This is a genomic window from Candidatus Pelagibacter communis, assembly GCF_001179965.1.
Lineage (GTDB): Bacteria > Pseudomonadota > Alphaproteobacteria > Pelagibacterales > Pelagibacteraceae > Pelagibacter.
Genome location: NZ_CVSH01000052.1, coordinates 87,501 through 145,171 on the forward strand (window position 1 = coordinate 87,501; position 57,671 = coordinate 145,171).

The 57,671-nt window shown below is 23.7% G+C and carries 53 protein-coding genes and 1 pseudogene (2 of these 54 cut by a window edge); 22 read left to right on the forward strand and 32 right to left on the reverse strand.

The genetic code is table 11. The features are described from left to right. From AMN73_RS02775 to AMN73_RS02870, 20 genes are all read right to left on the reverse strand, one after another. Window positions 1–550: the 5' portion of a glycosyltransferase family protein gene (locus AMN73_RS02775; protein ID WP_075534756.1), read on the reverse strand. 176 nt of this gene lie to the left of the window's left edge; 550 of the gene's 726 nt are visible here — the first part of the coding sequence; it begins with the start codon at window positions 548–550; the stop codon falls past the left edge of the window. Then, window positions 550–2,613 (reverse strand): hypothetical protein, encoded by a 2,064-nt coding sequence (locus AMN73_RS02780; RefSeq protein ID WP_075534757.1) that lies wholly within the window; start codon window positions 2,611–2,613, stop codon window positions 550–552. The genes AMN73_RS02775 and AMN73_RS02780 overlap by 1 nt, the downstream gene beginning before the upstream one ends. Further along, window positions 2,610–3,737, reverse strand: a complete 1,128-nt coding sequence (locus AMN73_RS02785; protein ID WP_075534758.1) for a 6-phosphofructokinase — start codon at window positions 3,735–3,737, stop codon at window positions 2,610–2,612. Before AMN73_RS02785 ends, AMN73_RS02780 begins: the two co-directional genes overlap by 4 nt. After that, window positions 3,734–4,837, reverse strand: coding sequence for a hypothetical protein (locus AMN73_RS02790; protein ID WP_143323192.1), 1,104 nt, complete (start codon window positions 4,835–4,837; stop codon window positions 3,734–3,736). Before AMN73_RS02790 ends, AMN73_RS02785 begins: the two co-directional genes overlap by 4 nt. A 1-nt stretch (window position 4,838) precedes the next feature. Further along, window positions 4,839–5,651: a class I SAM-dependent methyltransferase gene (locus AMN73_RS02795; protein WP_075534760.1), complete on the reverse strand. Its 813-nt coding sequence runs from the start codon at window positions 5,649–5,651 to the stop codon at window positions 4,839–4,841. A 1-nt stretch (window position 5,652) separates the two neighbouring features. After that, complete coding sequence (locus tag AMN73_RS02800; protein WP_075534761.1) at window positions 5,653–6,003, reverse strand: hypothetical protein; 351 nt, start codon at window positions 6,001–6,003, stop codon at window positions 5,653–5,655. 2 nt (window positions 6,004–6,005) lie between these two features. Next, entirely contained in the window at window positions 6,006–7,109 is a 1,104-nt protein-coding gene (locus tag AMN73_RS02805; RefSeq protein WP_075534762.1) for an N-acetyl sugar amidotransferase, read from the reverse strand. A gap of 16 nt (window positions 7,110–7,125) precedes the next feature. Continuing rightward, on the reverse strand, window positions 7,126–8,136 hold the full coding sequence (locus AMN73_RS02810) for a Gfo/Idh/MocA family oxidoreductase (protein WP_075534763.1): 1,011 nt from the start codon (window positions 8,134–8,136) through the stop codon (window positions 7,126–7,128). 2 nt (window positions 8,137–8,138) lie between these two features. Then, on the reverse strand, window positions 8,139–9,284 hold the full coding sequence (locus tag AMN73_RS02815; RefSeq protein ID WP_075534764.1) for an iron-containing alcohol dehydrogenase: 1,146 nt from the start codon (window positions 9,282–9,284) through the stop codon (window positions 8,139–8,141). Beyond that, window positions 9,284–10,432 carry a DegT/DnrJ/EryC1/StrS family aminotransferase gene (locus AMN73_RS02820; protein ID WP_075534765.1) on the reverse strand — a complete coding sequence of 383 codons (1,149 nt, stop codon included), beginning with the start codon at window positions 10,430–10,432 and terminating at the stop codon, window positions 9,284–9,286. Before AMN73_RS02820 ends, AMN73_RS02815 begins: the two co-directional genes overlap by 1 nt. Window positions 10,433–10,493: 61 nt before the next feature. Further along, window positions 10,494–11,321 carry an SDR family oxidoreductase gene (locus tag AMN73_RS02825; protein WP_075534766.1) on the reverse strand — a complete coding sequence of 276 codons (828 nt, stop codon included), beginning with the start codon at window positions 11,319–11,321 and terminating at the stop codon, window positions 10,494–10,496. 20 nt (window positions 11,322–11,341) lie between these two features. After that, a complete protein-coding gene (iolE, locus tag AMN73_RS02830; protein WP_075534767.1) occupies window positions 11,342–12,235 on the reverse strand; it encodes a myo-inosose-2 dehydratase in 894 nt (297 codons plus the stop codon). Next, window positions 12,232–14,040: an asparagine synthase-related protein gene (locus AMN73_RS02835; protein WP_075534768.1), complete on the reverse strand. Its 1,809-nt coding sequence runs from the start codon at window positions 14,038–14,040 to the stop codon at window positions 12,232–12,234. Before AMN73_RS02835 ends, iolE begins: the two co-directional genes overlap by 4 nt. 40 nt (window positions 14,041–14,080) lie before the next feature. After that, window positions 14,081–15,925: an asparagine synthase (glutamine-hydrolyzing) gene (gene asnB / locus AMN73_RS02840; protein WP_075534769.1), complete on the reverse strand. Its 1,845-nt coding sequence runs from the start codon at window positions 15,923–15,925 to the stop codon at window positions 14,081–14,083. An 89-nt stretch (window positions 15,926–16,014) separates the two neighbouring features. After that, a complete protein-coding gene (locus AMN73_RS02845; RefSeq protein ID WP_075534770.1) occupies window positions 16,015–17,001 on the reverse strand; it encodes an N-acetylneuraminate synthase family protein in 987 nt (328 codons plus the stop codon). Continuing rightward, window positions 16,994–18,004 (reverse strand): NAD-dependent epimerase/dehydratase family protein, encoded by a 1,011-nt coding sequence (locus AMN73_RS02850; protein ID WP_075534771.1) that lies wholly within the window; start codon window positions 18,002–18,004, stop codon window positions 16,994–16,996. Before AMN73_RS02850 ends, AMN73_RS02845 begins: the two co-directional genes overlap by 8 nt. Further along, entirely contained in the window at window positions 17,994–19,112 is a 1,119-nt protein-coding gene (locus AMN73_RS02855) for a DegT/DnrJ/EryC1/StrS family aminotransferase (protein WP_075534772.1), read from the reverse strand. The genes AMN73_RS02850 and AMN73_RS02855 overlap by 11 nt, the downstream gene beginning before the upstream one ends. Next, on the reverse strand, window positions 19,109–20,098 hold the full coding sequence (locus AMN73_RS02860) for a Gfo/Idh/MocA family protein (RefSeq protein WP_075534773.1): 990 nt from the start codon (window positions 20,096–20,098) through the stop codon (window positions 19,109–19,111). Before AMN73_RS02860 ends, AMN73_RS02855 begins: the two co-directional genes overlap by 4 nt. Window position 20,099: 1 nt before the next feature. Further along, window positions 20,100–20,738, reverse strand: a complete 639-nt coding sequence (locus tag AMN73_RS02865; RefSeq protein WP_075534774.1) for a cytidylyltransferase domain-containing protein — start codon at window positions 20,736–20,738, stop codon at window positions 20,100–20,102. Further along, window positions 20,735–21,496, reverse strand: coding sequence for a GNAT family N-acetyltransferase (locus tag AMN73_RS02870; protein ID WP_082254579.1), 762 nt, complete (start codon window positions 21,494–21,496; stop codon window positions 20,735–20,737). Before AMN73_RS02870 ends, AMN73_RS02865 begins: the two co-directional genes overlap by 4 nt. A 71-nt stretch (window positions 21,497–21,567) precedes the next feature. Between AMN73_RS02870 and AMN73_RS02875 the strand changes: the two genes are divergently transcribed. From AMN73_RS02875 to AMN73_RS02885, 3 genes are read left to right on the forward strand one after another with little or no spacing between them, the layout of a single operon-like run. Continuing rightward, window positions 21,568–22,299 carry a class I SAM-dependent methyltransferase gene (locus AMN73_RS02875; protein ID WP_075534776.1) on the forward strand — a complete coding sequence of 244 codons (732 nt, stop codon included), beginning with the start codon at window positions 21,568–21,570 and terminating at the stop codon, window positions 22,297–22,299. Between the two features lies 1 nt (window position 22,300). Then, entirely contained in the window at window positions 22,301–23,509 is a 1,209-nt protein-coding gene (locus tag AMN73_RS02880) for a radical SAM/SPASM domain-containing protein (RefSeq protein WP_075534777.1), read from the forward strand. Next, a complete protein-coding gene (locus tag AMN73_RS02885) occupies window positions 23,494–24,426 on the forward strand; it encodes a Gfo/Idh/MocA family protein (RefSeq protein ID WP_075534778.1) in 933 nt (310 codons plus the stop codon). The genes AMN73_RS02880 and AMN73_RS02885 overlap by 16 nt, the downstream gene beginning before the upstream one ends. On the opposite strand, the gene AMN73_RS02890 is transcribed toward AMN73_RS02885, so the two are convergent. From AMN73_RS02890 to AMN73_RS02910, 5 genes are read right to left on the reverse strand one after another with little or no spacing between them, the layout of a single operon-like run. Beyond that, the gene (locus AMN73_RS02890; protein WP_143323193.1) at window positions 24,421–25,683 is read right to left on the reverse strand and encodes an NAD(P)-binding protein; all 1,263 of its coding nucleotides are present in this window, start codon (window positions 25,681–25,683) and stop codon (window positions 24,421–24,423) included. The two genes, AMN73_RS02885 and AMN73_RS02890, sit on opposite strands and share 6 nt — an antisense overlap. A gap of 8 nt (window positions 25,684–25,691) precedes the next feature. Beyond that, window positions 25,692–26,459 (reverse strand): cytidylyltransferase domain-containing protein, encoded by a 768-nt coding sequence (locus AMN73_RS02895; RefSeq protein WP_075534780.1) that lies wholly within the window; start codon window positions 26,457–26,459, stop codon window positions 25,692–25,694. Next, window positions 26,453–27,130, reverse strand: coding sequence for an SDR family oxidoreductase (locus tag AMN73_RS02900; protein WP_075534781.1), 678 nt, complete (start codon window positions 27,128–27,130; stop codon window positions 26,453–26,455). Before AMN73_RS02900 ends, AMN73_RS02895 begins: the two co-directional genes overlap by 7 nt. 3 nt (window positions 27,131–27,133) lie before the next feature. Then, a complete protein-coding gene (locus AMN73_RS02905) occupies window positions 27,134–29,575 on the reverse strand; it encodes an N-acetylneuraminate synthase family protein (RefSeq protein ID WP_075534782.1) in 2,442 nt (813 codons plus the stop codon). After that, window positions 29,576–30,886, reverse strand: coding sequence for an aminotransferase class III-fold pyridoxal phosphate-dependent enzyme (locus AMN73_RS02910; protein WP_075534783.1), 1,311 nt, complete (start codon window positions 30,884–30,886; stop codon window positions 29,576–29,578). A 176-nt stretch (window positions 30,887–31,062) separates the two neighbouring features. On the opposite strand from AMN73_RS02910, the gene AMN73_RS02915 reads away from it, so the two are divergent. From AMN73_RS02915 to AMN73_RS02965, 11 genes are all read left to right on the forward strand, one after another. After that, the gene (locus AMN73_RS02915) at window positions 31,063–31,365 is read left to right on the forward strand and encodes a MarR family EPS-associated transcriptional regulator (RefSeq protein WP_075534784.1); all 303 of its coding nucleotides are present in this window, start codon (window positions 31,063–31,065) and stop codon (window positions 31,363–31,365) included. A 5-nt stretch (window positions 31,366–31,370) separates the two neighbouring features. After that, on the forward strand, window positions 31,371–32,672 hold the full coding sequence (locus AMN73_RS02920; protein ID WP_075534785.1) for a nucleotide sugar dehydrogenase: 1,302 nt from the start codon (window positions 31,371–31,373) through the stop codon (window positions 32,670–32,672). Window positions 32,673–32,861: 189 nt separating this feature from the next. Further along, entirely contained in the window at window positions 32,862–34,220 is a 1,359-nt protein-coding gene (locus tag AMN73_RS02925; protein WP_143323194.1) for a hypothetical protein, read from the forward strand. Further along, a complete protein-coding gene (locus AMN73_RS02930; RefSeq protein ID WP_075534787.1) occupies window positions 34,217–35,563 on the forward strand; it encodes a capsular polysaccharide export protein, LipB/KpsS family in 1,347 nt (448 codons plus the stop codon). The genes AMN73_RS02925 and AMN73_RS02930 overlap by 4 nt, the downstream gene beginning before the upstream one ends. Next, entirely contained in the window at window positions 35,563–36,225 is a 663-nt protein-coding gene (locus AMN73_RS02935) for a class I SAM-dependent methyltransferase (RefSeq protein WP_075534788.1), read from the forward strand. Before AMN73_RS02930 ends, AMN73_RS02935 begins: the two co-directional genes overlap by 1 nt. After that, entirely contained in the window at window positions 36,218–37,981 is a 1,764-nt protein-coding gene (locus AMN73_RS02940; RefSeq protein WP_075534789.1) for an ABC transporter ATP-binding protein, read from the forward strand. The genes AMN73_RS02935 and AMN73_RS02940 overlap by 8 nt, the downstream gene beginning before the upstream one ends. After that, window positions 37,981–38,946 (forward strand): GDP-mannose 4,6-dehydratase, encoded by a 966-nt coding sequence (locus AMN73_RS02945; RefSeq protein ID WP_075534790.1) that lies wholly within the window; start codon window positions 37,981–37,983, stop codon window positions 38,944–38,946. Before AMN73_RS02940 ends, AMN73_RS02945 begins: the two co-directional genes overlap by 1 nt. Window positions 38,947–38,958: 12 nt before the next feature. Next, a complete protein-coding gene (locus AMN73_RS02950) occupies window positions 38,959–39,852 on the forward strand; it encodes a hypothetical protein (RefSeq protein WP_075534791.1) in 894 nt (297 codons plus the stop codon). 64 nt (window positions 39,853–39,916) lie between these two features. Next, window positions 39,917–40,849, forward strand: a complete 933-nt coding sequence (locus AMN73_RS02955; protein WP_102133239.1) for a hypothetical protein — start codon at window positions 39,917–39,919, stop codon at window positions 40,847–40,849. Continuing rightward, complete coding sequence (locus AMN73_RS02960; RefSeq protein ID WP_075534793.1) at window positions 40,849–41,766, forward strand: NAD-dependent epimerase/dehydratase family protein; 918 nt, start codon at window positions 40,849–40,851, stop codon at window positions 41,764–41,766. Before AMN73_RS02955 ends, AMN73_RS02960 begins: the two co-directional genes overlap by 1 nt. Further along, window positions 41,759–42,922 carry a glycosyltransferase gene (locus tag AMN73_RS02965; RefSeq protein WP_075534794.1) on the forward strand — a complete coding sequence of 388 codons (1,164 nt, stop codon included), beginning with the start codon at window positions 41,759–41,761 and terminating at the stop codon, window positions 42,920–42,922. The genes AMN73_RS02960 and AMN73_RS02965 overlap by 8 nt, the downstream gene beginning before the upstream one ends. On the opposite strand, the gene AMN73_RS02970 is transcribed toward AMN73_RS02965, so the two are convergent. After that, complete coding sequence (locus tag AMN73_RS02970) at window positions 42,923–43,528, reverse strand: VTC domain-containing protein (RefSeq protein ID WP_075534795.1); 606 nt, start codon at window positions 43,526–43,528, stop codon at window positions 42,923–42,925. It lies immediately after the preceding gene. A 56-nt stretch (window positions 43,529–43,584) separates the two neighbouring features. Between AMN73_RS02970 and AMN73_RS02975 the strand changes: the two genes are divergently transcribed. Beyond that, window positions 43,585–44,223 carry a DUF4956 domain-containing protein gene (locus tag AMN73_RS02975; protein WP_075534796.1) on the forward strand — a complete coding sequence of 213 codons (639 nt, stop codon included), beginning with the start codon at window positions 43,585–43,587 and terminating at the stop codon, window positions 44,221–44,223. After that, window positions 44,183–46,549, forward strand: coding sequence for a hypothetical protein (locus AMN73_RS02980; RefSeq protein ID WP_075534797.1), 2,367 nt, complete (start codon window positions 44,183–44,185; stop codon window positions 46,547–46,549). Before AMN73_RS02975 ends, AMN73_RS02980 begins: the two co-directional genes overlap by 41 nt. A 3-nt stretch (window positions 46,550–46,552) precedes the next feature. On the opposite strand, the gene AMN73_RS02985 is transcribed toward AMN73_RS02980, so the two are convergent. Next, window positions 46,553–47,326, reverse strand: coding sequence for a class I SAM-dependent methyltransferase (locus tag AMN73_RS02985; RefSeq protein WP_075534798.1), 774 nt, complete (start codon window positions 47,324–47,326; stop codon window positions 46,553–46,555). Between the two features lie 136 nt (window positions 47,327–47,462). Here AMN73_RS02985 and AMN73_RS02990 point away from each other — a divergent pair, with 136 nt between their 5' ends. Then, the gene (locus AMN73_RS02990) at window positions 47,463–48,401 is read left to right on the forward strand and encodes an NAD-dependent epimerase/dehydratase (RefSeq protein ID WP_075534799.1); all 939 of its coding nucleotides are present in this window, start codon (window positions 47,463–47,465) and stop codon (window positions 48,399–48,401) included. On the opposite strand, the gene AMN73_RS02995 is transcribed toward AMN73_RS02990, so the two are convergent. The 4 genes from AMN73_RS02995 to AMN73_RS03010 are packed head-to-tail and all read right to left on the reverse strand — an operon-like array spanning window position 48,372 to window position 51,483. Continuing rightward, window positions 48,372–49,166: a glycosyltransferase family 2 protein gene (locus tag AMN73_RS02995; protein ID WP_075534800.1), complete on the reverse strand. Its 795-nt coding sequence runs from the start codon at window positions 49,164–49,166 to the stop codon at window positions 48,372–48,374. The two genes, AMN73_RS02990 and AMN73_RS02995, sit on opposite strands and share 30 nt — an antisense overlap. A gap of 6 nt (window positions 49,167–49,172) precedes the next feature. Then, the gene (locus tag AMN73_RS03000) at window positions 49,173–49,907 is read right to left on the reverse strand and encodes a sugar nucleotide-binding protein (protein ID WP_075534801.1); all 735 of its coding nucleotides are present in this window, start codon (window positions 49,905–49,907) and stop codon (window positions 49,173–49,175) included. Beyond that, entirely contained in the window at window positions 49,904–51,091 is a 1,188-nt protein-coding gene (locus AMN73_RS03005; protein ID WP_075534802.1) for a class I SAM-dependent methyltransferase, read from the reverse strand. Before AMN73_RS03005 ends, AMN73_RS03000 begins: the two co-directional genes overlap by 4 nt. Continuing rightward, entirely contained in the window at window positions 51,088–51,483 is a 396-nt protein-coding gene (locus AMN73_RS03010) for a sugar 3,4-ketoisomerase (RefSeq protein WP_075534803.1), read from the reverse strand. Before AMN73_RS03010 ends, AMN73_RS03005 begins: the two co-directional genes overlap by 4 nt. 186 nt (window positions 51,484–51,669) lie before the next feature. On the opposite strand from AMN73_RS03010, the gene AMN73_RS03015 reads away from it, so the two are divergent. Further along, window positions 51,670–52,764, forward strand: a complete 1,095-nt coding sequence (locus tag AMN73_RS03015) for a DegT/DnrJ/EryC1/StrS family aminotransferase (protein WP_075534804.1) — start codon at window positions 51,670–51,672, stop codon at window positions 52,762–52,764. A 44-nt stretch (window positions 52,765–52,808) separates the two neighbouring features. Then, a pseudogene (locus AMN73_RS03020) lies at window positions 52,809–53,290 on the forward strand (dTDP-4-dehydrorhamnose 3,5-epimerase family protein). Here the strand turns inward: AMN73_RS03020 and AMN73_RS03025 are convergent. Further along, complete coding sequence (locus AMN73_RS03025) at window positions 53,277–54,044, reverse strand: glycosyltransferase family 2 protein (protein ID WP_075534805.1); 768 nt, start codon at window positions 54,042–54,044, stop codon at window positions 53,277–53,279. The pseudogene AMN73_RS03020 and the gene AMN73_RS03025 sit on opposite strands and share 14 nt — an antisense overlap. 39 nt (window positions 54,045–54,083) lie before the next feature. Between AMN73_RS03025 and AMN73_RS03030 the strand changes: the two genes are divergently transcribed. The 3 genes in view from AMN73_RS03030 to AMN73_RS03040 are tightly spaced (at most 8 nt apart) and all read left to right on the forward strand, a layout consistent with a single transcriptional unit that may run on beyond the window. Further along, the gene (locus AMN73_RS03030) at window positions 54,084–55,235 is read left to right on the forward strand and encodes a glycosyltransferase (RefSeq protein ID WP_075534806.1); all 1,152 of its coding nucleotides are present in this window, start codon (window positions 54,084–54,086) and stop codon (window positions 55,233–55,235) included. Window positions 55,236–55,241: 6 nt separating this feature from the next. Beyond that, on the forward strand, window positions 55,242–56,270 hold the full coding sequence (locus AMN73_RS03035) for an MraY family glycosyltransferase (protein WP_075534807.1): 1,029 nt from the start codon (window positions 55,242–55,244) through the stop codon (window positions 56,268–56,270). 8 nt (window positions 56,271–56,278) lie between these two features. Continuing rightward, window positions 56,279–57,671, forward strand: the 5' portion of a protein-coding gene (locus AMN73_RS03040) for a hypothetical protein (RefSeq protein ID WP_075534808.1). It continues 275 nt past the right edge of the window; only the first 1,393 of its 1,668 coding nucleotides appear in the window; it begins with the start codon at window positions 56,279–56,281; its stop codon lies beyond the right edge, outside the window.

The window sequence follows — 57,671 nt, forward strand, 5'->3', positions numbered from 1 at the left end:
AAATTTTTTTTAAATTTTTAACAGAACCAAAAATATATACTCCACTACTTGCGTAATAAGTTATTAATTTTTTTTCTAAAATTCGAATTATTTTCCCTTTTCGATTTATATCTACGTAGCTCGACTTACCATGAGTATTGAAATGAATTGGTATATAAACCTTATTGCTATTGATTTTTTTTGGAAGGTAAAAATCCACTACTTGATCAGGATTTATAATTATACAAGGTTCGTTATTTTTTAATTTCGTTAGAACTCTGTGAACTGTGATACCCGGTCCATTAGTAGTGCCCTTAATAATTGTATTATTTACTTTACATGGACATTTAATCTTTCTTAAAATTTTTTTTATTACCAATTCAACCTTATATTTTTTTTCGTATTCATGAGTTGTTATAAAATGAAGTTTATCATTTTTTTTAATTTTTTTTTTTAAATTATATAAAAAATATTCAATAATTGTTTTATTTTTAATTTTTATAAAAGGTTTAAAAGAGCCTAAACTTTTTACTCTTGATCCTTTTCCAGCTATTGGGAAAATCCAGTTCACTATTTTATATTAATGAATTTTGTTGGTTTTTCCACAAAATGATTGTAGACAGCTTTATCTAAATCTTCTGCTTTTATTTTATGACCAATTTCAATTAATTGTTTATATTTTTTTGAGTAAACTTCTACGTAATAATTTCTAAAGTCATTCCATTTATAAATTAATTGATCAATTACTCTTGCATCTGAATGTTGTGGAATAAAATTATCATTAAGCATTTCAATTCTTAATTGCAGAATATTTTTAATTATACTCTCTTGGTTTGTGAACCACCAGTAGCCAAATATTTTTAAGTTTGAAAATTTTCTAGCTAAAACGTTAAGTCTAAAATGATCTGAATAGTCTAAGCAACTTACAAGAAAAATATTTTTTGGATTTTTTCTTAGAATTCCCTCTAATGTCTCAAGATTCGGTGCTCCTAAACCATCTCCAGCTAACTTGAACTGTGGATTTACGTTTCTTTTAACACCCATTAGTATCATAAGAGGGATATTAAATTTTTTTAAAATTCCAAGAACATCATTAAAATAGTTTTTTAAGCTTAGCTCTTCAAAATTATTCGTTGAAATAGCAAAGTAAACTGGTTTATAATTTTTTATCAATCTTCCTAAATATTCTATAATACTCAATTTATTAAAAAAATTAACTTTATCTGTAAATAAGTCGTCTAGTCTAATAGATATTTTATATCTTCTATCTTTATTTTCACTTAAGACCTTATACTCCTCTTTTTCAAAAGGATTATTTGTCATCACAACTTCTTTAACACCTGACAAGTTAAAGATATCTGTTTCTGAGAGATTATTTTTACTAAACTCACTATAGACATCTTCAAATGAAGTTTTATTTATTTTAATTTCATATTTTTCAAGAATTTTGAGTATACCCATAGCAGAAGTTGATAAAGGTATCCTTTTTAAAAATAAACCATCCCATATAATTCTTGCACGCTTTAAACTGCTTAATTTATAAAATTTAGATGGATCAAATCTAGATGATGATAAATATTCAGCAACTAGATAATGATAATTTAAAAGTTCAATTAAACCACTTTTATAAAATTTCTTAAATTTAGAGGGATATAGATGAGTGTGTATATCAACTACTTGAGTTGAAAATACAAAACGCTCTAAATAATAGTTTATTTGATCGTAAGATAAATCGTTTGATTTTTTGATCAAATTATATGGCTGGATACTGTCAAACTTTTTATTTGTGAAAAAAGTTTTTGATGAGTTTTCAATTAAAAAACTTTCATTTTTAAGCTCGTTTAATAAATGTACTTTTATATTTTTTTGGTAAGATATTTTTGTTGTTATCAAACTATTTTTTATATTAAAAACATTTGTTTTAGTGCAATGAATGCCAGTCCCATCAAACCCAATATTTTTTATTAATGAAATTGGTGGATAAAGTACAAGAGCATCATCGAAATAATGAAAAAGAGTCCATGATAAACTCCAAATATCCTGTTTGCCCTCAAGTATACTATTATTTTTACAATAGGTTTTAAGATCTAAAGGTAATTTATTTATCTTTCCAAAAGACCGAAGTTGCTCTATAGCAAATTTAATATCAGGATTAAATTTTAACCATCTATCTCTCCAAGTTGCCCATCCCCAAGGATTAAAACGTTTTAAAAAAAAAGTTTTTTTTTTATTAGCTACATTTAAATTGTTATATGAACAGATACTTTTAATTTTTCTTTCATTTTTATATTTTTTTAAGGATGTATTCATATATTTAAAAAATCCTTTTTGTGGAACACAATCATCTTCTATTAATATTATTGCTTCATTATTTTTTAATTCTGTTTTTACAGCATTAAGAACTGAATGAGCCAAACCATAATTCTTTTTTTGGTGAATAAGTTTTATTTTTATTTTTTTTTTTGAATTATTTATTAGATTTTTGATTTTTGTTTGATTTTTTTTTATAACAAGATTTTCAGGTCCATCCATATAAACACTTAATTCTTTTACTTTCTCTTTAATAATGGCTTGTAAAACTTTTTTAAAATGTTTTGGACGATTATATGCAAGAACCGCTGTTCCAATTTTCATCTTTTAATGACCTCTTCTAAATATTTTAAATAAACATTTGAAACATCAAACTTATTTTTTAATATAAATTTATTTGGCATATTTCTGCTGAAATTTTTACAATCCTCATACTTAATTAAGTCTATTTTATGATTTTTAGAAAAACCTATTAGATATGATTTTTTATCATTTAATAATGTATTTGCAGCGGTTTCACCAATTTTTTCTGCAATCTTTTTATCTTTTTCACAAAGCTTATTTTTATAAAATTTAAAAACTCTTTGTAAAATTGTTGGATTAAATACTCTTGATTGTACTCCTTTTGCAATAAACTTATTATTCAATAGTTGACAATTTGTATTACCACTGGATCCATACATTATTTGACCACTTTTATCTTTTTTTGGATTTATATTTCCAATTTCATAACCTTCAGACATGAAAATCATTAATCGTTTCTTTTTTTTTAATATTTTTTTTGCCTGATAATAAATTTTATTAAAATTTTGTTTATCTTCTGGTAATAGAAGCATAATTGGAAGTTTTCTTTTCTTATCCCAATATCTTATTGAGCCACATATAAATCCAGTTTCTCTTCCAAAAGTTTGGGAAATAATAATTTTATCGTGAGAGCTTGCTCCAATATTTTCAATATTAATCATCTCTAAAAAAAATTTCCAAATCTCAATACATGTAATAAATCCTGGATTATAAAGCATTTTATTAAAATTATTGTCTCCCAGATCGTTATCAACAGTCTTAGGACAAGATATGAAATTTACCTCTGGTAATCTTAAAGATAGATCTATTGATTGTTTTAAAGTACCATTACCACCAATATTGATTACTTTAGAAATTTTTTTTTTTAAAAAAATTGATTTTAATTTTAAAATTTCAGAATTAGTTAATTTTTTCAATCTTGATGTTCCAGTAAAATGTGAGCCTGGAGTATTTCTTAAAAGTCTTATCTTAGTTTGAGAAAGATTTGATAAATTTAAAAATTGATCATTAAGAACACCATCAAGACCTGGCATTCCGGAAAAAACTTTAATTCTTTTTTTTTTAAGAACTTTCAAAATACCTATAAGAGTAGAATTGATAACCGGTGTTGTTCCGCCAGACATTAAAATGAGTAAACTGCTCATTTATTATCCTTTTTTCTTAAATTTTCCATTTCACCTCTGTATTGATCTCCCCACTCAATTTTCATTTTTTGTTTATCAGGATTATTCATTATAAATCCCAAAAATTTTAAATGAGTTTTACATGGCATTCCTAAAAGATTTAAATAAGACGCAAAACTTTGCTCTGTAGGTGGATAATCAGCTGCTCCGGTTAATTTAAATTCGTCTTTTTCATCATATTTATATTTTAGAGCATCTTCATAATTTTTTTTTATTTTCTGATATAAATATTCACTTGGTGGTCTTTTATCTAATGTCTCAACAATTTTTTTTGGAAATTTTAACCATGCAAATCTAGTAGATCCTGGATCAGAATTTATAATTTGCGTTGGGTTTATTGGCATATACTTAAGATTATGAAAATCATTTAAATAAGACCATTCGGCAAATTCGTAAAAATTTTTTAAAGGTAAAAAAAATTCTCTTCTTCCACTAAAATGTAAATCACTTTGTGAAAATAAGCAGTTTTCATTATTTTCTCTCGTCATATCCATCAAATTTTCTGAATTAAAGTAATAGAAATCTGTTCTTACTTTTATAAAATTTTTAAAAAAAAAGGAGTTTAATTTTTCAAATTTATAAATTTCTTCAATTACACATTTTAGTTTAAAAAACTGGCTTAATACTAGATTGGGAATTTTATTGTGACTTGCTCTATAAATTGAATTATCTATATTTATCGCAGATATATTTTTGTGATTAATACAATTAACAATTTTTTTGTCACTATCATCAGTCATTATAAAAACTTTATTTTTTTCAGCAATAGAGTAGATTAATTCTTTAGACTTTTCCCAACATCTTAATCGTCCCGGAACCAAAAGAGCAGTTTCATTTGATATACTTTTAAAATTAATAATAGGTTTATTTTTCGGATGATTAACTAATATATCCTCCCAATTATCCTGATCAAAAAATTGTTTCAGATGAAGAGTATCAAATAATAAAAACCTTATTTTTTTCTGCCTTGTAAACAAAAGCCTTAATAAAAAAATAAATAATTTAAATTTTATAAACAATCTTTTAAGAAATTGAATTTTTATTATATTTTTTTTTATCATTTTAATTTTTAATATTTTTACAAAAAGCAAATATTGTAAATTTTCCACTTTTTTCCTTAATACTTTTTATTTGAAGTATTTTAAATTTAATTTTTTTTAAGGTATTTTTAAGCGATTTTAAGGAATAAACATGCAAGTGCTCAATAAAAAATTCCTCTCTTAGTCCTCCCGCAATTGAGGCTTTTTCATCTGGAACTTCTATGTATAAGACACCATTATTACTTAATAGTTTCTTTACCTTCTTTAATATTATTTCTGGATTTTCTAAATGCTCTAATACTTTATTAATTGAAATAAAATCAAAGAATTTATTATATGATTTATTTTTAGTAAAATAATTTATATCAGATTTTATATTTTCATTTTTAAAATTTTTATTTAAGAAATTTATTAAATTTTTGTCTTTTTCCAGTAAATTCATTTTTAAATTCTTGATCTTTTTTTTTAATTCAAATGGAAAAACACCCATTCCAGATCCAATATCTAAAAATTTTTTTCCTTTTATAAATTTGGTGCATCTTAATACTCGATTTTTATTGTCTGATTTATGTTTGGGAAAACTTATTATCTTTTTGAAAGTATTTTCAATCTTTTTTGAATTTCCGTAAGTCTTTTCAGAATAGGTTTTTTTGTAGATTTTATTAATATCGAAATCTAAAAAAGAAAAATAATGCTCGCAATTTTTACATTTTTTATAGTATCTGTTATAATTTTTTATATTAAAATCTGTCTCAAACAATGGTTTTTCTCTATATTCAAATGCTTTAATTAAATCTTTTTTCTCACAACATTTTAATTTTGCTTTTAGTTTCATTTTATTTAGACGTCAATTTCCTTAGGCCTTTTTCATCAAACCACATAACAATTTTCGATTTATTTATTTTCAAATACTTTTTAAAAGATAAGATTTTATTTTTATTGACTAAAAGAATAAAAAATTTTTTATCATCACGATTCATTACTAATACTGCTTTATAAAAATTTTTTTTGAGTCTAGAATTTATTGATGGAAATGGGTAATAACCCCAATTTTTTTTTGTAAAGTCAATTTGTTTTTTTCCATCTAAAAAAGTTACAAAATTATTGTTTTTAAGTTTTACATTTGCAACATGCGATAGCTTAACATTTTTAACTTTGAATGATCTTTTTATTTTAGTTATTTTCATTTTTACCAGTGATAATTTTTAATTATAAAGTTTTTTATATACCAACTACTTTTACTTTTTTTCCAAATTTTTTTATTTCTGAACTTTTCTACGATATTAAAAAATTCTTTTTTTGAAATATTTATATACTTACAAAATTTTTTAATATCATTAATTGGTGGATTAGGATTACTTTTACTAATTATCTTAATAGCTCTTTCTCTAGTCATTCTTCTATTTCTTATTTCAATTGACAAATTATCGAAAATTCTGGTGAAACCAAACTTATACCACTTTAACCAGTGATGAATTGATATAAAATCATCATCAATATCAGCAAAATTATAAATACCCGTTTTTGGACCACTTATTAAACTTTTAAAACCTGACTTTTTGGCACTTTTATAGGTAATTTTAGGATCCCAATTAAAGAAGTATCCCATAAAAATACTCTTTGAATTATTTTTTTTATTAAAAGAATTATAGCTTAAATTTTTTTTTAAATCTTTTTTTTCAAATAATTTATTATTTGGGAATATATTTCCATATTCCTTAATCCAGGATTTACTCATCTTTTTCCCCAAATTTTTCTTATTTGAAAAACCGTACTCCTCTGCAGAATTCTCTCCCCAAAATATATATTTGATACCAAATTTATTTGCAATTTTAAGAGGAATGCTATGAATAGCATTATGCATAAGAATTGCTGTGCTCCCATATTTACAAAAAAATTTATATAACATCTCTTTTTCATGAACGGGGTTAATCTGCCATTCAATATGATCTACACCAAGTTTAATTAATGCTTTTAAATTTCTATCCCCAATCTCTGTTCTTACTGGTGTTCTCCAAGTAACAGCCAAAGGAATTAAATTAAATTCAATACACTTTTTAATTTGCCAAAAACTATCCTTGCCCCCAGATACTGGAACAATGCAATCATAATTAGATTTATTTTTTTTTTTTATATTTTTACAAAGAGTTTTGAATTCATTTTCTCTCCTAGACCAATTAATTTTATTTTTAATTTTTCTATGAAAGTTACATGCATTGCAAATACCATTTCTATCAATCACAATATTTGGTCTTGTATTTGGTAAAACGCAACTTTTGCACCATTGTATCATAAATAAAATACTAAAATTAGTTAATATTAACTCTAATAGATTTTCTCATTTTAATAGATTTATATAAAGCTTCACAAATGATTAAAGTTTTTCTACAATCTTCAAATGAAACTCTTGCCTTTTTATTTTTTACCACCGAATTAATAAAATCATCTAGTTGTATCTTAAATGAATCTGAGTATCTCTCTAAAAAAAAATTAAGATGCTTTGGTTTTGATTCAGTGGATTTAGAATTATACTCCAAAATATTATTTTCATTAATATTTTTCATTTGCAACATACCCTTACTCCCAAAAACTTCAACTCTTTGGTCGTAACCATAAACAGATCTTCTAGAATTATTAATTATACCTATTTTACCTTTATAGGTTTTAAAAATAGACACAACTGTATCATGATCATTTAACTTTTTGATATTCTTATCAAACAAATTAGATGCATAACAAAAAACTTCTTTTATTTTATCTTTATCAAAAATATTATTAATAAGGTCAATATCATGAATTGAGCAGTCTCTCAAAATCCCACCACTTACTTTTATATAATCCTTAGATGGAGCAGATCGGTCTCTACTGGTAACTATTACTTTTTCAATATTTCCTATTTTTTTCTTTTTACACTTATTCACTAAATTAGATATAGATGGGTCGTACCTACGATTAAATCCTATTTGGAGAGTTTTCTTATAATTATTACAAATATTTTTAAACTTATTTATCTTGTTTAAATCTAGGTCAATTGGTTTTTCGCAAAAAATAAATTTTTTTGATTTGATGGCTTTTATAATTAAATCTAAGTGTGAGTTTGTAGATGATGAAATATAAACAACATCTACTGCTTTATCTTTAAAAATTTCTGAACTATTTTTAGCTACTTTTACATTGTATTTTTTTTTAAAAAAATTTACTTTATCTAAGTTAGGGTCAAATATATACTTTATCTCACATTTTGGATGACTAAGAATATTTTTTAAATGAGTTCCACCAATTCTACCCAAACCAAAAATAGCGATTTTAATTTTTTTCATATTTACACAATGTATTTCTTTAGTAAGTTTAAATAATAATTTTCATCAATAGAAATTAATTTATTGCTAATTTTAAATAACCGATTCATTAAAATAAAATAATTTTTTTTATTAAAATATTTTTTATCTTTATGCATTGCTTTTAAAAAAATTTTCTTATTAAATATTTTTTTATCTAATGTTATTGGCAGATTGTACTTTTTAAATAATTTTCTACTGAGGATCAAAATACCTTTATTCAATTTATTTTTTTTTATTGAAATTTCTAGAGCGATCAGCATGCCAATTGTTATAGCCTCACCGTGTAAACATTTGTGTTTTGTTGCAATTTCTATAGCATGCCCAATAGTGTGTCCAAAATGATATACTGGCTGAAGTTCGTTATTTTTTTCATTAAATAAATCTACTTTACTCTTAATAGCTAATTTGAGAACTTTAGTAATATCCTCTTTAAATTCATTATCTTCAATTTCATTTAAATTTTTAATTACTTTTTTTTTTAAATATTTTGATTTATTTAATTTCAAATGATCTAGTAATTTTTTTGAATGACCAATTCCATGCTTTATTATTTCTGCGTATCCGTCCCAAAAATACCTTGAGGGTAGAAAGTTATAAATATAAGTGGTCTCAATAAAAACGTATTTTGGTAAAGCATATGATCCAATTTGATTTTTACCACCTCTTAAGTTTAAAGCATTTTTACAGGATATTGCAGCATCTGCTGATGCAAGTAAAGTTGTTGGTATAGATATAAAGTTTATTCCTCTGTAAATTACTGATGAGATATAGCCAGCGAGGTCAATTATAGTACCTCCACCAATAGCAATTATAAAGCTATTAGCAGTTACACCAGAGCTAAAAATTCTGTCTATATATTTTTTGAAATAAGATAGTGATTTGACCTGCTCTCCTCCTTTTATAGAAAAAACTTCTGCACCAAGTTCTTTCTCTAGTTTTTTACAATATAGTTTTAGGTTCATTTTTTGGTGTAAGTTTTTATCAACAAAAACAAATACAGGATTTTTTTTTGTTATAGGTTTTAAAATTTGAGTTATATTTTTTTTCAAAAAAATATTTTTATTAAAAAAAATCTGGCAATTTTCACTATTTTTATAAATTAATTTTAAATTAGATTTTTTTTTCATTAATTTGATGAAATCTCACAAAAATAATTTTTATCCAGGTTAATATTGCTTCTTTTATCAGAGAAGTCTTTAAACTTGAATTTTTCTCTTTTTAAAAAAAACTTCCAAATTTCAAAATGATGAGAGTCTTTTAAATTAACGTGCTCAAATTTTATTTTATTTTTTTTTAGTATTTTTTTAATCTTTGAGTGGGATATTCCCTCCTGTCTATTAAAACCTAAAAAAGCATAATTTGTATTTGACTTCTTATCTAATTTTCTAAAAGAAATTAAATTACTTTCTTTAAGAATACTGAGTTTTTTATAAATTGTATTCCAATTTTTTTCACAACCATTTATTATTTTTTTTATTTTTTTTAATTGAGCAAATGCAACTGCTGCTGTTATTTCAGACATTCTATAGTTCAAACCACAAGAGGTAATAGAATTTGGACCTATTGGATCATTAGTTTTAGTGGGATCTTCACCCACCTTCCTGTTCATTCCTAAGTTATGAAACCTTACACTTTTCTCCAGATACTTTTTTGAATTTGTCATCAAGGCACCACCCTCTCCAGCAGTTATCATTTTGTTATACTGAAAAGACATTGTTGAAATATCTCCCTGATTTCCAACCCTAACTTTGTTAAGAACCCCTCCAAAGCATTGGCTGCAATCTTCAATAATTACTACATTTTTTTTCTTAAAATAATTTTTGATTGATCTAAAATCACAAGGATAACCACGCATATGAATTACAATTAGAGCTTTGGTTTTTTTTGAGACACATTTTTTTACTTTATTTAGATCAAGGTTAGCATCGTCTGATACTGGAGCAATTACTGGTACCGCACCCATCATCACAATAGTCATCAAATCTGCACTCCAACCATAAGCTGGAACTATGACCTCATCCCCAGGTTTAACACCTATAGCATGTAATGCGCAATGAAGAGCTGCAGTTCCCGAGTTGACAACTAAGCAATGTTTTTTTTTAACAAATTTAGCCATTTCAGTTTCAAGTTTATTACAATACATCTGAAGTTTTAAACCTGAAAACCTATATGGAGATTTTGATTTTAAAACCTTATTAACATTGATGATTTCATTTTTACCAATATGTCTTCCACCAGGAAATTGCCCAAAAGGAGATTTTTTTTTGACGTTCATTATTTGAACATTCTATTGTTCATTATTTGAACAGTCAATGTTTTTATTATTTAAATAAATATTATATGCCTAAATCTGTGTCTTTTAATTTCGGTGGAGCATAGTAATCAGCATACCATCCTGAAATAGTTTGATCAAAATCAATTATACTACCAGTCATTAAACCAGATTCATTAGAGGTCATAAACGCTAATGCTTTTGCAGCTTCTACTGGTTGAATTAAACGACCCCATGGCAAATCTTTACCTATATTGGTTGGCCAATTTTTATCTTTAGTTACATACCTCTCCATAGTTTTTTCCTCTCCCGGCGTATGTGTCCATCCTAAATTTAATCCGTTTACTTTTATATTATCCCTAGCCAATGCCCAAGCTACGCTTTTAGTCAAATTAACCAAACCAGCTTTTGAAGCAGAATAGGGGGCTTTAAAAACATGACCACTATGTGAAGACATTGTAATTAAATTTGCAATTGATCCTTTAATTTTTTCTCTTCTCATAATTTTAATTACATCCTGCATTAAAAAAAATGGAGCTCTTAAGTTTACTGATATAATTTCATCGAAAAACTTTTCATCTGTACTAAGAATTGTAGCTCTTCTGGTATCTCCAGCACAATTAACTAAAATATGGACTTTTTTAAAATTTTCGTCAGCAGTTCTAACAATACTCCTACATTCACTAACATTTTTTAAATCCGCTTTTACAAAAATACATTTACAATTTTTTGAATTAAATTCATCCTCTACTTTCTTCCCTTTTTCTTCGTCTCTTCCTACAATTATTAAGTTTTTAAGACCTCTTTCGATGTATAATTTTGATAATTCATACCCAATACCTTGCGTACTTCCAGTTACAATTGCTGTTTTATTTTTTAAATCTTGATCCATAAGTAAAATTTTTTACTACTTTATTTATTTTTATTCAATAATTTTTTTAAATATAAATAGCCTTTTAATGACAACTTATACGGTGAATATTTCTTAGGATCTTGCTCTGCCTCAACAATAATCCATCCTTTGTATTTATCTTTTATCAAATAATTTAATAATCTAGAAAAATCATAGTCACCATCACCAGGCACTGTAAAAGCTCCATTTAAAAACGACTCTCTAAAAGAATATTTTTTTTTGATACAATTTTTTATAATTTTTTTTCTTACATCTTTAAAATGATAATGGGTTATACGATCTTTATATAATTTATAAATTTCTAGAGGGTTTTCATTAGCAAAAAGAAGATGACCAGTATCTAGAAGTAATTTTACATGATCGGATGTAGAACTTAGAAGCATATCTATTTCATTCTTATTCTGTATTATAGTTCCCATATGATGATGATAACTTATGTTAACACCAAATTTCTCATAAACTTTTTGAGATAATTCATTTAATTTTTTAAAAAACAAAATCCTTTCGTTCATCTTTAATATTGGTTTTTTATATAGACTTATATTTTTTGACTGAATAGATCTAGTACACTCACAAAAAGCAATATTTTTAGTATTCATATCTTTAAATACTTTTAGTATATTGCTCATTTTTTTAAATTCATCATTTACACTTATACTTAGTAAACTTCCGCTGTACCATCCTCCAGAAAATTTTAAATTAAATTTTTTTAAAAGATTTTTAATTTCAAAAGTTTTTTTTGGAAAAGAGCCACAATTTTCAACACCTTTATATCCACACTTATTTATTTCCTCTAAACACTGATTAACAGATATATGAGAGGTCAAATTTGGCATGTCATCATTTAACCAAGCAATAGGCGCTATACCTATCTTAATTAGATTTCTTTTCATTTATAAATTCTCTTAATAAATTTATTTTTAGGATGATCAAGCCACATATTTAAGTTTGTAATCTGCCAAATAAGCATTTCAATACCTGGTATTATTGTAATTTTTTCCTTACTATTAATTTTTAAAATTAATTGATCAATTTTAATCAGAGGACTGAATGGTGTTTTTTTAAATAGTTTAAGTTGTTTTATAACAAATAATCTAAATTTTTTGTTACTTTTAATCCACTCAAAAAAAGGAACATTAAAACCAATTTTTGATTTATTATTAATCACCTCACTTGGGAGATAATCTCGCATTAGATCCCTAAGAATTCTTTTTCCATAACCATCTTTTATTTTATAGTTTATATTTAAATTGAAAAAAAATTCCTTTAGTTTTGTATTGCTAAAAGGATCTTTAGATAAAATTCCTGTTTTTCTCTCAATTTCAGAAAATGGTAATAAGCCTGGCTGTCGTTCTGAGTTCCAAAGAGCAAATTTTAAATATGCATCCATAAAACTTGATCCTGAATATCTATTTTTACTTTTTAAAGAAATTTTAGACCTATTAAGAAATTTTTTACCAACTAGTTCGGGCTTAGGTGCAATAAAATATTTATTTTTTTTAATCTTGAATTTTTCATCTTTAATTATTTTCATAAAAATATTCTTATTTTTTGGAAATTCTTTAGTTGAAAAGTTCTTGATCCAAGAGCTCAACTCATGCTTAAGATCTTTATTTTTTGAAAAATAAAGATCAGCTAAAAAATACTTAAATCCTGGAAAATTTCCTAAAAAATAATGGTCTGCATTACCAGCATTTATTATATTTTTATATCCTAGCTTCTTTATTTTTTTGTAAAGAATAAAATAACCCATGAAGGAACTTGTACAAAGAGGAAAGCTGAAGTAGTCATAACAGGTTTTCCAATCTTTTAAAAATTCATTAGATGTTATTTTTATTCTAACAAAATTTTTACAATTTTTTTTGGCAACAGCTTTAGCTGGAATTATCTCATTTAATATATTTTTGGATTGATAATATGCCGTAAAAGATTTCAATGGTTTTTTTATATTTTTAAAAACAGCTGCAACTGTTGTAGAATCTAAACCACCACTTAAAGCTAAAATAGTATTATTTAAATTATATTTACATTCTTTAAATGTTTTCTTCATCAAATTCATCGAGATAAATTTAGCCTTATCATACGGTAAATTATAATTTTTCTTATTATCAAGAAATTTATCCCAATATCTCTTTTTATATAATTTATCTCCCCTAATTAAAATATAGGTTGATGCTTCTAAAAATTTTATTTGCTTGATAAAAGTTTCATTATTTCCGTATACAAAATTGTATCTTAATGATAAATAATTTTTACAAAAATCTTTATTAATTTCCGAATTAAATTTTAATTCTTCTGGAGAATTTGATATTATAAAGTTATCCTTTATTGTTCTATAGTACAATGGAAGCAATCCATCAATATCTCTGCAAATAAAGGTTATGTTTTTTTTAAAGTCATGAACCATTAGATTAAAACTTCCTTTAAAAAATTTTGAAATTTTTTTTAATTTATTAATTTCAAATAAATTAAAATTTTTAAAAGCACTTTTTAGATCTAATTTTCCTCCATTTACATCTTCCAAAAAACCATCTAAGAAAAATAAAATATCTTTTTTTATGAAAAATTCCTGTTTACTTTTAATACCATTATGAATTTCTTTAAATTTATAAATTTTTAAGTTTGATTTTGAAAATATTTCATACCCATTTATATTAATATTATTTATACCTTTTTTAATGACATATATATTTTGCATTTATTTAATAAAACTTTTGTAAAAAGATGTTTGCATTTATTTAATAAAACTTTTGTAAAAAGATGTTTGTATTTATGAAAGAAAAAATAAATTTACTTAGATAATTTTCATAATTTTTTTGATAAATAACTTCTTTAAATTTTTCATATTTTACGAATTCAAAAATTGGGGAATCTTTATTTAAAATTTGTTTAATTATATACTTATTTTTTAAGTCGAAAATGTCGTTAATTGATGAATTAAAACCAATTTTTTTTTTATCTAATATTACTTTTTTACACACAACATCTTTAAAAGCTTGTCTAAGTAAGTATTTATTGTAACCATTTTTTAACAATAAATTTGAAGGTAGCGTATATGCAAATTCGACGAGTCTACTATCTAAATATGGGCTTCTATTTTCAATAGAATAATTCATTGAGTTTAAATCATCCTCATTAAGAATTACAGGAGTTGTCTCGATATTTAATTCGTTAAGCATTCTATTTCTTAATAAATCATTGGTAAACTTAATTTCTGAAAACTTTTTATTTGATTTAGATATAAGAAATTCACCTAATTTTTTATATTCATCAAATATATGTTCTCGTGATTTGGGATTTTTAATATATTTATATGGATCTTTTAAAAGAGGATTTCTTATAAAATTTTTTGCAAATTTATTAAAAAATAATTTTTGAGAATTAAATATTTTATTATTTTTTTTATTTCTCTTCAACACAGACAATTGTAGAAGGAAATGGTCGTAGTAACCTCCAAATACTTCATCAGCTGCAGTGCCCAATACTCCAACCTTAATTTTATCTTTTTTCATTTTCTCAAGCATTAGCGAGTGATTATAGTAACTAATTGTTGCAACTGGAGCTGTTCTATATTCTATTAATTTTTTTAATCTTTCAAAATTTTTTTCTTTTTTTAATAATATAGAAGTATTTTTTACATTTAAATCATTAATGATTAGCTTAATATTTTTTTTTTCGTTGTATCTAACATCATTATCTAAAATAGAATAAGTTTTAATATTTTTATTTAGAATTTTTTTTGTCACTGATGCAATTATTGATGAGTCAACTCCACCACTCAGACAAATACCAACTGGCACATTAGCATTTATTCTTTTTTCAATACTATCTATTACTTTAAGTCTCGTCTCTTTAATTGCTTCAGACTCACTAATCTTATCATTTTCTAAAAATTTTAATTTCCAATAATTTCTAAAAAATAATCTTTCCCCAATTCTTGAATATATATAAGATCTCTTTGGGAATTCTTTGATATTCTGAAAATAGGTTTGATTGTATTTATAAAGAGACTTATACCCAAAATTTAAATAATTTGTTAATTGGTTTAAGTTTATATTAATTTTTTTGTCACAAAGAGATTGAATAAATTTTATTTCAGATCCAAAATAAAAGTCTTTTGTAGAGTTTTCAAGATAGAATAAAGGTTTTTCTCCAAATCTATCTCGAGAAGAAAATATTCTATTGTTTTTGATATTTAAAATTACAAAACTCCACATACCTTCAAAGTATTTCAAACATTTTTCACCATACAAAATAAAATAATGTAAAATTACTTCAGTATCAGAAGAGGTTTTGACTTTAATCCCTTTTTTAATAAGCTTTTTTCTTAAGTCTAAAAAATTGTAAATTTCACCATTATACACAATAATATATTCATTTATTCTAAAAGGTTGATTGGAATTCTGATCTTGATTAACAATACTTAATCTAGATGATAATAGATAAATATTATAACCATTATCATTTTGATAGTAAAAAAAATTTTGATTGTCTGGGCCTCTATTCGACATCTTTCTTAGTGTATTTTTGATAAACACTTGAGGCAATTTCTTTCTACCAATATATCCCGCAATACCACACATTTATTAAATTTGTATCCTACTCAAATTGAAAAGATCAGAATCTAGAGAATTATGATGGTCAGTGTCTGCAGTTAAAATTAGAACTTTTATCATATTAAGTAGTTTTTCTTGATTAATGTATTCTTTCCAATTTTTTTTTTTGATTTTTTATTAATAATAATGTTTTTATTTGTAATTCCATTTCTATTAAATGGACGCACAAATTTTAAATCTCTTTGTTTTAAAACTGTGCCTTTATTTATATTGTTTCTGAGATAAAAAGATCTCCTTAAATTAAAAATATTTACCCTTTCATCTTTTGAAAGAATTTTTGTTTTTTTCCCCTCAATTGTATTTAAGTTCTTTAAAATATTAACCATATTTTTCATATCTTCAGGATTTAAAGATAGCTTATGATCTCTAAATTTTGAAAAGTTATTATCTAGCGTAAAATGCTTTTCCACAATTTGTGCACCATAAAATACTGATAGAATTGGTATAGCGTAACCAATAGTGTGATCTGAATATCCAATTTTAATATTAAATTTTCTTTTTAAATAATTAATTGTGCTTAAATTAACATTTGAAATTGGCGCAGGATACATGGAAACGCAGTGTAAAAAACTTAGTTTATTAATTGGAAATTTATTTTTTTTTATAAATTCAAAGGTGTTTTTGACTTCTTTTATCGTTGAACATCCTGTGGAAATAATAGTATTTTTCTTAAATGAAATTACTTTTTTTATGAGATCAAAATAAGTTAAATCACCAGATGAAATTTTAAATAAATCTACAATAGAATTTAAAAATTCAGCACTTTTTATATCTAAAGGTGTTGAGATAAACTTTAAATTTTTATATTTAGCAATTTTTGATAATTTGTAAAATTGCTCCCTTGAAAATTGAAATTTTTTTAATTGATTATACCTTTTTTTGTTTTTGCCATTTACAAAGTCTTCAGTAGTAAATGTTTGAAATTTAACCGCATCTACTCCAGCTTGTGAAGCTTTTAGTATTAATTTTTTTGCAATCTCAAATCTTCCCTCATGATTATTCCCAACCTCTGCAATTATGAAAGGTTTTACTAAATTACTCATTTATTAAAGCACTCTTATAAAAATTTTTATACCATTCTATATATTTTTTATATCCTGTATCAATCGAGTAAGACGGCTTATAACCGAGTAACTTTTTAGCCTTACTAATATTTAAAGTTCCTCTTTCTGGAACAAATTTTTCTTTTGGTACATAGCTTACCTCAACATCCTTGAATTCACTTTTCAGGATTGACAAAAGTTCACTAATTTTTCTTGCATTTCCATATGTAATATTAAAGGTTTCATTTCTCGCTTTTTCATTTTCACAACACAACATTATACCTTGGACAAGATCGTCGATATAAGTGAAATCTAATTTATCATTCCCATCCCCATTAATCGATATTTTTTGATTTTGAAGAGCAGATTCAATAAATACTTGTCCCACTCTTCTACTAACACATCTTTCTCCATATAAAGCAGAAGGTCTTATTATAGTATAAGGTAAATCGAATACTTTGTTATAAGATTTTAATATTATTTCACCAGAGTATTTTAAACTTCCATAGATACCTATTGGCTTACAAGTTTCATCTTCATTGACAGATTCTGACTTAAAGTCTCCATAAACCATACTTGAAGACATATATATAACATGAGTTTTTTTATCTTTGGAAAAATCTAAAGTGTTTTCTAGAGTTCTTAAACTATGATCAAATGTAGAGTGAGGGTCTTTATTTGATTTATTAGCATGTGAAACTGCAGCCAAATGAATGATTATACTAGGATTAATATTTTCATAAAGCTTGGATATTGCATGGTAGTTTCTTGCATCCTCAATAAATAAATTTACTTTTTTATTATTTAATAATTTAATTCTATTATTTAAAATACTTCTATAAAGATTTTTGTTTACTATAGAATTATCTGTAAATGAGAGAAGATTGTTTACAGCCAAGCTATCAACAATAGAAACATTGTAGTTTTTTTCGACCAATTTTAAAGCCAGGTTATGACCAATAAAACCACATCCACCTACCAAAAGAACATTTTTATTTTTCATTATTTATAAATGTTAATATTTTTTTTGAAATATAATCCACCTCTTTATTTTTTAGTGAGGGATACACTGGAAGAGATATATTTGTATTTGCATAATTAATTGCGTTTGTATAATCACTCTTCTTATTTCTATATTTATTTTTGTAATAGCTCATAAGCGGAATAATTTTTGGATAATGTATACTAAACCCAATATGAATTTTATTTAATAATTTAATTAATTTATCTCTCTTTTTAACAAAAATTGGATAAATAAAATATGAGTTTTGTTTTGAAAACTTTAATTGTCCAATTTTATTACTTCTACAAAAATTTTGATAATACCTTTTTGCAATCTTTTGTCTTTTACCTAATGATTTCTTATATGATTGTAGCTGGTCTAATCCTAAGCAAGATTGAAAATCGGTCATTCTGTAATTAAAACCTAACATTTTAACATCATATTCACCTGGTTTTTTTCTTTCTCCAATATCTTTGTCTATGCCAAATGCTTTAAGTTTTTTAATACTTTTAAAAAAATTTTTATTATTAGTTATAATCATTCCACCCTCACCAGTAGTTATTTGTTTTGTCGGATAAAATGAAAATGATCCTGATAATCCAAAATTTCCAACATGTTTATTTTTATATTTTGTACCAAGGGCATGAGCACAATCCTCAATTATTTTAATTTTTTTCTTATCACAAAAAGTTTTAATCTGTTCAAAATCACATGGACCCCCATTCATGTGAACTAAGATTACTCCTTTTGTCTTTTTTGAAATCTTTTTCTTTAAGTTATCTATTGTAAGATTACCAGAAACTAAATCAACATCACAAAATACTGCTTTTGCACCTGTATATTCAACTGCATGTGCAGTTGCCGTATGTGTCATTGCAGGCACTATTATTTCATCACCGTGTTTAAAGCCTGCCGCTATACAAGATAAGTGCAACCCTGCTGTACAACTAGATACTGTTAACGAATACTTAGAATTAGTATATTTCCTAAACTTTTCTTCAAATAATTTTGTATATTTACCATGTGTAAGCCATCCACTTTTTATTATTTTGCTAATGTCTGATAGACACTTATTTGAAATATTTTTTTTAGAAAATTTTACTTTCATATGTATTTTATTTTAACTTTTTTATTATTTTTAAAAGACTTGTCTGCAGCAAAACATAGGCTCATTAAATCAAATTGATCCTGATGAGACATTATACTAGCTGTATTCTTATTAATATTTTGAATAAAATCTTGAATTAATTTTTTTTTATTAAAATTTTCTGGATAACTGTTTTTTATTTTTTTTAAAATATTCGTTTTTTTTTTTGATGTAAATTTATATGTAGATGGAAGGGAATGTACTAAAGTATTTTTTTCTCCAAATATTTTAATCTCATGAAAATGTTTGTAAGAGCAAGCAAGATTAGCTGTAACTTTTGCTATAAGATTATTTTTAAATTCTAAAATATAAACTAAGAAAGACTCTTTCTTAAAAACAGTGTTATTACAGGCAATATTATTTCCAAAAGTCATTACAGAAACCGGTTTTTGTCCCGTAATCCATGATATTAAATCAAATATGTGTATTGCAGCTCCTAGCGTTGAGGTATAATTTTTGACCTTAGATCTCCATTCAAAAAGCTTAGATTTTCTTCCCCATAAGTAATCACCTTCAATGTAATAGATCTTGTCATTTTTAACAATTTTTTTTAATTTTTTAAATAATGAGTTTTTTCTTAAAACTAAATTTGAAATCATTTTAATTCTTTTCTTTTTTAGCATATTTTTTATTATTTTAAGTTCTTGAATATTAAGGCACATTGGCTTTTCCACTATAATATTTTTATTATTTTTCATGGCTTTTAAAATATGTTTAAAATGATAATTATCATAGCTTGCTATAGAAACTAAATTAATATCCTTATCGTTAAAAATATCATTTTCATTATTAGAAATTTTTAAATTGGGAAATTTCTTCCTCAATTTAACGATTTTTTTTTTATTTATTTCTACAATCGTTTTAACTTTACTTCCTTTAAAATTATGAATGGCTTCATAATGTTTTAATCCAATTCCAGTCCCAATTATACCTGCTTTAATAACCATATTATAAACCAAAATTTAAAAATTTTCTTTTATCTATCTTTTTTTTTATTTTTATAAAATCCGAAATTGTATCAACTGATAATTTCATTATTTTTTTTTTATTTTTGCTTTTAAAATTCTTTATTTTAAATTTACTACTATTTTTATAAAAATACCTTGTCACATGTTCTAAATCACTTTTCGACATTTTGTTAATATAATCTTTCAATATTTGTACTTTAATGATTTCAACTGACTGACCTTTTGGGAAAGTTCTTGGAAAAACATTTGTGATAATATCAAAGTTTTTATTTTTTTTGTGAATTTTTATTGCATACTCTATTATTTTGCTATCTATTAGAGGACTATCTCCACTAATTCTCATAAAATATTTACATTTAATTTTCATTGCTAATCTAACAAATCTTAAAACAACGTTTTCGAGTTCACCTCTAAAAAATCTTATTTTAAAATTTTTTAATAATTTTATTAAATTGTTATCTAAACTATTATTTGATGTAGCTACTATTATATCTTTTACTGATTTTGATTTTTTTACATTATTTACGACATGTATAATTAGAGGTAGTCCATAAATAATTTTTAAAACTTTTTTATCAAATCTTTTAGAGTTTGATCTTGCCTGAATAAATACAATCATTTATTTCCCTTATTTTTAATATGATAAATATAATTTGTAGACATGTGAATAAATTTATTTTTTTTATAAAAACTTAAGGCATGAGTATTATAATCTTGAGTACCAGCATACAAATGTATCTTATATTTTTTCATAATTTTATTATTTACGTATGCAATTATTGATGAACCAATTTTTTGGTTACTAAATTTCTTCGAAGTACAAATTATATTTATATTTAATTTTTTCTTTATTTTTTGTAAAAGACAAAACCCACCAATTTTTTTATTTTTAAGGCATACAATTAAAAATTTTCCCGGTTTATTTCTAAAAGAATTTTCTAACCAATAATATCTTAAGGGGTATTTTAATAATTTTCTAAAAAAACTGTCTTTAACGAATCTAGAGTTGGATGTGTTTTCTTTACAAATTTTAAGTATTTCAAATCTATCTTTTTTTGTCGAAGGACGACAGTCTTGATAAATTTTAAGGTTTTTTTTTTGATATTTTTTTTTAAAATTAATTTGTTTACAAAAAAAATGAGGATTAAATTCTTGTATTTTCTTCTTTGATATTGGTTTTTTTAATTTAAAATGAACAAAAAAGGGTTTTTGTAAATTCTTCTGAGATAAATCATTTTTCTTAAATGACTTATAAATTTCCTTCCCAGTTATTTGAGTTAAAAAATTATCCTTATTTAACATTATTAAATTTGAATATGTTTTAATTTGTAGGGCAAGATAGCGATCATTAATTCTGAGAAAATTTATACTGTTCATTTATTGAACAGTCAACTATATTATGTAAAACTTATGTTTACTTAACAGATATAACATATATTTATATTAATATGACAAAACAAGATAATTTTTATTTAACGGTAGAGTCAGACTCTTTTTTTGAAAGGAATAAAAAATTAAACAATCAATTTTTAGACAACTTTAAGTCTAAAAAAATTAGAATTAGAAAAGAAGAAATATATAATTTAATCAATAAAAAATATAAAATTAAAAAAAAAACTAAAGTTCTAGAGGTAGGTTGTTATTTTGGTGATCTCCTAAGTTTTATCAAGAAAAAACATGGATGTGCTGTTTACGGTGTTGAACCATCAAAAAAGGCATGTAAAATTGCAAAAAAATATTTTTCATTAAAGTTAGAAAATAAAACTCTTTTAAAATCAAAATTTTTTAATTTTTCAAAAAATACTTTTCAAAAAATGGATATAATTATTTTTGATGATGTTTTGTCGTGGATAGATAGAGATGTGATATTACCAACATTTGGAGTAATTGATTGGATTCTTAAACCTAATGGAATAATATTTTTTAGAGACTTTATGCCAAAAAAAAATTTTGCTCATCCAAATCACCATTGGAGAGGTAAAGAAATATTCAATTTTAAATATCAGGATGGTCACAAATCTTTTTTTCTCAAATCAGGGAAATATAAGCAAATTTATAATAACATTTATTTTTCTGATAAAATGCAGAATATAAAAATTAAAAATAAAGATTCAATGTTATGGGGAGACTCAATTTTGAAAAAAATATCAAAATTTACACATCCAATAATAAAAATATAATATGAGCAAAGACCAAATTATAAATATATTCCCAAAAGAAAAGAAAAAAAAAGATATAAAGCCAGAAAACTTTATAAATACAAGTAATAAAAAAAATCTTTATCTATTGCCAAAACAGGACATTAATAAAAAAATCTTTGATAGATTGAGCAAATGTTTTCAAAATTCAAAAAATTTAGAAAAGATTAAAAAGGATACGATTTTAATTGTTTTAAATAGTTATTCTAAAATTTTAAAGGGTGAAATTTTAAATAACGAGGATTTTATAATTTCAAAACAAGAAATAACTGAATTTTTTAAATTAGAAGATAAAGATATTGTTCGATATATATATTATAGGTATAAATATAACAAATTTCCCTCACTTCATAAACTAGATGATTATCCCCCTAATATACAAATTGAACCAACATCAATTTGTAATTTGAGATGTATAATGTGTTATCAGTCTGACAGAACCTTCTCAAAAAAATCTGGTGGGCACATGGGCTATATGAGTCTAGATATTTTAAAAAAAGTAGTTGATGAAATTGAAGGAAAAATAGAAGCAGTTACATTTGCATCGAGAGGTGAGCCTACTCTTCATAAGGAATTAGATAAATTTTTAAAATATTGTGAGGGAAAATTTTTAGCTCTTAAACTCAACACTAATGCAACCTTATTAAATGAGCAAAAAATAAATATGCTTTTATCTTCAGATTTAGAAACTTTAGTTTTATCAATTGACGAAAAGAATAAAGAAACTTATGAAAAAATTAGAGTTAACGCAAAATTTGATAAAATAATGAAAAATTTAGAATTACTCAAAAATATAAGAGAAAAAAATTATAGTAACTCTAAAATTAGAGTAAGAATTTCTGGAGTAAAAATTAATACTGATCAAAATGTTGAGGAAATGAACAAATTCTATAATGAGTTTGCTGATGAAATTACTTTGGTTAATTATGATCCATGGCAAAGTTCTTATGAAAATCCTATTAATGAAATTGAGGAACCTTGTACCGAATTATATAGAAGGATGTTTGTCTGGTGGGATGGGAAGGTAAATCCATGTGATCATGATTACAAGTCATTATTAAGCAAATGGAATATTAAAGATCATAGTATTAAATCAATCTGGAATTCAGATAACTATAACAAATTAAGAAAAATTCATCAGCAAAAGAAAAGATCACAACTTGAGCCATGCAATAGATGTCTAAGTACATAAAGAAAATTTGTATAATAGGTAATGGAGTACACTCACAAAGGATTCAAAAAATTCTAAAAAAAAAAAAAATTAATTTTATTGTTTTTAAGCCAAAATCAAAAAAAAATTATAAAAAAGAGAATTTAGAGAATTTAAAAAAATATAAGATTTTTTTCATTATATCACCAAACAATACCCACTTTTATTATATATCTAAATTCTGTAAGAATAGTTATATATTTTGCGAAAAACCACCGACAAATAATCTTAAAGAATTGAATAAATTAAAAAAAATTAACTCCAATAAAATCTATTTTAACTTTAACTTTAGATTCAGTCGTATATCAAAAATTTTATCAGAAAGTAAAAAATTTGGTTTGGGAAAATTAATATATTCAAATATTATCTCTGGTCATGGTTTAGCTTTTAAAGATATTTATAAAAATAGCTGGAGAGCTGATAAAAAAAAGTGTCCGACGGGTGTTTTCGAAATGCTAGCTATACATTGGATAGATCTAATCAATTATTTGTTTAAAATTAAAAAAATAAAAAACTTTGAACTAAAAAATTTAAGCAAGATTGGAAATAGTTATGATAATTGTAATCTAAGTTTGCAGACACATAATAATGCTGTGATAGATGTTGTCTGCTCTTATACTAGTCCAGTAATAAGTAAAAAAACTTTTATATTTAAAAATGGATTAATCTTACAGGATGAGGATAAAATTGAGATTAGAGGTCCTGCATTAAACATTGATAAGGACAATTTTTTAAAAAAACCAAAATTGATTAAGAAAGAAATTTTAGATGAAAAAAAAGATTATAATGAGTCACTAAAACTAAGTATTGATTATTTTTTTAAACAAATAAATGAAAAGAGAAAATTCTCAAAAAAAGAATTTTATGACTCGTTAAAAATTAATAAATTAATTTTATAATTTCGAGTCAATTTTTGCGTAATTCCAGCATTTAGCCATATTTATTGCTCCAAATAAATCATATCTTAAAAATATTTTTAAATTATTCTTTTCTTTCCAATTTTTAATAAATTTAGCTGCTTTTTCTTTCCAGTTTTTTGATGGATAAAAAACCAATCTGGACATTTTATGACCATAGTATTGAGGATTTTTCTTTAGTTTAAAGATAGCCTTTATTTCTTTTTTGTATAAAGCAATTGTTTCTTTTGAAATTACCATATCGGTTTGAATAATTTCTAATTGAAGATTACTATAATTTTTTGAGGAGCTTAATACAGATATCCTATTAAGGTTAGGCAATGAATTATTTAAACATATCATCTCTGTAAAATTAACTCTTGTATTAACTTTCATTATTAAATTAATCATAAACTTTTTATAATTATTAAGTTTTTTAAGATGTTTTACATTTGAATATTCCAACAAAAAAGGAGAGTGAGTACAATAAAAAATTTTGTCAAAATAATCATAGGACAAAGTTTTACTTTGATTGCTTTCTAGTATTTTAATATTATTTTTTTCTAATCTAACTTGAGTATTAAAAAAAATTCTAACACCAACATTGTTTAAAAAATTATAAAATTTCTTTTGAAATATCTGAAATATTTTCTCCTTTGGTTGAGCATATTTAAATAAAACTTTATTATTCCTCACTTTCTCTCTAAATAAATCACCCTCATCTCTTAAATTAGAAATTTTATACTCTCTTGGTAAAAACCAGGGTATAAAAAATTGATAACAATTTTTAAAATTATTACTATATCTTTTAGAGCATAGTTTAATGAGTTTTTTAAAGTCATTTTTAAAATAACTTGCGATCTTGAAATTTTTAACATTAAATTTTTTTTTTAAATCATTTGAAAGAATTTTTGGCCATTTATCGATACCATCTTTAAAGTCAATCATTGATCTATAAATTAAAAGCTTTTGTATTTTGTTTCTTACAATCATTTTCATCTTTAATTTTTTTTTAATAAAATCTAAAAGATCATTACATCTTGGAATTTCAATGCCATGAAATCCATTGTTAATATTTAGTTTTTTTATAGAAATAGAATTAAATGAACTTAAAAGTTTATTAGATTTTTCAACCAATATAACCTCGTAATTTTTTTTTTTTGAAAATTGATATGCTAGGAGGCAGCCATACAAACCACCTCCAATTAAAAGTATTTTTTTTTTACTTTTTTTATTCAAAGAAGATCGTAAAATTTTCATTTTCATGATTAAAAAAGATCAGTTCTATATTCTAAAAATTTTTTTTTGTTTTTTTTACTTATAAATTCTAAAGATTTGTTTTTTTTTAAAAAATTTACTATCTCAAAAGTATTTCCATTTAGGTTGTTTTTTTCTAGGTATTTTACAATTTTTCTTATAACCATCAGATCATCTTTATAATCTACACAATATCTATAATCAGAAAGATTTTTCTTAATTTTATAATTTTTAATTTTAAAAGAATGGGAATTTTTCCAAAAATAGGTTGTAACATGTTCTTGATCATCTTTGTCCTTTGCAAATTCAAAAGCTTTTTTCAAAGAGCTTAATTTAAATATCTCTATATCACTACCATCAGGAAAGGTCGATTTGTTGATTGGATATGTATTAGCAAAATAATCATATTTTGAATCTAAGAAAATTTTAAGCATTTTTTTAATAAGTTTGGGATCTACTAATGGACAATCGGATGTAATTCTAACAATATTTTTAATTTTAAACTTTTTTGCACAGTCCAGGTATCTTTTAAGTACATTTTTTTCAGACCCTCTAAAAAAATTAACATTATTTTTTTTTGCGATTTGACATATTTTTTTATCCTTTTTTTTAATAGTAGTAGCAATGAAGATATTTTTATTTTTAAATTCATTTAAAACTCGCTTAATTTGAAAACCTAAAACTGAATTTTTTTTATCTATCTTTTTTAAAACTTTTTCTGGGTAACGCGTGGAACTTGCTCTTGCTTGAATAATTATTCCAAAGTTTAGAGCTACCATGCTGTATAGCCGCCATCAATAACAATTGTTGACCCGTTTATATATTTATTCTTTTCACTACAAAATAAATCTATAATTCCATATAAATCTTCAACATTCATCATACGATTTTTAGGAATATGTTTTGTAAGCTTATTTTTAAAACTCGACGGTTGTTTCCATTCTATTCCATGATTAGCAATTGTATTTACATTTACTTTTTTTCCATACATTGTAGCAAAGTATTTTGTAATTCCGTTCACTGCAAATTTACTAGAAACATAAAATATACTTTTAGGGTTTTTATAAATATTATGCTTTGGAGATACCAAACTATAGACTGAAGAAAAATTTAATATACCTTTGCCGTTTTTACAATATTTGATGAAATACTTGTTTGTTAGATAAGTTGAAAAAACATTGTTATAAAAAAAATGGTCAAAATGTTCTTTATCTGTTGCATGGTTTTTGGTAATACTTTTTTTGATACCAATGTGCTCATTAGCTCCATGTAAATTTATTAAGTAATTGAAATTGTTGTATTTTTTAAAATAATTTTTAACATCATTTTCATCACATAGATTAATATTTTTTTTAATATCTAGTAAAAAAACACTATTTTTTTTTTTTAAATAATTTGATATTTTTTTTCCAATTAATCCTTCACTTCCTGTTATTAAAATTTTATTCATATATTAAAAACTATCCCAGGTGATTGGCGTATCTTTATGAATTTTATTTTTCGTTTTTTTATTAATTATTACCTTTATATATTTTGGAAGTAAACCACCAGCTGGACCTTTAATTGTGATATTATTTTCTGTAAACTTTTCACCTTTATTAATATTTTTTTTTGCATAGAGGCTTTTCTTTTGAGAGTTTATTGTTAAATATTCATTAGGTTGTATTTTTTTTATACCATCACCTAACAATAATTTAATTTGCTCCTTTTCTATTCTGTTTCTTTTTTTAAACCATAAATTAAATTTGTTATGAAATTTTTTAAATTTTATTAAGGCAGCAATTTCATTTGGTTCTGATGAAAGCATATGGTCAGGACCTTCCATACGTTTATTTAAAGTAAAATGTCTCTCAATAATGTTTGCCCCAAGAGCGATCGCACTTTTGGATGCTAATAAGTCAGTTGTATGATCTGAAAAACCAACAGGTATTTTATATAGAGATTTAAGATTATTCATAAATTTTAAATTTATTTCCGAATGTGTAGATGGATAAGAAGAGTTGCAATGTAAAACTGCTATATTTTTATTTCCTGTTGATCTCACAGTTTCTATCGCATCATCTATTTCTGAAATTTTTGACATTCCTGTTGAAATGATTATCGGTTTATTTTTTTTTGCAACATGTTCAATCAATGGCAAATTTACTAAATCTGCTGAAGCAATCTTATATGCTTGTACACCAAGTTTTTCTAAAAAATCCGCACTTTCTAAATCGAAAGGTGTTGAAAAAATAAATATTTTTCTTTTTTTTGCATAAGAAAATATTTTTTTTTGAGTATTAAAATTAAGACTTAATCTACTAAATAATTGGTGTATGCTTTCTTGAGTACCTATAATTTTTTCTGAATATTTTTCAGATTTAACTTTATTAGATACTCTACTATCTGGTAAAAATGACTGAAATTTAATTGCGTCACATTTTGCTTTTTTTGCATTATCAATAAGTTTTTTTGCAATTGTAAGACTGCCATTATGATTTAATCCTGCTTCTGCGACTATAAAAGGTTTTTCTCCATCACCAACAAATTTTTTCCCTAATTTAAACTTTTTATTGAAATCTACCCTATTTAAAATTTTCGTTTCATTTGAAAATAAATTAAATTTATTAGTCAAACTATTTACAAGATCAAAGGATTTATGGAATAAAATTTGACTGTCGGCATAATTGAACTCCCCTCCAGCTCCAACAGAATAAAGATTATCAAAACTTTCTATAAAGCTTTTTATAAAATAGGTTTCGCTTTTGTAATCCATAAACTGCACTGGATAAACAAAAGGTTCATAATTTATAGTTGCATCAATTAATTTTTTACTATCGACCAGATTTGTTTTTGACATATCTTTTATAACCTGTGAAATTATTTCTTTAGGTTTTCTTTTCGAAAAACTATCTCCCATAGAATAAGTAATTTCTGCTGTCAAAAAGCTTTTATTTTTGGGAGATACAAACTTTGATAATTTCTTATTTTCAGTTATTCTATTGAATAATGTTCTTTCAGAATCAAAGTATAACCAATGAATATTTTTTGGCAAAATTCTACTTTGGTCATAAAACAGATAAACAGAACATACTCCTCTAAATTTTAAACTATTCTTCTTGCCAAGTAACTTTGATGTAACACTTATAGGTAAAGTAGATATTACAATTTGTTCTTCATTAATTCTGTAATTGTTTTTTGTAGTTTTTACTTCTGATATCTTTTGATTTTTTGATTTTAGGCCAATAACAGTTTCATTAAATTTAAATTTTCCACCTAGTTTTATTATTTTATCTTTAATTCTGTCGTAGACACAGCCTGTCCCGTACTTTCCAACCGCAGCATATTCTTCGTGATAAAATGGTAAGATTTTGTCTCTAAATTTAATTCTATTTGGTGCCCAATCGGGAGTCATTTTATTAGTATCAACACCCCATATTTTTTTTGGATATTTTTCGTAAAACATTTTTCTTAAGGTTGGTCCAACAAAAGAGTCTATATATTCTTTATAATTTTTAGCTTTAAATCTTTTTTCGAGGTTCTTACACTTTTGCAGTTCTATCTTTATTTTTTTTTTAGTTTTTACATCAAAATTATCAAGTGCTTCTTTTGAAAATGGATAATCATAAAATTCATTTAACTTTTCACCTTTAACATTTTTACAATAAAATTTACCTTCAATTAACAGATCTTTAAAATTTAATTTCCAAAATTTTTTTAATTCCTCTTCCGGTGTATGAAAGATATGAGGGCCAGTATCCAAGATAAATTCATTATGTTTCCAAGATCTACATAGACCTCCAGAAGTTGAGTTTTTTTCAATTATTAAAACATCGAGACCTCTTTCAAGTAGCTTCCAGGCAGTAATTAGTCCTGTTGGGCCTGAACCTAAAATAATAATTTTATTTTTTTTCATTTATCTTATTTTTGGAGAGAGCCTTTTATAGTTATAAATTCTTTTTCTACTTTTAAGTATATTCAAATTATTTTTCAGAGAATATGATATTTTTTTAAAAGTTTTGTCCACAGCTAGTAAATATTTTCTGACCAATAAGATTTTATGACTATAAGATAAATATATAAGATTATTTGCTAAGATGTTTTCTCTAAGCATAAGCTCAGTAAATAGAGTTTGAATATAATCACTTTTTCTATGAACAAAATCAAAATTAATAATTGTGTCTAACTCATTAATTTTTATTTTTAAGTTATTTTTTTTTGATAATTTTAATAATTCTCTTTTAAGGAAAATACCGATTTTTTTATTATGTTGAAAAACTTTTTTATTTTTGTGAAATTTAATTACTGCTAGAGCTGCGGAAAATCCAACTCTTTCAGTCCATGCTACGCTACTTACAAAAGTATCTTGCGCCACATCCATAATGTCTTTTTTACCAACTATTGCTGATATTGCAAATCCATTCCCCATGGCTTTTCCATAAACAACAATTGATGGCTTGATTCCAATTTTTTTATAAACACCACCAACACAATCTCTCCAACCAGATGTAATTTCATCTACTATCAAAATAATTTTTTTTTTCTTACAGATATTATTTAAAGTTTTTACATAATCTTTACTCAGCCTACTTAATCTCTGAGGTTCAACAACAATTGCTGCTAGATTTTTAATATTTGAGGATTTTTTTAATTGTTCAATATTATTAAACTCCAAAGGAATTGCAGTATCTTTCAAAAAATTTGGAACACCAATTGGTTTTAAATTTTTAAGAAGATGGTTATCTAAATTTTTTATATTTTTTAAATTTGCTGCTAAATACCAATCATGCCATCCATGGTAACCGCAAAATAATATTTTTGTTTTTTTTGATTTTGACCTAGCAAGACGTATAGCAATTGACATAGCTTCGCCCCCACCTCTTGCAAATTTAACCTGTTGAGCAAATTTATCGATTTTTAGAAGCTCTTTGGCAAGCTCATATTCTTCAATACAATTTAATGTTGTATTAACTCCTAAGTCAATTTTCTTTTTAACATAATTATTTATAAAAAGATTATTGTATCCAATCACAGAAGTTCCAATACCCATACTTGTCATATCTAAATATTTTTTATTTTTTAAATCCCAAACATGAGCACCATCAGATTTTGAAAAGTATGTAGGCCAACCATCAGGTAAAAATCTTTCAGGTCTTTTAGATAACAATCCATTTCCACCTGGTATAATTTTTAAAGATTTTCTCCAAATATTCTTTTGATCAATCATAATTTGTCTTAAAAAGATTTAGTAATTTTTTAAGTTTTTTTTAAATGTACTTATGAGCATCGATTGTTAAATTATTAAATATAATCAGGCTTTTTTATATATCCTAAAATTTGTTAAGTAAATAAATATATTATTTTTATTGACCGTTCAAAGAATGAACATTATATGTTCAATTTATGAACAAATTTGACAATGAAGAAGAAGAATTTAATGTACTAAGGCAAATTCAAAAAAAGCCAAAATCGTCACAACGTCAGTTAGCAAGTGATTTAGGCTTCAGTCTTGGAAAATTAAATTACTGTGTTAAAGCACTTAAACAAAAAGGATTGATCAAGATCAATAAATTTAAAAAAAATAAAAACAAAATTAATTATATCTACATATTAACGCCTAAAGGTATCAATTATAGAATTAAAATAACAATACAATTTATGAAAAAGAAGATGAAGGAATACGATGAGATGAAAAAAGAAATTTAAATAAAATGAACCAATTAATTGCAAAAATTGAAAGTAAAAAGGCTGTTATAGGTGTGATTGGACTTGGTTATGTAGGTTTGCCATTAGCGTCAAATTTTTGCCGAAAAGGATATAATGTTATAGGTTTTGATATAGATAAAAAAAAAGTAACCAAAGTAAATAAAAAAAAAAATTATATTAAAAGCGTTAATTTAAAAAAATATAAAAAAAAAATCTTAGCAACTTCAAAATTTACCAGAATTAAAAACTGCGATGTCATAATAATCACTGTCCCTACACCACTAAAACAAAAAAATATCCCAGATTTAAGTTTCGTAAAGAATTCTATAAAAAAAATTTTACCTTTCCTAAGGAAAAATCAGCTTATAAGTTTAGAAAGTACATCTTACCCAGGAACAACTGAAGAGGAATTAACCAAAAAAATTAAAAGTATGACAGTCGGAAAAGATATATTTATTTGTTACTCACCCGAGAGAGAGGATCCAGGAAATAAATATTTTAAAACAATAGATGTACCCAAAATTATTAGTGGCGAAACTTCTAACTGCCTTAAAATAGCAAAAAAATTTTACAAAGTTTTTTTCAAATCTGTGGTTCCAGTCAGCTCAACAAAAACAGCTGAGTTTACGAAGCTTCTCGAAAATATTTATAGGTCAGTGAATATTGGGCTTGTAAATGAAATGAAAATTATTTCTAAAATCATGAAAATAAATATTCATGAGGCTATTAAAGCAGCTAGCACCAAGCCATTTGGTTATAGACCTTTTGATCCAGGTCCAGGTATGGGAGGTCATTGTATACCAATAGATCCTTTTTATATGTCGTGGAAAGCCAATCAACTTGGTTATGATTCGAGATTCATAAGACAATCAGGAAATATTAACACGATTATGCCAAAATGGATCGTATCCAATATTGAAAAATTTTTCAAATCAAAAAAAAAAAAAATCAATAAATCAAAAATTCTCATAATTGGAATTGCATATAAAAAAAATGTAGATGACGATAGAGAAAGCCCAGCGTACGAAATAATGAAAATTTTAAATAAAAAAGGTTCAAAAATTTCTTATTATGATCCTTTAATTAAAAAAATTAACAAAAAAAGAAATTTTAAAAATTTTCATAATTTAAAATCGATAACTCTTAAAAATAATAAAATAAAAAATTTTGATGCCTCAATCATTGTAACTGATCATGATATTATAAATTTTAATAAAATTTATAAAAATTCAAAAATTATTTTTGACTGTAGAAATCGGTACAAAATTAAATTAAACAAAAAAGACAACAAAGTAATTCAACTATAAATTTTTATGTTTTTGATATCTAGAAAACTAATACAGTTAAAAAGGGTATTTTTAAATGATGTAGAGAAAAGTTTTCTAAAATTAAATCATCGTAACCACAATTCTAATAAAGGTAATAAAATAATACTTTTAGAGATGGGGGAGGACATATATTTTTTAGTTCATTTTTATTTTTTATTAAAAAAAAAAATGTTTCAAAATAAAAAAATTGTTGGATTGTGGATAAACCCTGGAAACATTAAGAAACCAGGTATTAGAGGCACTATAGCCTTTTTATTTCAATGTTTAATTTTGCACTTTATAAAACTCAAGTGGAAAAAGATCTACAAATGTCTTGGAGTAAATGAAGTCATTGAGCTAAATAATAATTTTAAAGATAATGTATTTATAAGAAATACTACTTTCATAAAGAAAAATTGCAATTTAAAAAATAAAGAAGATGTTTTAAGAATTAACTTTAAAGGAATAAAAATTGGAGATTTAATTTATGATCATTATTTAAGATTTAATAACTCAGTTTCCTTTGATATTAAAAATAGGTATGCAATTAAAAGATTGTTAAATTTTATAGAAACCTCTAATGAAAATCTAGATAAGTTTTATTTTAAAAACAAAAATGATATTTTATATTATATTCCTCAGAAAGCATTCTATACAAATGGTTTTGCCGTAAGATATTTTTTAAGTAAAAAAGTTCAAACTATAGGAGGTATCGAAGACAATAAATATATTAAAAAATTTTCAAAAAATGATTACCGAGCGACTACAAAATGCGAAAATTTACCAATTAAATTTAAATCCTTAAAAAATAAAAGAAGAAAAATTTCATTATCAAAAAAAAAACTTAGAGATAAATTTAACGGGAAAATAGCTACGGAATTAAAGTATATGAGAAAATCCTCTTATAACAAAAAAAAAACTTTTAAAATAAAAAGAAAATTTGATGTAATAATTTTTCTACCTGATTTTTCTGATGCACCGCACGTTTATGGTAAAGTTGTATTTAATGATTTTTCTGATTGGATACACGAGACATTGAGTTTTCTAAAATTAAAAAATATATCAATTGCAATTAAAGAACATCCAAATAGTTGGATTTATAATACAATTAAATTTCAAGAAGATCTAAAGAAAAAGTATTCAAACTTAATTTGGTTTAATAAGAATATTTCCAATATATCAATTTTTAATAAAAGGCCGAAATTTGGAATTTCACCTTTTGGAAGTGTTTTGCATGAGTTAGCTTATCATAAAATTGTTCCAATAGCTGCAGGATCAAATCCATGTATGGGATATGATTTTGTATTTACACCGAGGAATAAAAAACACTATTTTGAACTAATTAATAAAGCAATTAGGAATGAGCTTTATTTGAAAGAAAATTTTAAAGAAAAGATAGCTGAGTGTTATTATATGTTTTTTCTACATAATGATGATTTTTTAAAAAATGAATCTAGAGAACTTAATTTAAAAAAATATTTACCATCTGCAGGAATGAAGAGCATTACAATTCTAGACAAATTTAATAAGGGATATTTTAATAAATGAAAACAATAATGTATGGTGGCTGTGATCCATTAGTAATTAAAAAGTTGGATGAAAACTTAGATATTAAATGTAAAATACACTCTATTGAAAATCTAGATAAAGATTATTCAAATCTTGGGCTTGTAAGAGACAACTTTAATAAGGAGCCCTTGCTAGATGTGGAAGCCAGGAAAATTTATCAAGATTTTTATAATAAAAATTTTGTTAAGTTTAATACGATGATAGTCAGAAGAGGTATTCTACTATCCGATTTTCATGATTTGAGAGATGAATTTTCACTTTATTTTTACTCCTTTTATGAAATTTTAAAAAAAAATAAAATTGAACTAGCTATTTTTTTTTCATTTCCTCACGAGGGTCCAGACTATATTTTATATAAATTAGCCAAGTATTTTAAAATTAAAACAATATTATTTTACCAGACTATTTTTAAGGAAAGATTTTTTATTCTGTCTGATTTAAGTGAATTTGGAAAAATAAAAAAAAATATTGAAAGTGAAAATTATCATTATTTATTAAATGATGATCAATCTTATATTAAAACTGTTAATGATAAAAACCAAAAAAATAGAAAAAATTCAGAAAGTTTTATTTATAATTTAAAAAAAAGTAGAAGAAAAATAAGGTTCTTATTGCTTAAAATTTTAATTTTTTTAAAAATTGTTAATCGAAGAGATCGTCAAAAAGAATATCTGGAAAATTTAAAAAAAATACAAGTTAGCAATGAGGATTTAGATAAAATTTTTAAAAATGGTAAAAAAAAAATATATTTTCCTCTTCATTTTCAGCCAGAGCTTACAACTTCATTATTAGCTAATAATGATGATCAGCCATTAATTTTAGAAAGATTAAGTCAGTTTGCAGGAGACGAATGGGATATAATAGTTAAAGAGAACCCTAAACAAACTTACTATCAAAGAGGCAAGTTCTTCTTCAAAAGATTAAAATATTTTAAAAATGTTTATTTTGTCGATAAATTTTATAGCTCAGCAGAATTAGTAAAACAAACAGACTTAGTGGCTACTAATTGTGGTACTCCAGGCTGGGAGTCTATAAAAAGTGGTAAAAAAACATTAGTTTTTGGCACTAGTTGGTTTTCAGATATCCATGGATGTTTTAAGGTAAATAATCAAACTACCGATGATGAAATTAAAAAATTTATCCAACAAGAATTTGATCCATCTAAATTCAGTTCTGATTTCAATAACCTTATGAGTCAATCCTGTCATGGTCTCATAGATTTGTATTACAAAGAGTTTTATGGAATAAAAAATTTTGATGAAAAAAGAAATGCTGAAAAAATTATTAATCATATTTTAAAATATCTAGAAAAGTTAAATTAATGTTTATAAAAAATATAAAACATAAAAATATTTTCCTTGATGGAGAGGGAGATAATTGGTTCTTAAGGAATAAAAAAAAATTAAATAATCCATTAAAAGATTCAAAAATAATTAATATTGTTCAAAATATAATTTTTAATGATAAAAAAAAAAAAATTAATTTTCTAGAAATAGGATGTTCAAATAGTTCACTTTTATTAAATTTAAAAAAACAATTTAAAAACATTGAAATATTTGGAATCGATCCCTCAAAAAAAGCAATTAATAAATTAAAAAAGAAAGGTATAAAATCCTATGTAGCTACCGCAGACAACCTTCAATTTAAAAATAAAAGTATAGATATAATTTTTTATGGGTTTTGTCTGTACTTATGTGATCAAAAAGATTACAAGAAAATTCTGTCTAACGCTGACAAAGTTTTAAAATCAAAAGGTAGTATAATTATTTTAGACTTTTATTCAAAAAAAATTAAAAAGATTATATATAAGCATGATAAAAGAGTCTCATGCATAAAACGAGATTTTACTAAAATATTTACTGCAAAAAAATTTAAATTAATTTATCGAAGTTATTTTAATTATTCTGATATGTATGAGACAGATAAATACAATGAGCACGATCTCATGAACATTGCTGTATTGAAGAGAGGTAAAAATGTTTAGTTTGTTTTCAAGAGTTATAGTATGTTTAGATAAATCAAGTATAATAAAAATAATAAAGTTACAATTTGTTACATTATTAATAGGTATTTTGAATGTTGTATCAGCACTTTTAATAGCTCAATTTGTATTACTAATATCTGGAAGTGAAAATAATATAGAAAATCCTTTTTTTCAAAGCGTTTCTTTTTTTCTTAATATTTTTTACCCAAATAATTTACTTTTATACGTATCTATCACAGTAGTAAGTTTTTATGTACTTACAATTATGCTTACATTAGTTCTAACATATTTTAATCTAAGGTGGATACAAGATATCTTAGTTTTTTTTCAAAAAAATTTATTTAATTACTATTTAGAAAAAAAATGGCTGTTCCATGCTGATAACTCCTCTAAAGATATTATAAGCAAGATACATACAAATACTGAGAGGCTATCTGGTCAAGTTCTTCTCCCTTTTTTAGACTTATTTTCAAGTTTAATTATCAGTATAATTATACTTTTGGCAGTTTTAATTGTAGATTTAAGAGTAGCTTTAATATCATTTATAATATTTTCATCTTTTTATGTATTTTTTTTCTTTTTTTTTAAAAAAAAATTAAGAAAATCGGGCGATGAGATCACACGGATATATCCCTTGTATTTCAAGGCAATATTTGATGCGTTCACATCTATTAAGGACGTTATTTTATACGATAAAAAAAATTATTTTAAAAATTTTTTTTCAAATAATCTAACCAGGTTTAGAGAGATGACAGTTATTCAAGCATATTTATCACAAATTCCAAGAAATTTAATTGAAGCAATCTTTTTTACTTTTTTAATTTTTGTTGTTTTTATAGCAATTAAATATTTTAACTATAAATTTTCAGAAATAAGCGCATTAATTGCATTTTATGGAGTTTGTGCCATTAAGATAATACCAGCTTTTCAAAAAATTTTTAAATCAGTTACATCCATAAACTCAAATTTAAGTGCATTTGAAAATATTGAAAAAGATTTAGTCAAAGCTAAAAAATTCGAATTAAAAAATAAAAATGACCAAATAAATAAAAAACTTAATTTTAATAAATCTATAAGGCTTGAAAATTTAAGCTTCAGTTATCCAACTAATAAACAAGCAGGAATTTTTGATGTGAACATTGAAATCCCTTTCGGTTCGAAAGTTGGAATTGTTGGTAAAACAGGGTCTGGAAAATCAACATTACTAGACATAATACTTGGATTTATTTCACCAGATAAAGGAAATATCAAAGTTGATGATACAATAGTAAACGAACATAATGTAAAATATTGGCAAAAAAATTTATCATATGTTCCCCAAAACTTTTATATTTATGAGGGGGATATAGCGTCAAATGTAGCATTTTCTGCAGATGAAAAATTAATTAGTAAAGAAAAAATAAAATCAAGCTTAATTTCTTCTGAATTGAAAGAATTTATTGGAAATGAAAACATGAATGTTGGAGAAAATGGAAAAAAATTATCAGGAGGTCAAAAACAAAGAATTGGTATCGCAAGAGCAATATATCGAGATTCAGAAATTATTATTCTTGATGAAGCTACAAACGCACTAGACTCAATTACTGAAAAGAACATATTAAATAATATCGAGTCACATGAAACAATTAAAACAATACTTATTGTTTCTCATAGATTTGAGACTTTAAAGATGTGTGATAAGTTTTATTTTATTGAAAATGGAAAAGTAGAAAAATTTGAAAATTTTGAAGATCTAATGACGAAATATAAAAAATAATGAAAATTTTAATAACTGGATGCGCAGGTTTTATTGGTTACCATTTAACAAAAAAACTATTACAAAAAAAAACTTTTAAAATTATTGGAATAGATAATCTTAATGATTATTATGATACAAAATTAAAGTACGCAAGACTGAAAGAATTAAAAAAATTTAAAAATTTTATCTTTTTTAAAGTCAGTTTAGAGGAAAAGAAAAAAATACAAAAAATATTTTCTAAATTTAAAATTAATTTTGTAATTAATCTTGCGGCTCAGGCTGGTGTAAGATATTCACAAAAAAATCCAGATCAATATTTAAATTCAAATATAGTAGGTTTTTATAATCTCTTAGAGACTATGAAAAAATATAATGTAAAAAAACTTTTATTTGCCTCATCATCCTCTGTTTATGGAAAAGTAAAATCTAAGATTTTTAGTGAAAATTTAATAACTGATAAACAAATTTCTCTTTATGCAACTTCAAAAAAAATTAATGAAGTCTTCATGAATTTTTATGGAAATATTTATAATATTTCAAACATTGGAATGAGATTCTTTACAGTGTATGGACCTTATGGAAGACCTGATATGGCCTATTTCAAATTTACAAAATTAATCCAAGAAAAAAAAAAAATATATCTTAATAATTTTGGAAACCATTCACGTGATTTTACTTACATTGATGATTGCGTAGAGTGCATCGTTAAATTAATAGATTTAGTTAATAAAAAAAAAATGAACACAATAGTCAATATAGCTGGGGGAAGAAAAATAAGTATTAAACATATGTTAAAATTAATTGAAAAGAATTTAAATATAAAAGCTAAAATATCTCTCAAACCTTTACAATTTGGCGATGTTAAAAATACTTTCTCAAATCCAAAAAAATTAAAAAAAATGATCAACTACAAACCAAAAACATCTTTAGAGTTTGGTATAAAAAAATTTTGTAATTGGTACATAAAATTTTATAAGATTTAAAATTTATCAAAAATGAACAAATTAGCTCCCATTGCATATTTCACTTATAACCGCCCTGAGCACACAAAAGTCTCTCTTGATGCGCTTAAAAATAATGAATTGGCATCACATTCTAAAATAATAATTTTTTCTGATAGCCCAAAAACTAATCAAGATGAAAAAAAAGTTGATGAAGTAAGAAAAATTTTAAATGATCTTAATGGATTTAAAGAGAAAAAAATTATAATCAGAGAAAAAAATTATGGACTATATAAAAACTTTGTTACCGGTATCACTGATGTTTGCAATGAATATGATAAGATAATTGTTGTTGAGGACGATAATAAAACATCAAAGTATTTTCTTAATTTTATTAATGATGGTTTAAACGTATATCAAAATGAACCAGAAGTTTGCGCAATTAATGGATGGTTTTATCCAAATAAAAATGATCTCAAAGAAACATTTTTTTTAAAGGGTGGAAATACCTGGGGATGGGGAACTTGGAAGAGAGCCTGGGATAAATTTAATCCAAATACAGATTATTTGATCAAGGAAATTAAAAAAAGAAATTTAGTAAAAAAATTTAATCTAAATAATTCTTTTGATTATTTAAGTATGCTTGAAAAAAGAGATAAAAATTTAAATGAATCACATACTATAATTTGGAAAGCATCTACGTTTTTAAATGATATGTTTTCACTTTATCCATCGTCATCATTCGTTAAAAATATTGGATTTGATGGATCTGGAATACATAATAAAAAACCAGATAAATTACATGAGCATTCTTATATTCAAGAAAAAAAAATAATTATACAAAAATCAGATATTAAGGAAAACATTGATGCTATCAAATTTATAAAAAAATTTTATAGGAGAAATAGAATTAAAAATTTAATAAAAAAGATAATGGGAATTTTTTGATAAAAATTGATATTAAATATATATTAGATTATTATTATGTTAACCACACTAAATTTATTTTAAAGTGAAAAAATTAGTCAAAAGTTTAATATCTAAAATTTTGAAATTAACTAACTTTAGAAATAATGACGAAGTTGAAAAAATTGCGTTAGGAAAAATTCTAAAAAAAAAAAATAATTTTAAAACTTTGCAAAAGATAGAGGATGTAGAATTCAAAATTTTTTCTCAATTTGGAGATGATGGAATTATACAGTTCTTGATTGATAAATTAGAAGTTGGATATGATTATCAAAATTTTATTGAATTTGGAGTGGAGGATTATTCAGAGGCAAATACAAAATTTTTATTATTAAATAATAATTGGTCTGGTTTTATTTTAGATTCGTCAGGCAAAAACATTGAAACTATAAAGAAGAAAAGTTATTTTTGGAAATATGATTTAGAGGCAAAACAAAGTTTTGTAAAAAAAGAAAATATTAATGAGTTAATTTATAACTCCAGCATGAAAAATAAAAAAATTGGAATTCTAAGTATAGATATTGATGGAAACGATTACTGGATTTGGAAAGAGATAAGTGTAATAGATCCAATGATCGTAATTATTGAATACAATAGTACCTTTGGGCAAAATCATAAAATAAGCATACCTTATGATAAAAATTTTGATAGATCTAAGGCACATTATTCAAATCTATATTGGGGAGCTTCAATAGAGGCTCTTAAGTTTCTTGCTGACAAGAAAGGGTATAAGTTTCTAACTACCAATAGTGCTGGCAATAACGCATATTTTATAAAAGAAAATATTTTTAATAAGTTGGAGACCAACATTAAAAAGAACATTTTTCAAAGCAAATTTAGAGAAAGTAGAGATAAAGATGGCAAAAAAAATTTTGCTAATTTTGAGGAAAGATTAAAAACCATTGGGCATCTAGAAGTTATAGATGTAGAGACTAATGAAATATCAAAATTATCAAAATTATTAAAAACAACAGTTTAATGAAAATACTTATAACTGGTTCCCAGGGTTTTTTAGGTAGAAACTTATCTCAAAAATTAAGTAGAGAAGGTTTTATTTGTTATGGAATTGGAAGGGGTAATTGGAAAAATAAAAATTATAAAAAATGGGGATATTTTAAAAATATAAATGGAACTATTAGTTATAAAAATTTAAAAAAATTTGAAAAAATAAATTTTGATTACATTCTACATTGTGCAGGTGGAGTATCACCAAATGCAAGTTTAGTAAAATTTATACCTTTTAATAAAGATTACGAAAAAAATGTAATTAGTATTTTAACAGTGCTAGAATTTTTTTCAAAAAAAAAAAGAAAACCTAAAATTATTTTTATTTCAACAGTCTCGGTTTACGGAAATTCAAAATTAAAAAAAATTAAAGAAGAAACCAATTTAAATCCTGTTTCAAATTACTCTATAAATAAAGTTATTGGAGAAAAGGTTTGTAGAAAATTTTATCAAGATAATAAATTTGATATACTTATTTTAAGAGGAAGTTCTTTATATGGACCAGGTTTAAAGAGGCAGATTATTTACGACGTTTGCTCAAAAATTCAAAAAAGGAAGTTTTTTTTCTTTGGCAGTGGTAGAGAAATAAGAGATTTTATACATATAAGTGATTTTTCTAATCTTATTAGATGCATAATTAATAAAGGTTTTAAAGGATATTCAGTTTTTAATGCTGGAACTGGGAAAGGGATGAAAATATCTAAAGTTATTTACTATATTGGTAAAAAATTTAAAGTTAAAATAAAACCAAAATTTAATTATTTTGGTAAAGAAGTGAATCCCACGTCACTCATACCAGATATTAAAAAAGTTAAAAAGTTTAATTGGTCTCCAAAAATAAATTTTTATGAAGGTTTAGACGAGTATATAAAATGGTTCAAATATGGTTAGATTAGCATTCACAATACATTTTAACAGAACATGGCTTGGAGGAATTAATGTTATTGTAAGTTTGATAAATTCAATTTTGTCCATCCAAAATTTGAGTTCAAAAATTAAAATAATCTTACTAACAAACTCAAAAAAAAAATTGAGTAAATTAAACATAAGTAAAAAAGTAGAAGTTATTGAAAGTTTTGAATTTTTTAATCGAAGCCTATTTGTGAGAATTTTAGACAAAGCGTCTATAATTTTTTTCAATAAAACAATTTTTTTAGAAAAATTTTTAAAAAGATATAATATAGATTTTCTATCACATACATCTATAGCGACAGGAAAAAATAGTGATATAAAAAGTATTGTTTGGATACCAGACTTTCAATATTTACACTTTCCAAATTTTTTTTCATTAAAATATAAAATTTTGAAAAAATTAAATATTTTAATTTATAAAAATCATGTATATAAAATTTTATTAAGCAGCAAATCTGCATTTAAAGATTTGCAAAAGATTACTAATATTCATAACTCTAAAATATTAATTAACAAATTTTCATTTGATGTACCTAACTCAAAAAATTTGAGAAGCTTTTCATATTTGAAAAAAAAATATAAGTTGAGGAAAAATTATTTTTATCTCCCCAATCAATATTGGGTGCACAAAAACCATAAAGTTGTTTTAGAAGCACTAGTAAAAACAATCAAACATGGAAAAAAAGATGTCTTTATATATTCATCTGGATCCAAAGAAGATTATAGGGACCCACAAAATTTTCAAAATCTATTTAAATATGTGAAGAACAATAACATTGAGAAAAATTATATTTATTTAGGCTTAATTCCTTTTATTGATGTTATGTCTCTTATTTTTTATTCGACAGCAGTTATCAATCCATCTCTTTTCGAGGGTTGGAGTAGCACTGTTGAGCAAGCTAAAATGTATAATAAAAAAATTGTATTATCCAACATCAATGTTCATAGAGAACAAAATCCAAAATATGCATTTTTTTTTAATTCACATGATAGCAATAAGCTGTCAAATATTTTTCAGAGTATAAATTCAATTCAAAATAAAAAAAAAAAACCAATATATAAATTAAGTCGTATAAGAAAAAAAAACGATAATTATATCAAGGATTATATTAATCTTATTTTAAAAGTGAGATAACTATCTTCTATCCAATTTTAACAATTTAATAGAATTTGAATATTTAGAGTATCTTATTTTTTTAAATGGAAAAAGGTTATTAATTTCATTCTCTAAGTAAATATTTTTAACTTTTACCTCAACTATACATTGTTCCACATCTTTAAAGAAAGCTTTACTTCCAAAGATTTTATATTTTATATCTTTATCAAATGTTATTCTAAATTTATTTATACTAAAATATTCTCTTGTATAATTTACTAATACAATAGGTTTACAGTTTCCATAAAAGTCATCATGTATTCCATTTTTTAAAAAATTTTTAAAATTTTTCACTTTTCTTGATGTTTTATACTTTCCTTCATATGAATTTATTTTTTCTTCTAATTGCAATTCTTTCAAAGTATTAAAATTTTCTGAACCATAATATCTAAGTCTAATTTTTTTTCTAGGTACGACCCCCTCTTCTGAATTATGAAATGAATCTTTGAACTTATTGTCAAAATATATAGAAGAGATTTTTCTCTTATCATACATTTGTTTTGCATTTTTATTTTTAAGAAATTCAAAAAAATTATTTATTCTCTTGATAGAAATTTCATATTTATTTTCAATTCTAAAACTCATATTTATAAAAATTTATTTTACTTTAAGTATCACACTTTTTAATATAGATTAATTAAATGAATATATTATTATCCCAATCTTTCTTGGAGTTTTCTGGAACAGTAATCGTAGGTCTGTTAATCTATCTAACATTACTTTTTGTAAAGCAGTATTGGGTAAATACGATTACTTACTTTAATACATTCTTACTTTTACCTGCTACAACTTATGTTGTAACTAAAGTAATTTCTGACAATTTAGCGTTGTCACTAGGAATGATTGGTGCATTATCAATTGTAAGATTTCGTAACCCAGTCAAAAGTCCCTTAGAACTCGTAATATTTTTTGTTTTAATAACTGTTGGTATATCAATGGGCGTCAGTCATTTTTGGAGTATAATATTTTCAGTCACAGTAATTTTGATATTAATATTTTCTTTTTTATTAGAAAAATTTACAAAAAAAATAAAATTTTTCAAATTTTTTGAGTATTCATTTAATTCTAATGACAGTATGAATTATAATATTCTTGAAGTTGAGTCAGACAGTCCAGTCAATGAATTAAAAGATGATCCTAACTTATTATTTTTTACTAGCTCAAATAACAAAAATATTTATAGGCTTGGTATAAGTGATAGGGAAAAATTAAAAAAGATAGAGGAAGCTTTAAAAAAAAATGAAAATATTAAAAATATTGAAATTCAATATTCTAATTAAAATTCTAATTTTTTATTTAACATTTTGTCAAGGTTCATATGCGATCGATGAATGTAAAAATAATTCACACAATATGATTGATAAAATTAAATATCTGGAAATAGTTATAGATAATGAAAGAAAATATTTAACAGAAGTTGGCAGGAAATTAATTAAATATTCGCGTGGTAAAAATGCAGAAAATAAAGGTGATAAAGCTAAGGCTATTGAGGAATATAAAAATTTCGGAAAAAAAAGAAGATATAAATCTAGATTAGTTGTTAACTATCTAGACGGCAAAAAATGTATTTTAAGTGCCAAAATTAGAGCACATGGAAATATGTCAGATCATATTGATTTAATAAGTGGTGTGCCAGTTTCAAGTTTAAGAGTCAATTTAAGTGAAGGCAATATAAAAAATGGAACAAAATTCTTACTACTTCGACCTAAGTCTAGAAATTCTGATAATGAAATTTTCGTTTCCACATTACTTTCTCATTTAGGAATTTTATCACCTGAAAGTTTTTACATAAACATCAAGATTCACGGAAAAATATTTAGATATATTTTTCAAGAAAATCTTAAAAAAGAATTTTTAGAAAAAAATAAAAGAGTTGAAGGTCCTATTATTGAGAAAAAAGAAGATTTTTGGTTTAGCCAGGATTTATTACAAATGGCAAGAGTTACTAATAAAAAATGGATAAAGTCTGATGACTCAAACCTTTATAATACTATCAAAGCAATACAAAAGCTGAATAAAAATTTATTACACTCATTTAATTATTCTATAAATTTTAGAAACGATGTAATTTTAAGGTCTCATGAAAGTTATTCTACAGAGGAAGAATTTAAAATTAATTCAATTTTTGAAGCATTAATGTTTGCTCTTGACGCAAGACATGGATTAGCATTTGATAATAGAAGATATTACTTCGACCCTGTCTACAAGAGATTAGAACCAATTTATTATGATGGAATGTCAAGAATACTCTCTAAAATTGGCTACAATATTAAAAATGAAAAATATGAAATTCAATTAGGAAGAGGATTAAGTACAATACAACTTCTTTTCAATGAAGATGATGTAATTCCAGAGGGACGTTATAATTTTGTGACTTATTCAGCTGTACAGGGTGCTAAATATGCAATTGATAAAATAAACAATTTAAATAAAAAAAATTTTATTGATGATTTAAAAAGCTATGGAGTCAAAAAGATAAATAATAAAGAATTAGATACTCTTTTAAGTTTCATTTTAAAAAGATTAGATTTAATTAAAAATGCAAAAATTTCTCCTTTCAATGAAGTAGCAGAAGGTCAAATTTTTACAAAATACTCTAAAAATATGAAATCGTTAGATGATGATAAATTTTTAGTATTTTTAAATAAAATAAAAGAAAATAATAACAATTTATATGATATTGAAATTTGTAATTATAAATTAGAAAATTGCAAAAAAGAGACTATTGATAGTAAAATCTTAATTAAATTGTTAGATCAGCAAAAATATCAAAATAAATATTCAATCTTTATTGCTTTAAGTAAAAACGACTACATTAGCGGTAAAATAGAAAGTGAAAAAGTATCATTTGGAAAATCATACAATAATATAAAATTAAATAATAATTTAAATTTTGCTTTTTCAGATGGTTTAGAATTTAAATTTGATGAAGCTAGTAATAATTTAAATATTAGTTTTAATAAAAATACTGCAAGAGCAATAATATATAGATCGAAGTTGGAGGGTGTAAAAATATCTATGAAAAACTTTTCAATAAATAATGAAGTTTTTAAGAGTAAAGTAAATGGCCTGACCGGCTGTCTCACAATTCTTGATACTGAGATAAAAGACCTGAATATCGAAGCAGAAAACTTTAATTGCGAAGATACTGTGAATTTTATAAGATCCGAAGGTTCCGCAAATCAAATTTTAATAAAGAATTCTATTTCAGACGCCTTAGATTCTGATTTTTCAAAGTTAAATATTAAAAAAATTAAAATTACCGACTCTGGTAATGATTGTTCAGATTTTTCATTTGGTAAATATAAAATTGATTTCGCAGAATTAGAGAATTGTGGAGATAAGGCAATTTCTATTGGTGAAAAATCTTATATGAATGTAAAAAATTTAGTAGTACGTAATAGTTATACTGGGATAGCGTCTAAAGACTCATCAAAGACAGATATTTTAAATTCGAATATAAATGAGGTAACAGAATGTTATGCTTCTTATAATAAAAAACAAGAGTTTAGTGGGGGATCAATAATTGTTGACAAATCAATATGTAAAAATTTTTTAAATTTAACAAAAGTAGATCACGACTCATTAATCCAAATAAAAAACTGATTATTATCCAATTTTCTGAATTATTATTTGATAATTTAAATACAAAATTTTAATTTTCTTTAAGTTTTTTTTTAAAAATTTAAGTATAGCAAAAGTTGGTGATAAAGTGACTTTTTGATGTTCCCATAAAAAATCATCGAAAATTATTATTCCATATTGGTTCAAATTAGCAAAAGATTCTTGAGCATCATACAATACATCCTTATATTCATGTGAACCATCAACATAAATTAAATCAAACTTATCTCTATTTTTTAAAAAAAAGTTTTTTGAGTCTTGTTTAAAAACTACAGCTCTTTCAGAAAATTCTTGGGTATTATACTTAAAATTTTCATAAATTTGATTAAATTTTTCTGGATAATCTCCCTTTAGTTCGTGAAAAGGTTTAAAAGTATCTACACAAGTCAATTCTGTTCTTTTTAATTTTTTTAACAGAAAAAAACTACTTCTTCCCTCGTAAGATCCAATCTCCAAAGCTTTAAGTTTTTTATCAAAAAGTGAGAATTTATCAAAAATATATAACCAAGATGGAACATTATTACTGAACAAATCTCTTTGATTAAATTTAAGCTTTATATCACATAGTTCTATAAATTCTTTTTTTTCTCTACGATATTGTGATTCAATTTTTCTATTAATAATCAAAATAAAATAAACATAGTGCACTAAAACTGTGAGAGATGCGTATAAAAGTTTTAAATCAATAATTCCACATAAAAAAATTTTAAAAAATCTTCTTAAATAAGTAACAAGTCTTCGGAGAGTATTAATAAACATTTTTATTTTAAAAATTTTATATATGTAAAGCTGTTTATATAAATATTATAATTTTAAGAAAGTAAATTGTAATAAGCTAATATTTATTCTAAAAAGCATATAAATTATTAAAATTAAAGTTATTTACAGATTAAAAATGAATTTATTGATAACCGGATGTTGTGGGCATATAGGTTCCTATACATCACAAAATATACATAAAATTAAAAAAATAAAAAAGGTAATTATAGTTGATAATTTAAAATCAAATCGATTTCACTCATTATTTAATTTAAATAAAAAAACCAAAAAAAAATTTCTAATTAGAGACATAAGTAAAAAAAATAGTCTTAATGACTTAAAAAATATTGATTACGTAATTCATTGTGCCTCTATGACTAACGCAGAGAAAAGTTTTTCAAAAAAAAATGAGATGTATAGAAATAATATTAATTGTTTAAAAACAGTTATATCTTTTTGTAAAAAAAATAATTCAAAGTTGATACATATATCCTCCACAAGTGTTTATGGAAAGAAAGCTAAGATTGTAGATGAAACGTGTGAGAAAAAATATTTAAAACCACAATCACCTTATGCAGATATAAAGTTAAAAGAAGAAAAATTAATTAAAAAAGAGGGTAGATTTTTAAAATATAACACTTTTCGCTTTGGCACTATATCAGGTGTTTCTGTTGGTATGAGTTTTCATACTGCAGTTAATAAATTTTGTTTTAATGCAGCAATAGGTGAAGATATTAATGTTTATAAAACTGCAATACATCAGTATCGACCTTATTTATCCTTAAAAGATGCATTTAAAGTTTTTAAATTTTCTATAGAAAATGATTTTTTCAAAAACGATATTTATAACGCCTTATCTGGCAACTATACAGTTAAACAAATACTAAATAAAATTAAAAAAAATAAAAAAAATATAAAAGTAAAATTTGTTAAATCAAAAATTATGAACCAATTATCTTATAAGGTAAGTACTAAAAAACTTGAGAAAGAGGGACTTAAATTGAAAAATAATATTAATAAAGATATAGTGGCAACATTAAAACTATTAAGGTCTCAAAAAAGACTTAAGACCTAAAATAGAAGAAATTAATCCGTATAATCTAAAAAATCTTAATTTCATCTTTTTAAAATCAAAAAAGAATATTGAAATTAGTAAAACAATTAAATCTTTTATTAAAAATTTACTAGTTTTTTTTAATGCTGAAATATAACCAAAATTTTTTTTATAAAAATAAAACATTGACCACATATAATGCCAAATCCTTAAGCATTTAAGATCATTACCTTCATTTTCAATTGACGATGCACGATGATGTTTAATTATTAAATATGGAATTAAATAACATTTAATATTATTAATTTTACATCTGTGGAGTAAATCCATTTCTTCGTAATATAAAAAAAAATTTTCATCAAAAAAATTAATTTTTTTCAAATTTTCTATATCATAAAGCATTACAGATGCTTCACCTTTATAAAACTCAAACACAGAATCTGTAATTTTAAAATTTCCATGGTTAGGAACTAGAATACCAAATTCTTGAATTTTTTTTAAAGTATCAATAAATCTTACTAAAAAATTATTGTCTATATCAATATCAATATCCATATACATTGCAAATCTTGTTTCACATTTTTTTAAAGCCTTGTTTATAGCAGCACCGTTTCCAACATTTTCCGATCTTATTATGGAAGTTTTATGAGAAATATTTATTTTTGAAAAATTATAATTACTCGAATTATCTACAATAATTATTTTATAATTCTCATTTATTTTTTTTATAATTTTATTTAATTTTAAAGGATCTGTTCTAAAAATAACTAATATTATTGTAATCATGAAAAATCAAAGAATTATTTTTTTTAATTTATTTTTTTTTATAATTTTTAAAAATTTTTTTATATTGATTGAACTATCTTTTGGAAAATTTTTTACTTTTGATAAAGGTATTTTTTTAATTTTTTTGTCACTGAATTTTTTTGCAAATTTAAAAATTTCACGTTTTTTTCCTCCAATATTTAAAACACCTTTTTCATCAAGTAAATATGGAATTACCTTAGCAACTAACTTGTTATATACAAAACTTGAAAAAGCTCCGCTTATTGCACTCTTATGAACAAAGGGATAATCAGTTACACACAATCTTAATATAAGAGAATTTTTATACATTTTTACTGAAGCTTCGCCCCCCAATTTAGACCATGCATAATTATTTATTGGATTCAAATCATCGTACTCAGAATAATTGCCTTTAGAACCTGGATATACATAACTTGTAGAAAAATATATGAGTTTTACTTTATTTTTTATGCATGCCTTAACTATATTTGCAGTTCCAATAATATTTAAGTTTATACTTTTTTCTATATCTTCATCATGAATCGACATTGGTCTTGATAATCCAGCAATATGTATAAGATGTGTTATTTTATTATTTTTTAAATATTTATTTACTAATTTATAATTAAGAATATTGAAGTCTTTTTTATTTACAAAAGTAGTAATTTTTGAATCCATCTCTTTAATAAGATATTTACAAAATCTACTTGTTTTACCGTTAACTAAAATTTTTTTTTTCAATTTAAATGACTAAACCAATTTATATTTTTTAATTTTTTTTCTTTTTTCATTATTTCCTGTTTATGATTCCAGGCAAATAAAAAAACATTTTTATAATTTTTTTTTTTAAATAATTTATGATTTAATATTGGTATATGAGTTCCAGGAGAATATCTTCCGATTTTAAATGGTGTTGTATCAAAAATACAATCTATATGTTTAAAATTTATATTACAATAATTTAGAATTGTTGTACTTTTTGATGTAGCTCCATAACCACAAATTTTTTGTTTTTTACTTTTTATAGATAATATCTTTTCTCTTAATCTTTTTTTCGATTTTTCAACTTCTTTCTTAAATTTTATACATCCTTTAAAATTATCTATATTTTTTAATTTTTCATTAAATAAAATTTTTTTCAATCTTTTAGAAATTTTTGAATTAATATTATTTTTTACAATATATCTCATTGATCCACCATGTGTTTTCTGGGGAATTGCATCAATTAGTTTCATTCCATACTTTTCATAAATTTTCTTAATGGAAGTTGCTGAAAACATATAAATATGTTCATCATAAATTTGATCATATGAAACCTTTTCATACATTGACCCAAGGTAAGGTTCCTCAAAAACAAATAAACCATTATTTCGCAAAATTTTTAAAATATTATTAATTAAAGCATTTTGATCAGGGATATGGCAAATAACATTTGAACCTACAATTATATCAAATTTAATTTTTTTTTTTATATATTTTTTTATTGTTTTGTAGTTAAAAAACTTATTCTCACTATTTACATTATTTTTAATAGCATCTTTATGCACACTTTTAGATGGCTCTATTCCAACATGATAGTTTTTTTTAAAATTTTTTAAAAAGGTTCCATCGTTTGAACCTATTTCTAAAATTTTAAATTTTTTGTTATTTGAAAAATATTTTTTGACCCACAAAGAAAATTTTTCAAAGTGACTAACCATAAATTTAGAACTCGCGGTATAAAAAGGATAATTTTCATTAAACATTTTTTTTGGACTTGGATTTTTTTCTAACTGAAAAAGACTTAATTTTTTATTAAAACCAACGTTTAACTCAAAAAAATATTCTTTTTTAAATTGATTTTTTTTTAAAAAACCATTCGCAATAGGCATTTTACCAAAACGTAAAAATATCTTACATTTAGATTTATCTATTCTACATTTCATTTTTTAAAAAATTTCTTTTTTGATTGAATATATTCTTTTTTATCATATTTGTAATCACATAACGTCAAAAGAATACTTTTTTTTTTTATAAATTTTAATTTGATCCAATGATCTTTAGGAACAAATAAATAATTATTACTTCTTAAACTTAACAAAAATTTTCTTTCTTTTTTGTTTTTATTTGTTATGTAGACTTCGATTGTACCATTAATAGGTATAAGAACTTGATTACATTTTTTATGGGCATGATCTGCTCTAAAATATCTTTTATTTCCATATACAAAAAAAAATCTTTTTATGTTAAAATTCAAAAGAGACTCATTTTTGTAGAATGGTATTAAATCACCAGTTTTGTCAGAAAAAGTTTTACTTTTTTTTAATTTCAATTTCATTTTTGTTATATTTTAAATAAATTATATATTTATATAATTGATGTCCCTGGTAAATTATATTTTAAATTTGATCAGTTTATGACATTTTGTAAGAAATTTAGTTAATAAATATGTTTTTCCCGGAAAAAATGGGATAGATAATTGTTTTTATTTTAAATATGTATAAAAAAACCAATTGATTTTATTATGAGAGTTAAATTTACCAACTTATACAAACTAGTCCCAAAAAAGAAAGAAATTTTAGTAAAGATTAATTCTTTAATAAAAAATTCTAAATTTGTAGGAGGAGAAGAAGTTGCAAACTTTGAAAAAAATTTTTCAAAGTTTACTGGTTCAAAGTATTGTACAACAGTTGGAAATGGCACAGATGCCTTAGAAATAGCTGTTAAATCTCTTAATTTAAAAAAAAATTCTGAAATCATTGTTCCGGCAAATACATGGATTTCCACAGCGGAGGCAGTTGTAAACAATGGAATGAAGCTAGTTTTTTGTGATATTAATTTAGAGGATTATACTATCTGCATCAAAGATCTTAAAAAAAAAATCAATAAAAAAACAAAAGCAATTATCGCAGTTCATTTGTATGGAAATCCAGCAAATATGATTGAAATTAAAAAAATTATCAAGAATAAAAAAATTAAAATTATCGAGGATTGTGCACAAGCACATGGAACTAAAATTAAAAAAAAACACGTTGGCAGTTTTGGCGATGTTGGAACCTTTAGTTTTTTTCCGGGAAAGAATCTTGGTGGATTTGGTGATGGTGGTGCAATAATCACTAATTCTAAAAGTATATTTAATTATTGCAAAAGAGCAAAAGATCACGGGGCATTAAAAAAATATGACCATCAATTCTCAGGAAGAAACTCTAGATTAGATACTATTCAATCAGCTGTTTTAAACATTAAACTTAAAAGCTATAACAAAGTAATATCTTTAAGAAATAAGCTATCTAAGATTTATTTTAAAAAACTTAAAAAGATTAATGGTATAAAAGTTTTCGAAACTAAAAAAAATAATACTTATAGTTTTCATCAATTCGTAATTAAAACAAAAAAAAGAAATAAATTAAGAAGTTATTTGTTAAACAAAAAAATTGATACAATGATTCATTATCCCTATATGCTTAATGAGCTAAAATTTTTTCCAAATGCTAAATTAAATAATTGTAAAAGACTTGGAGATCAAATTTTGAGCTTACCAATATCCGAAGAGCATACTGCAAAAGAAATTGAATATGTATCAAATAAAATTATTGATTTTTTTAATAAAAAAAAATGACAAGAATAAATTTAAAAAAAATAAATAAACCAAAAAAAATAAAAATGAAAAAATTTTTTGATACCAGAGGATTTTTTCAAGAAATTTTCTTAAAAAAAAGTTTTAATTTAGATATAAAGTTTACTGCTTTAGCAAAATCTAAGAAAAATGTAATTCGAGGACTACATTTTCAATTAAGAAACAAACAAACAAAATTAATATATGTATGCGAGGGAAAAATATTAGATATTGTTGTAAATTTAAAAAGAGATTCATCGAGTTTTGGCAAAGTTTCCAAGTTTGTTCTGAAAGAAGGTGAAATTTTATTTATTCCTGAATTTTACGCTCATGGATATGAGTGCTTATCAAAAAATGTACAGTATTATATCATCTTGAAAAATATCGGGACGTTAAAAATGAGTCTGGGATTCAGTACAACGATAAAAGTTTAAATATTCCTTGGAAGACCAAAAAACCAGTTTTATCTCAAAGAGATAGTAATCATATTAGTTTTATAGAATTCAAGAAAAAATTTAAATCTTTGTAGATTTATTAGTCTTAGCTTTTAGGAATTTTATCGGCTTTTTAATTATTTTAATAAAGTATAATAATTTTACCAAAATTTTATTTTGATTATTATCAATTCTTATAGAATTCAAATCTTTTAGATGATCAATATAGTTTATTTTACTTGAGTACCCACCTTTTGAGAATGTTCCTAATACCTCATTTTTTTTTGTGGAGATGCCTTTTAAATTAAAATTAACTATCATTTTATAAAAAAAGTCTAAGTCTGCGCTTAGATACTTAGGGTTATATAAGCCAACCTCCATATGTTTTTTGAGTTTAATAAAAAAACCAACTGAATGAGATGTATAAAAACCAAAGCTCAATTTGATTTTCCAAGGATTGAAACCATGCATAAGTTTATATTTCATTACAGTGCCAAATAGAAAATCAATTTTATGGTTATTAAAATAATTGTTTACAATTTTAACAGCATCTGGATTATAAAAATCATCAGCATTAAGAAATCCTACAATTTCACCTTTTGCTTTTTTAATTCCTTTATTCATTGCATCCCAAATTCCATTATCTTGCTCTATAATAATTTTATCAATTTTTTTTTCGTATTTTTTCAATATCTCTATTGTTTTATCAGTAGATCCACCGTCTATAATTATATACTCAATATAGTCATAATTTTGGTTTAAAACGCTTTGAATGGATCTTTCGATAGTTTGTTCAGCATTTTTTACAACTGTTATAATTGTAATTAAGTTATTTTTAAATTTTTGCATTCTTTTAAGATTTGAATATATACATAATAAGTAAAAATTATGAAAAAAATATTTTTCTGGTCTCCCTATCTCTCAAATGTTGCAACAATTAAAAATGTCCTAAACTCAGCAATGTCAATGAAAAAATACAATAAAAAGTCTCTTAATATTTCAATATTAGACGTTATTGGAGAATGGTCAAAGTATGAAAAAGAAATTCAGGCATTAAAAATTAATCTAATAAAAATGCCAGGTTTTAAATTAGATAAATTTTTTCCGATTGAGGGTTTTTTAAAATCAAGAATAATTTTTTTTTTAATATTTTTTTTTAAATTTTTTTCATTAAGAAAAATTATTAAATATGAAAAACCTGAATATTTTATAATACACTTACTATCTTTTTTACCTTTTACTTTAATGATTTTTTCAAATTTTGAAACTAGGTTTATTCTTAGAATATCTGGTTTACCAAAACTCACAATTTTAAGAAAATTATTTTGGAAAATAATATCAAAAAAAATTTATATGGTGACGTGCCCTTCATATAAAACTAAGCAAGATTTATTAAAAATGGGAATTTTTCCTGAAAAAATTTTAAAAACACTTTATGATCCTATTATTGATGTTGATAAAATTAATAAAAATTTGATGAAAACAAATAAATATAATTTTTCAGATAAAAAATATTTTTTAAATATAGGAAGATTAACGAAGCAAAAAAATCAATTGTTATTATTAAAAGCTTTTTCGAAAATATCAAATTCAAATAAAGACTTAAATTTAGTAATAGTCGGAGAGGGAGAAGAAAGAAGTAAACTTGAAAGTTATATAAAGTCTAAAAACTTGGGCACCAAAGTTTTTCTGGTAGGTTATACTGAAAATGTCTATCCTTTAATAAAAAAATCAATTGCAATTATATCAAGCTCTTTGTGGGAAGATCCGGGCGCAGTAATGATTGAGGCATCTTACTGTAACAAAAATGTCATTTCGTCAAATTGTCCTAACGGACCAGAGGAATTTTTATCTTCTGATAGCGGAAATTACTTATTTAGAAATAACGATGTTGTATCACTTATTAATAAAATTAATTGTTTCTTAAACGATGATGAAAATAAGAAATTTTTACAAATTCTTTCTTGTAAAAAAAAAAGTAGAAATTACACAATATTTAAACACTATAAAAGATTAGTTTTATTATTAAAATTAAATTAAGAAAATATGTATAAAGATTTTTTAACTTTATTTATAGTTGTTTCTTTATTTTTAGTTTACTTTTGTAGAAAAAATAATCTGTTAGTTGATTTTAAACTTGAAAAACACAAAAGATTTTCTTCCAAATTCAAAATTAATTCTATAGGTGGAATTCTTTTAATTAGTTTTTTTATATATGAATACTTATTTATAGATCAAAATTTTTCATTATTATTATTTCTTTTTTGTATTTTTTTTATTGGTTTAATGTCAGATGTAAAAAGATTGAATAGTGTAAGTTTAAGATTTATTTTACAAATAGCATTAGTCATATTTTTTGCAAAAATTATTGGTTTAGAAATAACAAGTACCAGGATTGAATTTTTAGATTTAATTTTGTCTAACAATCTTGCAAATGTTATTTTTGTTTCTTTCTGCTTGATGGTATTAATAAATGGTGGAAATTTTATAGATGGTTTGAATGGACTTTTAATAAAATATTTTTTATTAATCTATTTAGTTATATTTTTTAATTTTGACTATAATATAAATACAAATACAGACTTTTTATTAAATTTCATTATAGTTTTATCTTTAATATTGTTATTAAATTTATGTGGATTTATATATATGGGTGACTCGGGGGCATATTTATTATCTTTGTTCACAGGCATCTATCTCATTAATTTCTCATATAACAATGAATACATATCTCCTTTTTTAATCATTGTTCTATTATGGTACCCATGTTTTGAGCTTCTATTTTCAATGATTAGGAGATTTATAGATAAATCAGAAACATATAAGCCTGACACGAGCCATTTACATCAACTTGTATATTATTTTATTAAAAAAAATAAATTCAGTTATAAAAACTCAATAATTCACTTTATAACTTCTCTATTAATAAATTCTTATAACTTATTTATCTTTATATTTGCTATGCATTTTATTTATAATTCAAAAGTATTAATTTTAATGATTATGACAAATATATTTATATACGTTTTATTATATATTTTTCTAAAAAAAAAATATCAAATGGATAATCAATAAATTTGTGCATGGAGTTTTTAAAATTTATAATTATTTATACACTTCTGACTGTATCAATAATTGGATATGGACTAATTTTTTCAAAAAAATTCACGAGTTTTAATAATTTTCAATATGAAAATATTTCTATAGGGTATGTGGGTCTTTTTGGAATTTTTCTCTCGATAATTATATCCTATTTAACAAATTTATTCTTTCCACATAATAATTTACATAATCTTTTTTTCATCTTCATTGGAATAATTATTTTTTTTCTTCTTCAAAATAAAGTTAAAAAGCAATTTATTTCCAAGTACTTTATTTTTTCATACTTAATATCTTTTTTTGCAATTTTTTATTTTAAAAGTCATGACGATTTTTCATACTATCATCTCAGTTTAATAAATAATATTACAGAAAATAAGATTGAATTTGGTCTATCGCATTTTGATATAGCTTTTAATCATGTATCCTCATTATTTTATTTTCATTCTTTATTTAAAACTTTATTTACGGGTGATTATTATTATCAAATTGGGCAATTGAGTATTGTAATATTCGTAAATACAATCTTACTTGAAAATATATTCAAAAAGAATTCTTCTAAACCACTTGATATAAGCTTCTTTTTAAGCATATTTTTATTAATTCTAATTAATATTTTCTTTTATAGATTAGCTGAACACGGAACCGACAGATCAGCTCAAATATTATTTTTTTTGGCCTTTATCTTAGTAATAAATTTGATTAATGAAAATAAAATCGAAAAAAAAATTTTTGAATTATTAATAATTATTTTTAGCTTAATAATATCAATTAAATCATTTTATATATTATACTCTGTTTTATTTTTTATCATTTATTTCAAGTTTTTTAAAATAACAGAAACTTTTAAAATTTTTTCAGTTTTTCCCGTCGCGTATTTCAGTTTACTAATAATATCTTTAATGATTTTAAGTAATATAGCTGCATCAGGGTGCCTATTGTATCCAATATCCCTTACATGTTTTGAAAGTTTTTTTTGGGGATATGGAAAAGATCAAGTAGTAGGAGTAATGCAATGGTATGAAATATGGTCAAAAGCAGGTGCAACTCCAAATTATAGAGTTGATAATTTTGAGGAATATCTTAGAAATTTTAATTGGGTTTCTAACTGGGTAGATAAATATTTTTTTAATAAATTTTCTGATTTTTTTTTGGGAGTAATATTTTCAATCTTTATTTTATACTTATGTTTTTTTCCAAAAAATAAAAATTTAAAAAACTTTAAAAAATATTTTATTATTTATTTCATACTAATATTATTATTAATAGAATGGTTTTGGAATCACCCAGCATTAAGATATGGAGGATTTGTTTTGGTCTTTCTGATTATGACTTTTCCATTTGCAATTTTATTTAAAAATCAAAAATTTACTTTTA

Coding starts and splice junctions, on each gene's coding strand:
- AMN73_RS02980 (WP_075534797.1), top strand. CDS start 44,183: ATGAAAATATTAAAAATATTGAAATTCAATATTCTAATTAAAATTCTA.
- AMN73_RS03015 (WP_075534804.1), top strand. CDS start 51,670: ATGAGAGTTAAATTTACCAACTTATACAAACTAGTCCCAAAAAAGAAA.
- AMN73_RS02985 (WP_075534798.1), bottom strand. CDS start 47,326: ATGTTTATTAATACTCTCCGAAGACTTGTTACTTATTTAAGAAGATTT.
- AMN73_RS02925 (WP_143323194.1), top strand. CDS start 32,862: ATGTTTCAAAATAAAAAAATTGTTGGATTGTGGATAAACCCTGGAAAC.
- AMN73_RS02810 (WP_075534763.1), bottom strand. CDS start 8,136: ATGAAAAAAATTAAAATCGCTATTTTTGGTTTGGGTAGAATTGGTGGA.
- AMN73_RS03010 (WP_075534803.1), bottom strand. CDS start 51,483: ATGAAATTGAAATTAAAAAAAAGTAAAACTTTTTCTGACAAAACTGGT.
- iolE (WP_075534767.1), bottom strand. CDS start 12,235: ATGAAAAGAAATCTAATTAAGATAGGTATAGCGCCTATTGCTTGGTTA.
- AMN73_RS02900 (WP_075534781.1), bottom strand. CDS start 27,130: ATGAATAAAATTTTAATAACAGGAAGTGAAGGATTAATTGGAAAAAAA.
- AMN73_RS02815 (WP_075534764.1), bottom strand. CDS start 9,284: ATGAAAAAAAAATCTAATTTAAAATTAATTTATAAAAATAGTGAAAAT.
- AMN73_RS03005 (WP_075534802.1), bottom strand. CDS start 51,091: ATGAAATGTAGAATAGATAAATCTAAATGTAAGATATTTTTACGTTTT.
- AMN73_RS02850 (WP_075534771.1), bottom strand. CDS start 18,004: ATGAAAAATAAAAATGTTCTTTTGGTAGGTGGATGTGGTTTTATTGGT.
- AMN73_RS02795 (WP_075534760.1), bottom strand. CDS start 5,651: ATGAAACTAAAAGCAAAATTAAAATGTTGTGAGAAAAAAGATTTAATT.
- AMN73_RS02915 (WP_075534784.1), top strand. CDS start 31,063: ATGAACAAATTTGACAATGAAGAAGAAGAATTTAATGTACTAAGGCAA.
- AMN73_RS02910 (WP_075534783.1), bottom strand. CDS start 30,886: ATGATTGATCAAAAGAATATTTGGAGAAAATCTTTAAAAATTATACCA.
- AMN73_RS02905 (WP_075534782.1), bottom strand. CDS start 29,575: ATGAAAAAAAATAAAATTATTATTTTAGGTTCAGGCCCAACAGGACTA.
- AMN73_RS02895 (WP_075534780.1), bottom strand. CDS start 26,459: ATGGTAGCTCTAAACTTTGGAATAATTATTCAAGCAAGAGCAAGTTCC.
- AMN73_RS02960 (WP_075534793.1), top strand. CDS start 40,849: ATGAAAATACTTATAACTGGTTCCCAGGGTTTTTTAGGTAGAAACTTA.
- AMN73_RS02835 (WP_075534768.1), bottom strand. CDS start 14,040: ATGCAAAATATATATGTCATTAAAAAAGGTATAAATAATATTAATATA.
- AMN73_RS02945 (WP_075534790.1), top strand. CDS start 37,981: ATGAAAATTTTAATAACTGGATGCGCAGGTTTTATTGGTTACCATTTA.
- AMN73_RS02845 (WP_075534770.1), bottom strand. CDS start 17,001: ATGAGTAATTTAGTAAAACCTTTCATAATTGCAGAGGTTGGGAATAAT.
- AMN73_RS02875 (WP_075534776.1), top strand. CDS start 21,568: ATGACAAAACAAGATAATTTTTATTTAACGGTAGAGTCAGACTCTTTT.
- asnB (WP_075534769.1), bottom strand. CDS start 15,925: ATGTGTGGTATTGCGGGATATATTGGTAGAAAGAAATTGCCTCAAGTG.
- AMN73_RS02855 (WP_075534772.1), bottom strand. CDS start 19,112: ATGAAAGTAAAATTTTCTAAAAAAAATATTTCAAATAAGTGTCTATCA.
- AMN73_RS02805 (WP_075534762.1), bottom strand. CDS start 7,109: ATGATACAATGGTGCAAAAGTTGCGTTTTACCAAATACAAGACCAAAT.
- AMN73_RS02780 (WP_075534757.1), bottom strand. CDS start 2,613: ATGAAAATTGGAACAGCGGTTCTTGCATATAATCGTCCAAAACATTTT.
- AMN73_RS02995 (WP_075534800.1), bottom strand. CDS start 49,166: ATGATTACAATAATATTAGTTATTTTTAGAACAGATCCTTTAAAATTA.
- AMN73_RS02880 (WP_075534777.1), top strand. CDS start 22,301: ATGAGCAAAGACCAAATTATAAATATATTCCCAAAAGAAAAGAAAAAA.
- AMN73_RS02930 (WP_075534787.1), top strand. CDS start 34,217: ATGAAAACAATAATGTATGGTGGCTGTGATCCATTAGTAATTAAAAAG.
- AMN73_RS02975 (WP_075534796.1), top strand. CDS start 43,585: ATGAATATATTATTATCCCAATCTTTCTTGGAGTTTTCTGGAACAGTA.
- AMN73_RS02885 (WP_075534778.1), top strand. CDS start 23,494: ATGTCTAAGTACATAAAGAAAATTTGTATAATAGGTAATGGAGTACAC.
- AMN73_RS02870 (WP_082254579.1), bottom strand. CDS start 21,496: ATGAACAGTATAAATTTTCTCAGAATTAATGATCGCTATCTTGCCCTA.
- AMN73_RS02950 (WP_075534791.1), top strand. CDS start 38,959: ATGAACAAATTAGCTCCCATTGCATATTTCACTTATAACCGCCCTGAG.
- AMN73_RS02800 (WP_075534761.1), bottom strand. CDS start 6,003: ATGAAAATAACTAAAATAAAAAGATCATTCAAAGTTAAAAATGTTAAG.
- AMN73_RS02920 (WP_075534785.1), top strand. CDS start 31,371: ATGAACCAATTAATTGCAAAAATTGAAAGTAAAAAGGCTGTTATAGGT.
- AMN73_RS02790 (WP_143323192.1), bottom strand. CDS start 4,837: ATGATAAAAAAAAATATAATAAAAATTCAATTTCTTAAAAGATTGTTT.
- AMN73_RS03035 (WP_075534807.1), top strand. CDS start 55,242: ATGTATAAAGATTTTTTAACTTTATTTATAGTTGTTTCTTTATTTTTA.
- AMN73_RS03030 (WP_075534806.1), top strand. CDS start 54,084: ATGAAAAAAATATTTTTCTGGTCTCCCTATCTCTCAAATGTTGCAACA.
- AMN73_RS03025 (WP_075534805.1), bottom strand. CDS start 54,044: ATGCAAAAATTTAAAAATAACTTAATTACAATTATAACAGTTGTAAAA.
- AMN73_RS02965 (WP_075534794.1), top strand. CDS start 41,759: ATGGTTAGATTAGCATTCACAATACATTTTAACAGAACATGGCTTGGA.
- AMN73_RS02935 (WP_075534788.1), top strand. CDS start 35,563: ATGTTTATAAAAAATATAAAACATAAAAATATTTTCCTTGATGGAGAG.
- AMN73_RS02825 (WP_075534766.1), bottom strand. CDS start 11,321: ATGGATCAAGATTTAAAAAATAAAACAGCAATTGTAACTGGAAGTACG.
- AMN73_RS02865 (WP_075534774.1), bottom strand. CDS start 20,738: ATGATTGTATTTATTCAGGCAAGATCAAACTCTAAAAGATTTGATAAA.
- AMN73_RS02970 (WP_075534795.1), bottom strand. CDS start 43,528: ATGAGTTTTAGAATTGAAAATAAATATGAAATTTCTATCAAGAGAATA.
- AMN73_RS02990 (WP_075534799.1), top strand. CDS start 47,463: ATGAATTTATTGATAACCGGATGTTGTGGGCATATAGGTTCCTATACA.
- AMN73_RS02820 (WP_075534765.1), bottom strand. CDS start 10,432: ATGAACGTCAAAAAAAAATCTCCTTTTGGGCAATTTCCTGGTGGAAGA.
- AMN73_RS02860 (WP_075534773.1), bottom strand. CDS start 20,098: ATGGTTATTAAAGCAGGTATAATTGGGACTGGAATTGGATTAAAACAT.
- AMN73_RS02890 (WP_143323193.1), bottom strand. CDS start 25,683: ATGAAAATTTTACGATCTTCTTTGAATAAAAAAAGTAAAAAAAAAATA.
- AMN73_RS02940 (WP_075534789.1), top strand. CDS start 36,218: ATGTTTAGTTTGTTTTCAAGAGTTATAGTATGTTTAGATAAATCAAGT.
- AMN73_RS02785 (WP_075534758.1), bottom strand. CDS start 3,737: ATGAGCAGTTTACTCATTTTAATGTCTGGCGGAACAACACCGGTTATC.